Below are 57,671 nucleotides of genomic sequence, written 5' to 3' on the forward strand. Positions count from 1 at the left end.
ACGCGTGGTGCGGGAGTGATGGAGGAGCGTGCGGCCGTCGACACGACGATCAAGCAACCGAGACCGGCGAACGCAGCAAACGAAGCTGTTGCAGCGAACCCTTGCAAGACGTCGTGTGCACCGGCAGAGTCATTTGCCAACGAAGTCATGGAAAAAATGCACCGATGGAACTGAAGCTTCCGAATGACTGTCTGGTCGTGTTTGCCGACGATACCGGTCACGAAGCCCTTGTCCCGGACCAGCCTGTCTATGGCCTTGGCGGCTGCGCCGTACTCGCGCAAGATCTTGATGCTATCGTTCGGACGCCGTGGCGCGAGGTAAGGCGGCAAGCGACCGGTTCGCCCGACACCTCGCTTCATGCCAGCGACTTTGGCCGGAGCGCGACCCGCGAGCAGATTCTCACGGCTGCCGCGTTCTTCCGTCAGGGCCGCTTTGCACGGTTTGGCACTATCGTGTCGGTCGATACCGCGTTTTCCGACAATCTTGGCCCTCTACCAACCATCGCTTTGGTGCTCAGACAACGCATTGTCGACATCGCCCGGTGGACCCGCTTCCGTTCAGTCGCGGTGATCTTCGAATCGTCGGAACGCGCCGATCCCCTGGTCGAGGAGGCGTTTCAGAACTTCTCTCTCGAGGAGAATGGGAAGCCGCTGCCGGTCGAATGCTATTTCATGCGCAAGCGAGAAGGCGAACCTGGCCTCGAAGTCGCCGATTTCATCATGCACGCGATCGGCCGGCAGGCACGTCACAATCTCACCAAACGGGGCACGTTTGTCCCTGACTTCGCCGCCGTCTTTCACGGCATCGATACAAAGCTGGTCAGCTTTATGGAAGTATCAGCGGTCGTGCAGAACACAGGGCAAGCAGGTTAGGCTTCGCTGGAATGACGCCTCACGCGGATTGGCCTTACCCCAAGAAACTCATGCCACCCGAAGGCTCCGGCCAACTCTTACGATCGTGATCCCAAGACGGCCGGCCAACGGCTCGATTGCGTCGAAAAAACTGCTTCGCATGTCGGCCTTAGGAGGCTGGTTATGAAGTGCGATGAGCAAGTCCAGCGCGGCGCGGTCACCGTGGGCTGCGATGGCACCTATTCCGCCGTATGGTACATTGGATCGTTGGGCGCGCGCGAACCGTTCAGCGAGCGACAGGGGCAAAAGCCTTCTCTTGCGGCGCAGCTCATCGAGGGCGCTGCGGATCGTATTCCCATCCTTATCCTCGTCATCAAGGCGGGGGTCGTCCGGATCGCCCACCGCATGAACCATGCTTTCGAGCCTATCAATCGCGCGTACCGAGCCCAATCTGAGAGCAGCACCCGCAATTCTAATACGCTCTATCTCGCTCGCATCGTTTCGGTCCATCCAGCCCTCGACGAGATCGGCCCACACATCCAACGCGGGATGGGGCGGCGCGGGTTGGAGTGCGCCTCCAAGCAGGCTATCCATTTCGTAGATCGACGTCATGCCAATAACAGCGTTGCCCGCGAACGCGGCTGCCTGCTCAGCGGATTGGACGCGAGCCCGAACGGCGTTCGCAGCGGCTTCGCCAAGCTCGCGGATTGGATAATGTCCGAAGAGCGCGACGGTTATGCCGGCCAAGCGAAGGTCCAGCGTTCCCAAGTTCGCTACCAACTGCCGGAACGCTTGTTCATCGCCGTACCGTGCCGAGAACGCGATCATGATGCCTTGCAGGGAATGCGGAATGGTCGGATCGCGGCCACAGGCGCGGATAAAATCCAACCGCTCCTTCTCGTCCTTGAAGGCGTATGACAGCCGCCCCGCGATCTCCTCATGCAGCTCGGGGCTGCGGCCATGATCGCGAAGAATATTGAGCATCCTTTCCCGCGGATCTGCACTTCGCGATATGGCTTTCAGCGCCGCCCAGCGATCACCGTAGTCGCTCGATTGAAGAGCGCGGTCGATGATAGGCCAGGCCCGCTGATCAAGCGAACCATCAGCTATTGAGAAGGCCTCCAACCGCAGTTCGTCGGGAAGCGTCTCGTCGCAGGCAAGGTCGAGCGCGAGATTTGGTGTAATGCGCGTCGCATCCAACTGTCCCACCAGGTCTGAGAGCCCGGAAAGCTGATCGGGTGATATTGACTGGCTTCTCGCTTTCTCGACGTACATCGTGAGCGGCCTCATCGCCGAGCCGGTCAATGGCGGCCTGAAACGAACGAACGCGCGTGAAGCGGTCCAATCCTCGATCGTGCAGTGCTTGCAACACTTCCCTTGTGAGAGCGGGATCGTCGGCCCGAGCGACGATCTCGCCCGCTCCACTTTCGAGAAGCCAACGATGTCCCAGCATGCCGCGGATTTCAGGTAGTATCGGTTGCGAAAAGCCATCGGCTATCATGCGCCCGATGCGCTCCCTGATCCGCCAGGATGATGACGTGTCCCAGACGGCCGCGAGCTGCCTCGCTACCTCGTCCCTCAGCTCAACATCCACTTTCGCGCCGTTGAGAACGCACCGAGCGACCAGACGCAAGCCGGTGGAAAACGCGTCGTCACCCCGCTCCAGCATCTCACGGATAATTGGAGACGGTTGTTGGTGCAGCTCAAGGGCGAATTGTATGACCTGAGCCCAAGGACGCTGAACCGCGTCATCAATTCGGTGCGAGAGCGTCTGAGCTTCCTCGCGCACGAGATGGCATGCGGCGAGATACTCCTGAACAATAGGATAGGGGAACTGCAGGCGTAACGCGCTTTGCCGACGAAGCACTCCCTGCGTAAGCAACTTGGACAGAATGCCGTCCGGCGCTTCTCCAGGCACATCGAAGCGGGCCGCGATCTCCATCACCTCGCGTTCGGTCGCGCCAATCTCTTGAGCTTCGAGCCGATCATACGCGAGCGCTTCGGCCACTCGCCGCAGGGCCGATGCGTCGGCCGGTGTCGACTGAACCGACTTATGCTCGTGCGGACTGAACAAGGTCTTCAGGTAACTCTCGATCAGGTCCGCCCGTCCATTCGGCATCGTTCTCGGAGCGTTGGCAAGCACCAGCAATATGGCCAGAAAGAGCGGGATTTTCGCCAAGCGAGCGAGGTCCGGGTAAGCTTCCAGACGGCGGACGAACTCCCAGCCGTCCAGGCCAGGCACGCGAGTTTTCATCGCTTCGGCGAAACGAACGATATCCGAGTTGTCGAGCGGTAGGAGTTCGACCAACCGGGCTTCCGCAGGACCAGTTAGAACAGCTCGATCGCGGACGGTAAGCAGCCAAGGCACGAGCGGGTATCGAGCCGAGAAGTTTGCAATACGAGTAAGCACCGCCCGGCGCCGACTCGAGGGGATCTCATCCAGACCGTCGAAGAGGAGAACGGCAGATCCCTGCTCTGCAAGGCGGGACCAGTCAACCCGGACGTTGAGCTCGCGATTGACTTCGTCGGCGAGGAACTCCAGCACGCTAACATCGCTGGCCGCGAAAGTCGCGAGCGGCACGAATACCGGCACATAGGGAGTTCTGATAAGACGCGTTGCCACGGCGTTTAACAATGCCGATTTGCCGTAACCGGGACCGGCAACCACGATGCAGCGGTCGACCAACTCGGACGGAAAGGATCGCAGGTCGACGTTCGACCGTTCAACCGCGGACTCCCAAGTTGGCTCCTCATCCTCGAAGTCCGAGGGAGTCGCTCGTTCAAGATCACGGGCGCGCGGCCACACGAACAGCTCTTCGCAACTTCCGGAGATGCCTGTCCCCGGTATCTCAATCCGCGATATGCGCGCGATCGTCGACCGGTACGCCGGCAGCCCCCACTCAGCCGGCTCGGTAACTTCGACACCAAACTCCGTCGACAGCCTGGTTCGAAGCGGAGTAGCCAGAAATAGCGCCCTGCGGCGTGCGTCGCCGCCCGCGACGTCGCGCAATATCGACAGAAATCGGGAGGGGAGAGCGAAGGCGGTACCCAATCGACGCCGCTCAAAAGCGCGCTCGATTTCGTCGAGAGGAGCGATCTCTACCGTCGTGCGGCGGAACAGCTCCAAAACCTCCACTCTGCCTGACAAGGCACGCTCGACCCCCGCAAGGACTTTCCTGTGCCGATCGGCCATGCGCTCGGTCCATTCGGCTGAGTCCGGCGCCGTTTCGGCTCGCTCGCACAAATCGCGCAGGGCCCTCGCAGTCTCGTCAGCCTCTCCAAAGACGATCACAAGGCGATCCTCTCCGGAAAAATCCGGACGAGCCATCTGCGTCGCCAAATCGTTCCAGAGATTATTCCACGCATCGGTAGCTGGCTGAACGCGTGTCTTGGCCTGAATCAATCGCGATGGTTATCTGCATAGCGGACGACGATATCGTCCACGTCTGCCGGCGCTTCGACCCGAACCTCGATTACCCGCTCGCGTGGAGGCAGGCGTCCCAAATCGAGGAGATCAGCCAGAAACCGTGCGGCGACGGTATTCTGATAAAAAATGCCGTCCTGTGTTGTTGGGCCGCCCGGTTCTGCCATGGAATCACGTCTTCTGGTTCAACGGCCGATAGACCGCAACCCATTGTTTAGCTCAGTTCTCCAGATCGGCAAAACGGCGTAAGGACGCAAGAGTGGGCCGGAAACGGCGGGGCGTGTAGTCGGATCGCGGTACTCCGCCTGTGGCCCGCGCTAGGCGCGCAAATCTTTACCGTTGCATCACATGCCCAACGCGCGGCGGATTGCTTGAACGGCTTGCGGCCGGTTGCTGATGCGCGGCGATCTTTCTATTCTCGCGCTTATGATAACCGACCCGGCTCAAATGCTGCAAAAGCTTATCGCTCTGGGTCCCCCGCAGGCGACTGAGACCGGCAGCCGTGCTCTCGAACGAATTGGGATGCTCATCGATCTCGCGGGCGATCTTGGCCGCGATGATACGACGGTGCTTGCGCTCGAATGGTGCGATCTCTTGATACAGGGCAAGCTCACGAAGCAGCAGCAGGTCTTGCTCGATTACTTTCGCGCCAACGCTTGGGCCAGCCGCAAACGGTTGAAGCACCACGACCCGGATTCGGCATGGCAATGGGAGCAGCCTGAACTACAGAGCGAGATATTCTACCTCAGAAGAGCCGCGCACGCGCCGGGCTTCGAAAAGCTATCCGCGTTGCGTCGCTGCCAGATACTCACCAATCTGGGTAACCTGCTCAATACGCTCGGCCGTTGTGTGGAAGCCGTGGCCGTGTGGACGCGTGCGCTCTCGATTGATCCAAAATTCGGAATGGCTCGAGGAAATCGCGGTTCTGGCCTCACACGATATGCTTCCAGTCTGTATGACGATGAGCATAGAGGCTTGTTTTTTCTTCGGGCCTACGAAGATCTGTGTGACGCCCTTTCACCGAAGACCAGATATGTCGGTCCTGAAGGTGTAGGCGCCACGAAAGTCTTTGCCAATCTTAAGGAGCGGATCGAGGCCGCCATCCATCTTGATCGCGCAAAAAGCGTTAAGTGGGATCGTGAACGGATCGGGCGATCGGCAAGCGAGCGTCAGTACCGCCGTTGGGCACTGCATGAGGGGTTGTTCCTGAAGCCCCTTAATGATCTCGGCCCGCATAGCATCGCCGCGATTGATCTGCTTTCTCTTCCAAGCTTCACAAGCAATCTGGGAGAACCTCCATCGCTCATCGCCTTCTTCGACCAAATGAAGCAAGAGTTCGTCTCGGGTCGGTGGCTACTCTTCGAGGGCCTTCATTCCGACGAAGTACACTTTTCCGACCGCGATGTCGTGCTTTACAACACGCTCGACTATCCCAGCTATTCTCTTGCAGTTGAAAAGGTAAAGGCTGCTTTCCGCATCGCCTATTCGGTGCTCGACAAGATAGCGTTCTTCCTGAACGATTACGCCAAACTCGGCATTCCGGCCCGGCGCGTTTACTTCAAGACGATCTGGTACGAGAAGTGCGATCCAGCCCGAGCTGTCCGGCAGGAATTCCTGCAATCCAAGAACTTGCCGTTCCGCGCCCTCTACTGGCTCGCCAAGGACCTGTTCGATCCGATGCTGCAGGACACGATGGAGCCCGATGCAAAGGAGCTATATACAATCCGCAATCACCTCGAGCACAGCTATCTCCGGGTGCACGAAATCCTGATGCGCAAACAAGCTGGTGCACCGCCCGATCCCTGGGCGGACCGGTTGGCCTATTCCGTCGCCCGCAGCGAGCTGAATGCCAAGACCATTCAACTCTATCGTCTTGCCCGCGCCGGTCTGATCTATCTGGCGCTCGGCATGCATCAGGAAGAGGCCACGCGCGACCGAGGGGCACCGAAGGGCCTCAAGATGCCGATGATCCTGGATCGTTGGTCTGACAAGTGGAAGGTCTGAGGTCAGCCCGAGCGCTGCTTCGGCGCGACGCCCGGCATCCCTCAATTCGCCGGGCTTGTTCATGCAACCTTGACGGGCTAGCATCGGAAAAAAGCAAGGCGCGGCAAAGGGGGGAAGCGGTGCCCGTTCAGCACATTCATACCTATTTGGTTCACCCTGGGAAAAGTTCGGCGGAAATTCGACAGATCAATGGTGCGTCGGTCCCACTTACGGGCAGCATGTTCGATCTGCTCGACGGGATTTATACCCGTGCCGACCAAGAATGCGACATCGACATCATCTTCAAACCCACTGGCGGGGTACAGCAGAATCCCTGCCGAGATCTCATTTGCGCTCACCTCGATAGTCCAACGTTGCCGAGCGGACGCGCTATCGCCGAGCGGCTGCAGGTGCATACCGATCGGCGAGCCGGAATCGGCTTGCTGTTTCTGATCGTCGGCAAGGAAGGACGCGAGCATAAGATTGTGCTGTCCCGATTTCCGACCGATAGCGCTATTCTCGTCGAGGAGAATCCTCGGAGCCTCGATGTCGCGTTCCTTGAACGCGTGTTCATGAAGAACAAGACCTCGTACAAGGCTGTCCTGTATCGGGATGCATCTTTGCGCGCGGGCTTTTGGGATGGCAAAGCGATCGATAAGCAAACCAACCCTGCTGGCGAGAGCGCCGATTATTGGATTGCCGATTTCCTCGCCTCCGATTTCCGCGTGACCCCGAAGCAGGGCACCTCCCGCCTCGCGACCACCCTGCGAGACGCCATCAAAACAGCCGATATCGCCGTGAAGCAGGAGATCGTTGCGGCCGCGACGCTCGCCAGGACACTTCCTCGAATATCGATGAGCATCAACGAATTTGCTAATCGCTTTAATCTATCGGCTCCAGCACGCGAGTCCGTATCGCAACAACTCAGGAATCCGCATCTGGCGGAGGAACGCTTCCTGTTCTCGGCAACTGATTTCGCGAGCATCATGGCTTATCGATCGATGGAGCTCGATAATGGCGCAACGCTAACCGCACCGTCCGCCGAATTTGACGATGTCTTCAGGCAAGAAGTCATCGACGGTCGCGCGCACAGAGTTCGGTTCACGACACAGGGCACGGTAATCAATGACAAGCTCAAACCAAAAGCCTGACGACCTGAGGACGCAGTATAAGGAACGTTACGAAAAGGTTCTTGCGCCGCTTGCCGACGAACTGCGGGCCTATCTGTCTCGCTGCCTGGAAGGGCAGCCAAGAATTGATCGGATCTCGGCCCGTCCGAAGGACATCGACAGATTTATCGCCAAGGCGACCAAGCTGGTCGGCGGGAAGCCGAAATATCAGGAGCCATTGGCCGAAATACAGGACCAGGTCGGCGCGCGCATCATCACATACTACCAGTCGGATGTTGCGAGGCTCGATCCTCTGATCCAGCAATGGTTCAGACCCATAGAGTACCGAGACCATGTGCCGGAGTCCCACTGGGAATTTGGATACTTCGGGCGGCACTACATCCTCGCGATACCGTCCGACGTCATCAGCTCTGGATGGTCTAAGGAAATGATCCCCCGATTCTTTGAGTTGCAGGTGAAGACCTTGTTCGAGCACGCATGGTCCGAAGCCGAGCATGATCTCGGCTACAAGCCGGGCGAAGCTCCTCTTACACCGCAGCAAACGCGCAGCCTCGCCTACACGTCTGCCCAAGCGTGGGGGGCGGATAAGATGTTCGACGATCTGTTTCGGGAACGCGCTGGAACTATGGGCGGCCCCGCCAACTGACTCCTCCCGGCATTGCTACGGAACACCTATGACGAGAAAACTGCCTCTCACAGACTTCCGCGCTATCAGACATCAACTTGAACCAGATGATTTTGCCATCAGTGACAGCGAGGATATTGCCCCGACCGACTTGATTGATGAACAAACATGGGCCGGTATCACTCATCTTACCGACGACGTGGCCATTCGCACATCAGACCACAATGGCATCCGGCTAAGTCTCCTTCATAGCCTGTGGAGCGACTGGATTGTTGCCATCGGAGACCCCGATCATCCCGACGAGCTCTATGGCTGCATGCTGGATGCCGCTGATGCCTTTCAGTGCGTCAATTTTCTTCTGTTGCATGGCTACTATCGAGCCGCCATGGCAGAACTTCGCGTGGCGCTTGAACTGGTTATGATCGGTTCATATGGCAATCGAAAACCGGCCGACACCGACTACGTCACATGGAAAACCAGTGGCTCTGAACTGGGCTTCACGCGCGTCAGAAAACGACTGCACGGGATGCTGACACAGGACCAATGTAACTGGCTGCTTGCTGACGGGGAGATTCTCAGCATGACGTTTCGTCACGTGTGCAATTTTACGCATTCGCGTCCCGATTCAAGCGATGGCGCTCTCTGGGAGAGCAACGGTCCTGTGTACGTGCATGATGTATTAATGCGCGCGTTCTTTACGGTTCTGAGTGTTTATGCAGTTTGCTACTTGCTCGTCCGGATCGCTCGCCCGGCCTTTGTGCTGCCCAAAGATATCCGAATTCTTTTCGAGGAAAATTGGGTGCCCGGCCGTGAGGCTATCGCCAAGGCTTTCGAGCAGCTTTTCAAGGAACGAGCGAGTCATGGCTGATCTGCCGGGACTAGTAAATCAATTGGGCAATCTAACGGTGCTCGAATCGGCGGAGCTTTCGAAGATGCTTCGCGAGCGACTTGAGGGCTCGCCCAAGAGAAAGCATCTAAGCTTCAATGAGGGTAAGGTATGCGATGCGATTGTGCGCCGGCTCGAAGAACGCGAACAGCAAGTACGTGCAAACCTCCGTTGGCCAGAGCAGGAAAATCACCAGCACCCTGTCGAGGTGGTCTTTGATCTGGGCAGTCAGCTTTATGCGCTCGAGCATACCGGCATCGAGCCGTTCGATGGCCACATACGCATGGAAGCGCAGACCGAGAAGCTCTTCGCACCTATCACGACCGCGCTCAAAGATGCGCTCGGAGCGGGCGCTCTGTTCGAGCTCTACCTGCCGATCAATTCGCTTAATGGTCGCAAGCCGGCCCAGCTTTCGGTGATTCAGCAGGCAATCATCGACTGGGTAAAAGAGACCGCACCGACGATCCCCAAGCGTCCCTTCCCGGACTACAAAGGAAACGGTGTCGGCCCTTCAAGACCGCCAAATGTGCCATTCGATGTGGCCCTTTGCCGCTTCGAGCCGCCAATCGTTCCGGGCACGCATTTCCAGATCAGGCATACGGTAGACGATATCGAGAAGCTGCGCACGGACCGGATGCAGGCCGCGATCGACAAGAAATTTCCGAAACTTGCCGCGTGGAAAGCGAACGAGGGGGCCAAATCGATTCTCGTGCTGGAGCAGAACGACATCCAGCTTACCAATCCCTCCATTGTGGCTGACGTCTATCTACCGTTGGCCAAGGCGCGCGAAGATAGGCCGGATGAAACCTATCTGGTCGCATCATGCATGAGCCCGAATTGGTGGATGTGGCCAATCTTAATCGGCGATCGTTCGTACGACGATTATGCCAAGAGCGATGATCCGAGCTTCTGGCAATTTGAGCCATCCAAGCTTGCGTCGCTGACGGAGCGGTAGTCAGCGGGGAAGTACGAATTCGATTCCCAGAGGCTTCAAGACGATATCCAGGACCGCTTCGCTGTGTTCCCAGCCACCACAATATTCGGGTGAGAGCGCTATCGTCAGCACGCTGATTTTGCCGCTACTCAAATGAGCGCCGACTGTCTTCATCGTATTCGATATGTATGCTTCGGACATCATGCACCGAGCAGGCTCGACGTCGACTCCGTGCCAAAAGAAGTAATCCAGATCGAGGTTGAAAGTCCAAGGGACTTGAGACTCGTTCAACCAGTAATCGAGGTTAGATGGCACATGCCAGAGATCGCAGTTCATATGGGGGCATTTTGGCGTCGTGCCCTTACCATGAGTCGCGAAGTAGGCGGTGTCCATCGCGTCTCCGAACACGGCCAAGAAAATGGATAGATAATTGTCCCAGCCGAACAGAGGGAGCGGCTGCGGAATGTCCTGGTATTTGACCTTGCGCTCCAGATACTCATCGATGCCAAGGGCCCAATCGGGCGGCAGATTGTCCAGCCATGTCGTCATCCGGCTGGCAAGCGTGTCGTAGTGCTGATCCATATGAAAGAGCGAATACGGCTGTTTGGGATCGATATGTTGCAGCCAGCACCACAGCGCCGCACGATGGTTGTCCATCACGTACACATTCTGACGCTTCCACAAGAAGTTTTGGGTGAAGGCACCTGAGTGGTTCCTCCCGCGAAACGGGACCAACCATTCGCCTTCGGATGCTTCCGACATCATCGTACCTTAAGTTCGAAGGAGCCACCGAGCGGGGACAATTCAGGCGCGGCGCTCCGATCGCGCGTCCAGACCCTTCGGCCTCGCAGGCATGATGTGAGGGCCGGAAACGACGACGAGGGACACGGCGGCCGGGTTAGCTCTTGTCTTCAAATTCCTCGACTGCGGACACGTATCCCTGGACATAGATCTCCGTCTCGCATGCGCCTGTGCTTGACATGAAATCCATGCATATCTGATCCGGTGTATTGATGGCCAACTGAAACTTCCCTCGGTCGCTGTTCCGCTGGAGATCGACCACATTGCCGGAGCCCGGAACAAGCTTTCCTCCGTGTTGCGGAAGTACGCATCCTCGGACAGTTCGCGGCTGACAGAATGGACTGTGACCATCAGAAGTGCCTCCCGATGTTATTCGGAAAAGCTGAGAGCTTTGCACGCGGGCCTGTATTGTCTTTTTTGGCTTTGGCACCACAATGAGGGTCAGAACGGCGTCATCCGGAATTGGATAAGCGGATTTCGGCTCCTTGAATACGAAGGACTTCGAGTCGAGACTGACGCCGATAGGCGTCTTTCGAAAGCGGAACGGGATGATTTGTATTTCCCCCACCGCATCACCATTTAGTTTGACGGGTTGAGTGAGTGGACCGAGGTCAATCAAGAGCGACGAGTTTACGATCGCATCTTTTCCAAACTTGCCCTCCATGGTCTGCTGGTCATCTGTGCGCAGCTTGATCGTTAATGGGAAATCGGTCTGTTTTCCCTTGAATAGAAGGCCGCCTGCAAGAATGACAAACACGAACATCGCCGCCGGTCCACCAAATTCGAACACCGTGCCGAAAAGTTGACCCTTTGCCGAACCAATCGAACGCAATACGCCGAAAAGGACAACGGCACAGACGAGTGCCAGAAAGAGCAGCAGCAGGTAGTAGGCCTGATCTCCGAAGGCGTTCGCCGCCAGCGTGTCCAGGTGGCTGACCAGATAATTTCCCACGACGAGTGCTAACAGCGCCGCAACCAGTGCGACCACCGCATAAAATGCAGGGGAGGCCGGTTGCCGTGGAACGGGCGGTTTTGGATGTGCAGACATCATCGCTCCCCTCCGGGATGGGCACAGGCATTTTGCCTCTTGCTTGGCTCATCGCAAGACTTATGAGGGGTCTCAACCCAAAATTGTTCATGCCGCCGATGCCTAATGCTCGGGAAAGCCCGGTGGGAAGCCGCGACTTCGATACGTATCGAACTTTGTGCATAGCACCGCCGCCAGAAGTTCGCGAACTTTTCGAGAGATTACGGACCTTTCCACTAATCCAGGAGTAAAGCGGGCCTCCCTCTTGGCAATATGATCGGGAAACGTAGCGGCGTTAGCAAGCAAGCCTAGCCGAATGCGGCCACGTTTCGCAAAGTGGTCAAGCTCGGCAGCAGCTGAAGGGCCACGCCCTCGATGCGCACGAAATCGGTGACTCTCTTCACCGTCGTGGACGTTCCATTCTGTGATGGAATGCTGAAATCGGACGATGCGCCGGGGAAGGCGCTGTTTCCGGTCAGCGGATCCTGGCCGACTTGATCGGGAAACACCGGACTGAAGTCCGTCCGGCCCAGCCAGCGCATGATGGTGTAGAATTGCTTGTTGAGATTTGCGCACAGGAACATGCCGACAAGGCCGCGATCCACGCCATCGTCCTGCTCGCCTTCGAGGAGAGGGCCATATGGCATGCCGCGCCGGAGGACCCGCGGATAGCCGCCCGGAAACAGCGTCTTGTTCACGTCGTTCAACGGCTGGTGACGCGCGTTGGCGACGCGAATATGCGCGGCCAGCGGACACTTGATGCCGTGGGGATCATCGACGTAGTCGAAATCGTCGCGGAGTGCGGCGGCCTCGTCGGGCCGGTCCGGAGACAGCATCAGCGGCGTCCCGTCCCGCCATCGGCCCATCATCTTCGCAGCCAGGTACTCCTCCGCGTCCGCTTGCGGCAATGTCGGTGCGAGCTTTGGCGCGTTCTCGCGCAGGAAGCGGTTGAAGGCCGCGACATCCTGATACAGCATCATGAATGCCATGAACGACCCATCGCGCACGAAATCGCTGAACGGCGGTTGGTCCGGGTAGCTCGAGTAATTCGGCGACGGATAGCCAAGCACAAAGTCGCCTCGGGGAAGAGCACCGCCAGTGGGGATATCGTTGTCCCAATCCACCGAGGGATGCGAGATACCGTCCCGGTAACCGAAATGCAGCCGAAACCCGTTGACCGCGCGACCCGTGATCGGTTCGCCCTCGGCCGAGGTGAGAAGCTCCAGCATGTCGGCGCGCTCAGCCGCTGCCTTCACATGGGTGGTCACATCCCGTAGTTCGTCCTCGGAGCTGACGCTGAGATGCACGATGACGTGTATGTCGGTGCTCAGGAAACGCTTCTTCCACCAATTCGCGGGCGTGCTGGCGCCTGACGCGCGCAGCGATTCCGAGAGCGGTGGTTCGTTGAACAGATAGAAAGCTGACGCGGCGGCGGCCTCGCCGCCCATCGTATCAAAGGCGCCCAGCGCGAGAAGTCCGTTCCAGCTCAGCGAGATGTTGAGGATAGGAGCGGCGCCCAGGGCAGCGGGATCTCCCTTGGACACGGACGGCAACAGGTCCGACAGGAATTGACGTCCCCCGTCCTTCTTTTTCACCTGGAAAAGCAGGTGTCGGGTGATCGGATGCAGGCTCGACCCGAGCAGCAGGGATTGGACATTGTCGCGACTTAAAGGGGCCATGGTGTCACCAGATCCCGGCTGCCCGCGCTTGGCCGCACGCGGCTGCGTCGTCGCAGCCGCAGCGCGGCCGTTTTTATTTCAGCAGGGGGAGGATCTGCTTCACGGTGCGAGGACCGTAGGCGTGGAAGAGATATCCCTCCGTTTGCTCCCAAGGATCCTTCTCGTCATACACCGAGTTGCCCAGCGACCTGATTTGCAATTTCTTGGATGCTTCGAAGAAGGTCTTCTCGTTATTCACCTGGTCCCAGGACCCCGGGCCGTTGGCGAGCGTAAAGATCTGCTTGAAGAGATCCGGAAGGTTCAGCCGGAAAAACTCGGCATATTCCTCATGACTGCCATCGTACTCGGTGAGCACGACGAAGTATTTTCGGTCAGGCGTGATAAGCACCCGCAGGAAGTGAAGGATCTGCGAATCCCTGGCGGCCTTTTCGATCAGTGGCTGATCGCGCGTCGCGAAATTCGCTTCGATATCAGCGAGCAGCTTTTGGCTTTCGGCGTCTTGCCGGATTGGGACGAAGAGATTCAATGCGTGGGCCATCTTGGCATCTCACCTTAAAAATTACTGTCAGTGGATACGAATTCAAAAACCAATAGCGAAATTCTATGACAGGAAGCGGTTTGTCGCCAGAGCATCCTTAGAGTTTTTTTATCATAGAGGACTTTTCAAGGTTGTATTGAGCTGTCACTATGCCATGCATTTTTATTCACTTGCCGAGATGCCTTCAGGCTTCATTATGACGGGTGCTGGATGGGACCCACGCCAGAAACGATTGCGCAGCGCGATACGAGCAGAGATGGTCTGCGCAACAAGATTGAGAGTTTTGTTCTCACACACGGCCGGCCTGTTTGGGGATTTATCAATCGACAGCCCTGGCTCAGCAGGATCGTCAATCGCGTCATCGTGAACGATGCCGTCGGCAAGGCGCCGTTTCGGCCGCTGCTTTTGAGCACGATGGCGGATTATCCCTCGTGGTCTTCGCTGACTGAACGCACGTGGTTCTCCCGCTATCTGCCGCCGAAAGATATCCCGAACCTGCCCCCCATCGAGGATTTCGCGTATCTTTATGTGACCCGGGCATCAGGTCCACGACTGTCGGATAAGTCCACGCTGCTGTTTCCGACGTTTGCGCAGTGGTTCACCGACGGCTTCATGATGACGTCCGCTTCGGACACCCGCCGGACCACGACCAGCCATCAGATCGATCTGGGTCAGCTCTACGGACTTACTGACGACGTGCAGCACGCGCTGCGGACTCTCGATAACGGACCCGGCAAGCGCGGCAGGTTGCTGTCCGAGATCGTCGGCGGTGAGGAGTGGGCGCCTCGCTTGTTCGACGACCACGGCGTCCGCATCCCGAGATTCGACGCTCTGCCCGCGCCGATGAAGATGCCGGACAGCCTGCCCGCCGACCGCAAGGCGACGCTTTTCGCATTTGGCGGGGAACGGGCAAACTCCACGCTCTTCACGGCCGCGATCAATACGCTGTTCCTGCGCGAACACAATCGCTTGTGCGGCGTCATCGAGGCCGCGAACCCCGGCTGGGACGATGAGCGCGTCTTTCAGACGGCCAGAAATGTCAGCGTGGTTCAGCTGATCAAGGTTGTCGTCGAAGAATACATCAATCACATCTCTCCCTACTGGTTCAGGCTGCTGAGCGATCCCTCGCCGTGCTACACTGCTGGCTGGAATCGCGAGAACTGGATTCCGGTCGAGTTCAACCTGCTCTATCGCTGGCACAGCCTGGTGCCGGAGACGGCCGTCTGGAACGGCGCTCCAATGCCGATCAGCGGAGCTCGCTTCGGCAATCAGCCCTTGTTGCGAGATGGGCTGGGAATTGCGCTCGACGGCGCCAGCAAATCGCAGGTCTGGCGTCTCGGATTGTTCAATACCGCCGAATTCCTTCGGCCGGTCGAACTCGCCAGCTTGAAACAGGGGCGCGATAATCGCCTGGCGTCCTACAACGACTACCGCGAAAGAATGAAGTACCCGCGCGTGACCCGGTTCGAACAGATTAGCGGAGATCCCGAGGTCGTCGCCGCCCTGAAGCGACTTTACGCCAACGATGTCGAGCGGGTCGAATTTTTCGTCGGCCTCTTCGCCGAGGATCCGCCGGAGCGTTCGGCAGTCCCGCCGTTGATCGGGCGCATGGTCGCGTTGGATGCCTTTTCGCACGCACTCACCAATCCCTTGCTTTCGCCGCACGTTTTCAAGGAAGAGACATTCTCGCCCGCAGGTTGGGCTTCGATTGCCAAGACATCTTCGTTGCGCGATCTCGCTGACCGGAACCTTCCGAACGGCACGGCGGGCCTGCGCATCTCGATGGACCTCCCGACACACCTGTCAGTTGCCTGATCGAAAGGACAAATAGGAGCATTGCCATGGCGCCCGAAAGGCCCACCTTCGAAATCGGTTTTGTGCTTGCGGGAGCGATTTCGGCCGGCTGTTACGCGGCCGGTGTCATGGACCTGCGCGGCGTGCCGTATTCATTCAGTTCGACGCTTTCGGCATGCTCAACCACGCTGACGTGGGGCCTTTTCGGCTACCCCACCGGGTTTGGAGACGGTTCGGCTCGGCAATGTAGCAAGTCAAAGCTGACTCGCGTTGTCCCGGGACGATCCCGCAGAGGCCCACGAACAGCTGAAACGCGTCCTCAGTCCCGCAAGCTTGACCGGCCGCAATGCCGTCTCAGGCAGACGCAGAGTGCCGATTCGAGCATTGTCCCTGCGATTTAGTCAAATCAGACTCTAGCGTCCAACTTACCGACGCGACATGTCTTTCAGCTCCTTGCGACGTTCTGCCATGAGGTGTCGTGCTTCGGCTGTATCGAAACCGGCTTGCTCTAGCTGTTGAATCGTCCCCGATAATGCGGCGATTTGGGCCTGGATCTGGAGCAACTTGATGGGCCGCTGCTCTTGCACCTTGATGTACCCGCTGAGGAGCGACTTCCGCGCGCGCAGCATTGCTCCTAGTCTGAAGATGGGCAGCTTCGAAGTCTCTGCCAGATAATATACTTTGCGCCGAAGCTCCGGTGATCCAAACAGGTATTCAGCGATCGCGGCTGCCCCTACCAACATGTCATCGCCGTATTCGTCGGGGCTGTCGCTCTTCGGGTCCATTTGTCCTCCCAATTGCTGTTGATAGGTCCTTCGCGGCTGCGAAAGACATCCCCGGGGCAGATAGGTCGGAATATTCGCTTGAACCTAGCTGGCCGGTCTCTTGGGTGGACTGCCGAAAACAGGTAACTCCGCGATGTTTGCCCGCCTCTTGTCTCGAAAAGCTGGCTTGGGGAATGTCGCTATTGTCTTTTTTTGGTAGCCCCAAAGTCAATTTCAAAAAGCCGCGATTTCAAAAGGTTACAAAACATTCCGGTCAAATGCGCTTACATGCACACGTTCGTATTGCGAGCGCCGCCGCTGGCGCATGCGCGGTCATGCAGTCGTGTTCTGCCGATTCGTCGAAGCGCCTGCGTCAGATCTTCCGGCGCCTGGTCGAAGGGAACGTCAATCGCGAACGAAGTCTCGCGTATGTCGTCGGATATGAATGATGCCGCTCGGCATTCTCGTTACCGATCATTCCGATTCCTTCCGTGCCGATTCCCAATCCTTCCGCTCTCGAAACGGCTCTCGCTAACCTCGATCTCCGATCAACCGCAAAGAGGAGATAGTTATGAAAGTCATCACCATTGGAAAAAGACTGGTCCCAGTCGAGCAGGTCGCATTCGTCGAGCCCTTCGATCCTTCAGCCGGTGTCACTACCGAAGCTTCATGATGGCATCGAACGGGTCTGGAGCTAGGCTGACTCAATCGAACCTATAGGAAGCCTGAAAAAACGTACCCCAGCGCTCCATGCTGAATTTCGAAAACTGAGTCCCAGCGATGAGTCCCGGGCCATCACAGCCTGTGCATGTCGCTTCACCGAACTTTTTGGTCCACATTGCCCAGTAGCGCCCGCCGACGCCGACGCTGAAGTTTTTGGTGATCAAGTAGGACAACACGCCTTCAATCTGGATCCCGCCGCCTCCATTCCCGCGTTGTTCAATGAAGGTGGTCGTCGGGCGCAGCAGATGATTGTCACGCCCTTTGAAATCGGTCCAGGGCAGGTAAGCGACGTCCGCGCTCAAACGCCAACGCTCGGTGAGCATGGTTTCGGCGCTTAGGCCGACACGAGGTGCATTCCACTGAGTATCTTGGCTGCCAACGACTCTGTAGTCGCCGGGAGGCAGGCATGTAGTCATCGGATTGGCGATCTGTACACACCCCGTCGAGTCGGAACTCTGTTCGTAGTAGCTCCAGCCGATAAATCCGCCGACCTTGTAGTTGGTGCCGCGCAGGAGATCGTAACCGGCATCGGCCGTGTAATAAGTGAACCTCCCGTTTGCCTGGCCGGATATCGTGTTGACATAGGAAAGCGGCCCCAAGCTCCAATCTTCATCGTTGATGTTTCCTTTGTCGAAGCGTCCGAGGCCAATATTGCCCTTCAGGAATACTCCCCACGGGCTGTCAACACGTCCAAATGCTTCCCCGGAAAGCCCGTCGAGGCGGTGGTAGGTGAGCCTTGATACAAGAATGTTGGGATCTACAGTAGCGATCTCGACGGGCACAGCGCCTAAGTTCCATTGGAATCGTCCCCGGCTGAGCCAGAGCCGCGATCCGCCTTCAAACGACCAACCGGCGGCGTAAGCCATCGGCGGCGCGACGGCGGGTGCTTTCGCGTACAACGGTGCATCGGACCACTGCGTCCACGGGTCGGCGCCAAAATGGTAGTTCAATCCGATTTTTCCGATGTGATAGTTGCTGGACAGGCCCGTTGTGTTCGCCGGAAGAATTGCGAATGGCGGATTTTGTACCGTCGGAGGAGTCGCGACACTTGGCCCACCGAAATGCAGATAGTTGTACTCTACTTTGACCGACCATGCAGGCGTAAGCGCTTGCTCGACGCCCAGCCCGATGATGCCACCGAGGCGACCATAGTCGAAGTGGGTCTTCTGCTGTGGCCCGAGGCCTTCGAAGTTGTTGACGATGTCGCCCCGATTGTTTTGCCAGGCAACGCCTCCCTTGAGATAGGCCAGCGTGTGACCCAGCGCGCCAAACGCGTAACCGACGCGACCGGTCCCGGTGGCAAAGACGTTGGGACCAGTCTTGCAGTTTGCGCTCACGATAAAGCCGGATGCCGCGAGGCAAGTATTTGTGCCCTCGGAGACAGCCCCGCTTGCATCGAGTTCGACGCCAAACAACCAGCCGTTGTTCTGCCAGTTAAAGCCGAGCTGGCCGCCTGCGAGAAACACTGGGGTATCGACGACGCCCCCATAAATTGACGGACCGTACGGATTTCTGAAGGAGGTTCGGCCGTAGCCGCCGCCGACGTGCCCGCCAATATAGCCTCCCGACCAGTTCCACACAGGAGCAGGCAGTTTCACTACTGGCACAAGGTCTGCCGCATTGGCTGCACCTATTGCGACGAGCGCAATTGTTGTGGCTCCCGAAAGAAGAACTCCAGACCGCATCGAACACTTCCCTGCATTTTCTCGGTCCATAACCGAGCGTCCTTGTTGTCGCCAGCAAACCGTCGGGGCGAACCAGACGCTAGCAGCGACGCGCGGCAAGTCCGTCCCGAAGACCATCGCACTGCGATTGGTGATGATGCCGTGAACCGAGCAAGTTGCGTGCCGAAGTGAATTCGCAGATTATGGAGGCACTTCGTAGTGGGGTGTAGCGTCAAATTGCTGACATTGGTCTCAAGACCGACAGCCGGCGCACGTGCGCCCACAATGCGCTTGTCTCCCTCGACTACCGGGACCAAGCGCTCAAGATCGAACTGTTCGAATTGAACAAGGCCCGCGCCCGGCCAGGGCACGGCTGTTAATCCCTCACGGCTGCCGAGCTTGCACAGATGGCGGTGTTCGCCTTACCGAAGTTCAAGCTCTCTGATTGCAAGGGCCGCAATTTCCGCCGGGTCACGGACAACGGTTTGTGCAATCTTGATGATCGTCCTCGCGATCATCTCCGTTAGCGGATCGTCACCATCCTTCACGCAAAGGATATGGAGCGCTCGCTTGTAAGCCGCCGTGATGCGGCTGACCATTTCAGGCTCCATCGCGGCGTCTCGAACTAATCGTTGAATAATGCCCATCTCTCAACCGGAAATTCGGCATCGTCTCCCTCCCACCTGAGACGAACCATGAACGTTTCCCCCGAACGGAGTTCACCGAGAGAAGCAATGCTACAGCGTGAAATTTAGTAGTTCATCGCCCGATGGGCACTCCAGACGCCATCTACCAACCCTGATAGGTGCGTCTTGTGTGTCTTCGGAGATACGATACGATACGATACGATACGATACGAGGCGGGTATAAGGGCCGGCTGCGTGGGGTAAGAGAACAAAGAAAATGACTGATAGAAGCGTGCTTTGGTTCGGGCTCGGGGGCTGTGTTGGCCTTACTCTATGGCTGTTTTTGACCGGCGGGCTAGCCGGTAAGGGCGGTGGCGTCCGTGCGGATGACAAGCCTTCAATCGACAAGGTTAGATCAACCTGGCGAGCGCAGGATGGTGAGACGGCGGAGGAAATCTTTGCCAAGGTCTCGACGGTAGCCCACTTCGTTCCCAGGGGATGGGAGGTTGGCCGAAAGACCGACGCTGGCGTACCCGTTGTCTTTTCATGGACCAAACACCGGTCTGATAAAGCGAAGGACGAATATGCGGTCACTTGGGAGGTGGCACCCGATGGCACAATGAAACTTGTGGCTCCGTATTTCTCGCAAGATTCTCCACGACTGGATCAAGGCGTGGAGGGCCGATAGGCCAGACGGGTTGAACCGCAAGCGCGGACCCAAGCCTGGCCCCCGCAAGCTGAAGCCGCTAGCGACGTACGACGACAAGCGCTCCGCCCTCGCGCTCGCCAAAGCGCGCATCGCCGAGCTCGAAGGGCTGGTGGGGCGCCAGCAGATGGACCTCGATTTTTTCGACAAGCCTTGCGCGCCTTGGAGCGGCCGCCAGCGCAAGGCAAATCCGCATCCGCATCGTCGAAGTCATCCAAACGATGACTTCTCAGGTAACAGACGCAAACGCCGACGTGCATTGACTATGCCGCCTCGCGGGCCTGCCGCGCGCGACGTATTTCCGATCCCTTGGCAAGGGATTGTCAACTCCTCGACAGCGAACGCTCCTAGCATGAGACTTGGATTTCGACAGCCGACCGAAGCTTTCGAAGCGGCTTGCTGGCTTGCTCGGAGCGCAGTCGCGTGGGTTGCATGACTGATGTCGACCGCGTGCGGTCTAAAGGAGCTGACCGCGATGTTGTCCGACAAGATGCCGACCGGCGAGCGCGGCAGGTAATGGTGGCTTGTTTCTGGTTTTGACCTCAACGATCGGCTTGCTCAAGCTGGACCTCCGGCCCGTCGTCCGAGCTTCGCTTCGGAGGCTGTGAAAACAACTATCCCCATTTGAGGAGAGTGGCGTGGAAGCCAACTATTGCGACCCATTCAATACGGGCGCCTGGATGCACCAGTACGCTGCCTTGCAAGAGCGGCAGCGGGCAAGTCGAGAAGCTGACAACGTGCCGGCGGATCAAGCGGGCTTTGAGCAGCAGCTGAGCGATCTGCACCTCAGATCCTCTGATGAGAGTTCCGCAGAAGGGAGCTCGCCTGATGCTGGTTCGCCGGTTGCTCGCCCCGCAGAGGCGCATGGAAGAATCCAGCGCACTGATGTCGGCGGTTCGATGCGGATGCCGTCACCATTCAACACGCGGGATAACTGGCTCAACAACACGCGCTACAGCGTCGACCTGCCTCGTGCTCGTAGCTCGAGTGGCGACGCGCCGCCGTCTGACTTGCAGGACGGGCTGTTCAGCAGCACGCGCTATACGGCGCCATCGGAACTGCAGCCTGTAGCGCGCACGAAGAAGAAAAAAAGCCGGGGACTGTGGTCGCGCTTTAAGTCAGTGGTTGGTGGTAAAGCGTTTGCGGGAAGTCGCGGCAAAAAGTCGCCCAGCGGCTCGGCGTCGGACGTGGACATTTCAACAGAGTTTCAAGTGTATTATGCCAAGCGCGGCCGCGAGATCGAGCCCTACGAGGATGACGAACAACTCATTTCCATTTTCAGGAGCGCAGCCGAGCGGGACCGCATGAACCCTCGCACTGTCGCGAATATTGCAAGCCATCTGCGCAACTTGAGCGCTTATCTTCGCCAGAACGAGATGGCGCCAATGGCCGACCGGGTTAACAACGATTCGTTGGATGCGGATGCGGCGAGATATGCTAGCACTAATCCGAGCATCATTGGCGCGTTGAGAAAGCTGCGGGCGGCCTGTGCCGGACAAACGATTGATTTCGCCAAGCGCGGCCGCGAGATCGAGCCCTACGAGGATGACGAACAACTCATTTCCATTTTCAGGAGCGCAGCCGAGCAGGACCGCGGAAACCCCTCCACTGTTCGGAATACGGTAGGCCACCTGCGCAACTTCGGCGCCTATCTTCGCCAGAACGAGATGACGCCAATGGCCGACCGGGTTAACGAAGAGTCGTTGGATGAAGATGCGGCGAGTTATGCTTGCACTAATCCGAACATCGTTGGCGCGTTAAGAAGGCTCCGGGCAGCCTATGCCGGACAACCAATCGATTTCACCAGACGCGGCCGCGAGCTCCAGCCCCACGAGGAAGACGAGCAACTCATTTCCATTTTCAGGAGCGCAGCCGATCGCGACGGCATGACCCCTGGCACTGTCACGAATATTGCAAGCCATCTGCGCAACTTGAGCGCCTATCTTCGTCAGAACGACAGGGCGCCAATGATCGGCCGGATTAACGATGGTTCGTTGGATGCGGATGTGGCGAGTTATGGCAATCGGGATATCGCTGGCGCGTTGAGAAAGCTCCGGGCAGCCTACGCCGGACAACCAATCGATTTCAAACGCGGCCGCGGTGTCGTCGTGGGTCTTCACTCCGAAGACGCGGAGCTGCTGGGGAGGTTCGAGGCAGCGGTAAGGCGGGCTCAGGTTCCCACAGAGACCATCAAACGAAATCTGGGCCATCTTAAGAATCTTGCTAATTGGCTCTTTGAAAAGGACAAGGCCCCATTGGCCTCTCGGTTCCGCGGTGAGTCAATAAGCAACGATATCCTGGAGTATAGGGACAAAGGGGGCGACCCTTGGGACCGCTTCAGGTCGGCGCTAACTCATCTCCGAAGGCTCGGACCCGGTGAAGAAATCGAACAACTCGGGCCCGGCCCCCGCGTCATGGGACCTCGCACGCTGGATCCTTATCCCGACGACGCGCGCCTCATCGAAGACGCGACCAGGCAAGCCTTACACGACCTTGGAAAATCGACCTCAAGGCAGAGGATGCCTACCAATAACCGGGCTAGCCGTCTTCGCGGGCTCAGTGACTGGCTCCGAAGGGAGCAAAGGGAGCCCATAGCTGGCCGGGTCAACGGCAGCGAGCGCCAGCAAAGTGAGCTGCAGAAAGATGCTCGGGACTACGCGGGAGCCACTAACGACTGGCACTTAAGGCGAGATTTGAACGAGCTTCGGAAGTACGAACAACTCGTTGAGGCGAACCAGGCACTGGGGTTGCCCCCCCCCTGAGCAGGCGGATTGGCTGTGGGGACCTGCCGAGTCGCAAGCGGGAAGTTTTGATCAGGAGCAGCTCTGGCGGGAGGCGGAGCAAGCTGGAGGGCAGGCACCCGCCGGGTGGGACCATCCATGGTCGGGGCCGTCGTCGCAGTCCGATCAGCCTGCCGGGTCGCAGACGGTCAGCTACGATCAGGAGCAGCTTTGGCACGAGGCGGAGCAAGCTGGAGGGCAGGCACCCGCCGGGTGGGACCATCCATGGTCGGGGCCGTCGTCGCAGTCCGATCAGCGCGCCGGGTCGCAGACGGTCAGCTACGATCAGGAGCAGCTTTGGCACGAGGCGGACCAAGCTGGAGGGCAGGCACCCGCCGGGTGGGACCATCCATGGTCGGGGCCGTCGTCGCAGTCCGATCAGCCTGCCGGGTCGCAAACGGTCAGTTACGATCTAGCCGAAGCCGTATGGGCGATGCTTACCGGATTGGCAGGCCAGTCCTCAGCGCAGCCGTCGTCAGACTTCTTCCGCGGTGTTGGCTATCCCGTCAATTTGCCGTCCACCCCGCGGGAGCTGCGAGATGATGCTCATTATGCGCCGGCATTTCCGAGCACGACCTCCGATGCGTCGAAAGCGCCGGCCCCCGACCGCAGCGGGCGGGTGCTCGACACTAGGGAATGGCTGGGTGACCAGCATATTCTGCGGGATTACGAACTGCTGATGCAGGACTTGCAGCGGAACAATCCGGACCTCGCCGCCCGGACGCGGTTGGTCGATCCCCTCATCGCCCACTATCAATTGCGCCTGGGGCCTGCGAACGTGATGCTCGCCACCTTCCAGCGCATTGTAAATGTGAATGGTAACGATACAGCCGACTTTCTGTTCGTGCCAGTGAACGACGCCAGTGCTTCGGATCCTGTTCTCCGGGGCACCCACTGGTCGCTGCTGTTCGTTGATCGTCGCGATCGGGAGAGTCCAGTTGCCTATCACTACGACTCTAACCGGGGACAAAACGACGAGCGTGCAGCAATGTTCGCACAACGGCTGAGTGCTCGTCTGGAGCCGGTCCGCATGACCCAGCAGCGGAACGACTATGATTGCGGTGTCTTTGTGCTGGACGGTACGCGGGCGCTGGTTAGGCGATTGGCGCAAAGACGACGACCAGCCGTGCTGCATCTTGACAACCTCGTCGCCGACCGGCTGGCACTGCGAAACAGACTAAGGGGTTGACGTCAGCCTCTGCTGATAGAGCCGGTGGAGTGCGGCGCGGCACGAAGTTATCGGGGATCCCACGCTCGCCGACGCGATACTGGATCGTCTCGTCCATAACGGTCATCGCCTCCAGCTTGCCGGCGAGATCATGCGAAAACATAACGCCAAACCATCACCCTTGACGAGCAGCCAGGACGCTGACCCATCACCGCCTCGGCCGGAGGGGCTGCTCACGATCAGTAAAATGTGCACAGAAGCGGAAGGAGAAACACAACCCGCGCAACAAATCAGGGGGGCTTCCGCATATTTGGTGCAGGTCGTGGGATTCACGGAAGGCGCGAATAAGGTCAAAAGGTCGATATCGCAGATCAAAAGAAGCCGATGAGGCGCTCAGCTTTGTAGGGTTCTGGTCACATCATTTCAGCGCAGCGAACGCCCGATCAAAGCGATAGTCTGGGATTCTGATCCGCTCTTTTGTAGGGTCGAAGCGGGATTCCACCTGGTCTGTGAACGGGGTGATGTTCGCCAGGTCGCAGACGCGATCGACCGGCGTGCCACCGCCGAGTGCGGTATGCGGGCGGCGCCAATTCCAATGATGTTGCCATTCGGCAATCCGATCCTCGATGTCGGCGGCCTTCGGATCGACCGTTGACCAGAACTCCTCGAGGTCTGCCCTTTGAGTCCGTTCGACTTTGCCATTCAGATGCGGTGAGCGCGGCTTTATGGGACGGAACTTTATCGCCCGGTCCATCAGCGTTTGCTGCACAGGCTCGGCAAAGAACTCGCGGCCGCGATCGGTCTGGATGCGCTGAATCGGAAACGGCGTCTCCTCAATGAGGCGCTCCAGGAAGTCCAGCGCGTTGGCCGCTGTGCGTCGGCGATAAACGCCCAGCACCTTGTAGCGAGAGCAATCGTCAATCGCCGTATACTGGTAAACGCCCGGCGCGATCTTGCAGACGTCCATCTGCACCCGGTCGCCGGGAACTGGCCGCGCGTAGCGCTTTGTGCCCTTCATCTTGCGGCGCGGCCGCTTCAGTACCGGCTCACCGTGGCGACACAACACGCGATGCAGCGTGTCGAGCGAGTGCGTGCCGCATACCGTGGCCGCACTGGCGCGATGGCCGGCATCCGAATCGGTTAGTAACATTTTCCTACGCGTGGCGTGCCGCGGCACCGCTGTCCTGCTGATTCGATTTTCTTCTTGCTTCGGAAAATAGGAAGAAAGTAGAGAGACGCGAAGAACGAACTCGGCAAAGGCAGCTCGACGGCCTACGCCGATCCACGAGCCAGGGCGATCAGATTTAGCGGCAAGGCAATGTCCTGCCCCTGTCCTCCAAAGGCGCTGGGCTAGTTCTCGCAGGCGGCGCCGCATTGTCCTTCGCTTCGATCTGAAGATCCACGGGGACGGCTACGAAGCAGTGCCTGTTCTACACGTATCGAATGCCATCTCGGCCCTTCGTTCTTGCGGCCCGAGAAAATCGAAGGAGACATCAGGGAATGTTCGGACTTTTCAAACAGGGTGAATTGGAGAAGGCTGCCGCCATTGACCGGTCGCAGGCCGTCAGCGAATTCCAGATGGACGGGACGGTCATTGCGGCCAACGAAAAATTCCTGAAAATGATGGGATACGCCCAGTCGGAGATCCAGGGCCACCATCACCGCATGTTCGTTGACGCAGATGAGCGAGACTCGAACCGCTATCGCGAGTTCTGGGCCCGGCTTAACCGCGGTGAATGCCTGGCCGCTGAATACGAGCGCGTCGCAAAAGGCGGCGCAAAGGTCTGGATACGGGCCTGCTATAATCCAATCTTCGATGCTACGGGACGGCCCTCGAAGGTCATCGCATTCGCAACCGACATCACCGCGCGGAAGATGCGCAGCATGGAGGATGCCAGCCAGGTCGCCGCCATCAACCGCTCGCAGGCCGTGGTCTCTTTCAAGCTCGACGGGACGATCGTACGCGCGAACGAACACTTCCTCCGCGCCATGGGACACACGCTCGCCGAAATCGAAGGCGGGCACCACAGCATGTTCGTCGATCCGGCCGAGCGCGATTGCGCCAGCTACCAGGAATTCTGGACACGGCTCAACCGCGGCGAATGCCAGGCCGGGCAATTTCCGGCGAATTGCCAAGGGCGGCCGGGAAGTATGGATGCTGGCAACCTACAATCCCGTTCTCGACGAAAAGGGGACGCCTTTTGCGGTGGTGACATTCGCCACCGATGTGACCAACCAGAAGCTAGAGGCGATTGATACGTCCGGACAGATCGAGGCGATCGGCAGGTCGCAGGCCGTCATCGAGTTCGGCATGGATGGCATGATCATCACCGCCAACGCGAACTTTCTCAAAGCGGTGGGTTATTCGCTACCCGCATTTATCGAGGCGGGTTCAATCCACTGTGAAGCGAGCCCATAGCTTCGGAATTAATCGGGTCTGCGGGAGCTTGTGCTTCGTATATCGTTGGGCAGTTAGTACACCTCAAGGTTCGGTGCTGGAACCCCGGTCTTCCCGGTACAACCCTGAGAACTTCCGCCTTGCCTCCGCACCTCGGGCAGCGGGGCCACATCGTCTCGCGGGGTGAAAGCTTGTTAGTGAGCTGCGCGTCGAGCATGCGACGCTCCCTTCTGCTGTGAGGGCGGGAGCACAACACTCTCCGTCACCGATAAAGGCCACGGGCGGCGCGGTGATGACGGCAGCCTACGCCCAACGTACGCACCGCGTTTAGCAAAAAAGATACATAAAAACCCGGCGAAAGGTGCCAACTGCGGCAGCGTCAATGCCTTGTCTGGTCCATTTCGAACGTGAACTTAGCCTTGCAGCACCGGGCCGTTGTCATCTCGGACTTCGATGGCCATTCGGTGCCGTGGGGAGCTGTCGCCGTTACCCCTGACTGCGTTCTTTGCCATGTCTACCAATGAGCGAGCAGCTTCTTCCTGTACGGATTCAATGTCGGGGAGTTCTATCCCTTCAAGGCGCAGCCGAATTGGTTATGGTTGTTTGGGGTTCGTAGCTGCGACGCTCGGGAGCGCGCGGGTCGGACGCTTATCATTGGGTTTCTTGACTGGGGCGGCAATCAATCCCTCTCGAATAGCCTGTTTCCGGGCCAGCTTGCGAGCGCGGCGAATCGCCTCGGACTTTTGGCGGGCCGCTTTTTCCGAGGGCTTCTCATAGAAGCTCGCCCGCTTCATTTCTCTGAACACGCCTTCGCGTTGCATTTTCTTTTTCAGAACTCGAAGTGCCTGCTCGACATTATTGTCGCGAACCAAGACTTGCATTCGTCAGAACTCCTAGTTCGCTGCACCATGTCTGAAAAGACGCAGCCTGCGACGCAGAGCGCCGCGACAACTTAAGTGGCCGACTGTCATATGGTTCCCCGCCGACTACGTCAATCCAGAAGAGAGAAACTAAATCGGACTACGCGCGTCGTAAGCAGATGGAAATCCATCTTGTTCGAGTCACGACCGATGACGCAGAGCGCCGGATTTGGCTGGCTGCCACGCCGCGTGAGGAGGCCGTGGATCGTGTCCTCGACGCAACTCCCGAGGGCTGGACAGCAACTCTGATTGAAGAAGGGCTGAGCGGAGAAGAGTCTGCGAACCTCGCCATGCCCCCCGGGAGAAGTCAGAGAGATGCCTTCGAAAACGCGCCTGTCCTAGGACGGTATCATCCGATCACGCTTGGCCGCTCCCGAGGGCCGCCCTCCCTAACATGCCGATCGAATGTCTGTTGAGGGTCATGTGTGGACGACGCCCGCGTTGCAAGAAGAATCTGACGTTCGGCTTGCGGTCGGGTGCAAGTCATGTGTCCGGCCTGTTTGCGCGGCAGTATGACCGCTGGCCCTGATGTAGTCCGCGGATCGGGTCCCAATCATTTTCACGGGCTTTATGCCCATGACCCAGAAGCGGGTTGTCCCAATCGACGGCTCGACCGTTTCGCATCACGTCATCATCACCCTCGCAATTCGATTGTCTTGCTCCGCCGTCGCCTCACGCTCCCATTGCCAAGCCTCTTCAGGCGGTTGCAGCGAGCTCCGGCGCTCGATAGCGTCCTCCTTTGGCCATGATCGCCCAAGCGATGCGCGCCATCTTGTTGGCAACGGCAACGGCGACGAGCTTGGCCGGCTTCCTGGCCAGTAGCCTCATGACCCAGGGATGCTTTTGCGGATGCCGCCGGGCGTGTTGAACAACGGCTGTTGCACCGATGACGAGCAACCGTCGAAGATAGCGATCTCCCTGCTTGGAGATGCCGCCGAGCCGCTCCTTGCCACCCGTCGAGTGCTGCCGCGGCACAAGTCCGATCCATGCGGCAAAATCCCGACCGGATTTGAAGCCACTCGGGTCTGAGACAGTGGAAGCGATGGCCGTAGCCCCGATCACGCCTATCCCAGGCACGGTCTCGAGGCGGCAGCTCATGTCGTTGGCACGATGATGGGTGTGAATTGCGCGATCCAGAGCCCCGATCTGCGATTCCAGAGCAGCGAGTTGATCGACAATGGCCTGCAGCGCCTGTTTCATCGCGGATGGAAGGGCTTCGCGATTGCTCTCGTCTGTGATGATCGCGGCAAGCTGCGCGAGACCTTCGCGTCCCATCTCGGCCACCAGGCCGAACTCGGCAAGGTGGGCTCGGAGCGCATTGATCAGCTGCGTGCGCTGGCGGATTAAAAGATCACGCGTTCGATGCAACATCAGCAAGGCTTGCTGATCGGCCGACTTGATCGGCACGAACCGCATCGATGGGCGTGTCACGGCCTCGCAGATGGCGGCTGCGTCGGCAGCATCGTTTTTCGACCGTTTGACATAGCCCTTCACGTAGCTCGGCGGCATCAGACGCACGGTGTGACCGAGCTTGGAGACTTCACGCGCCCAATGATGGGCGGTTCCGCAGGCCTCCATACCGACCAGGCAAGCAGGAATCTTCCTAAGGAAATCGATGACCTGCTTGCGCCGCAACTGACGGGTGATGACGACCTTGCCCGCGCTATCCACGCCGTGCACTTGGAACACGTTCTTGGCGAGATCAATGCCAATGTTGCTTACCTGCATGCGGACGCCCCCCTCCGGTGATTTGTTGTTCAACGATCACCCTTTTGGCACATTCGATGCCGGGAGCGGGCGTCGTCCACCACATCATTTTCGACGGATACAGCGGGGGCGTCGGCAGGTTGATGTCCGCTTCTGCCCGCAAGCGCCGAACCGGGGCCGGGCCAGAAGCGTTGCGTTTGGATGCGCAAGAGCGCCATGACCGGCGCTTTGCCTTGCGGTTGATATGCGAGCTCGTGCAGGTGCTTCCGTGGGGATGCGATGGTGCTGAACTCCTCGTGGAAGACAGCCTGCCTCTCTGGAAATATGACGGGATCACGGCGATGGTCTCGGATGATGACGATCTTTGAGATAAGAAGATGGGCCGACGACCGCGCCCTGTGATGGAGGCTGTTGCGGCGGGGAGGGAAGCGTGCGCCTTCCAAAAGCCAATCGAACGAGCGCGAGTTGCTTGCGGCACGTTGCCGAGGATGGTGCAAACCGGCGGGAATGAAACACATGGCGCGGCTTAAATGGAGGAGCACGCTTCTCATCTCGGGCGCGTCCACCATGCGCAGCGGGCTCTATGAGCTGCGCTCACCGAGTCTCACGCCTCGGCCCGTCGGGTCACGATCGCCTCGCGCAAGACATAAGGTGCGCCTCGCCGGGGACACCCGCAGGAGGGGCTCGCCTTCCACCTACTCCGAGGCTTCGGAGGACAGGTCGGCGATCGCTATCGCTGCCCATCCTGTCGGGTGCCCGTCGGGGTTGGAACGTCAAGTACCAAATCTGATCTGATTATCGCATTGTGGCTGTGCCTTCCGAACCTACCTTTGACGTCAAAGCTATCCGGCGATCGCGCTTCTCTTCGAGGTCGGGATCCCCGCCTCATGATGATGTTCGTGAAGAAGTGGCGGGACCATCTCAGGGACGCAGTCACGGAGCGATCGGCTCGCGCTGCAGACCGGTTATCACCCTCGCCATTCCTCGTCCTACCGGACTCCTTGACAGCCTTTCGGCCGTGTTCTGCTGATCAGTTCATTCATTCGGGTGTCAGGCTGCCGCTGTGGCCTCCGATCTCTCCCACCGGAAGTCGCTGCCGTCGCACCACATACGGTGCAGGATGACGGATATCTTGCGAGCCACCGCGACCAGCGCATTTTTCATGGAGCTGCGCTTGGCGATGCGGATTCCCCATGCCTTTAGCGAGCACCAACGTCTGGTGTTGACCATCAATGAGTGCGCGGCTTCAAAGAGATGCTCTCGAGCGAAGGCATCGCCGCATCGGGTGATGCGCCCGTTGTAATCGACCTCTCCGGATGCGTATTTGCCTGGGGTCAGTCCAAGATGGACGCCAACATGCCGTGATTTACGGAAGCGGCCTGGGTTGTCGATGGTCGTCTTGAATGCCAAAGCTGTCAGGGGGCCAACGCCAGGAACCGTCATGAACCGGCGGCAAATAGCATCGTTCCGAACCAGGCGCCCAATCAGGCGCGTCAACACGCGTGCCTGCTCGCCGAGCATGCGTCGGGCCTCGAGCAATGGAACGACGAGAGCCTGTAAATCTCCGTCAGCCACGATCAGCTCGCGTACACGTTCTTCAAAGCGGCTTTGGCCGATAAGGCCCACTTTGAACCCGAAGGTTCGAAGTGCCGCCCGAATATGATTGTTGAGGTCGCGTTGCTTGTCGAGCAGGCACCGACGACTGCCCATCAATGCTCGTAGCTTTTGGCTGTCTTCTGATTTGATGTGAACCGCCTTAAACCATCCTGTTCGCATCATTTGCGCGAGCGCGCGAGCATCGTTGCGGTCCGTCTTGATAGTTTGAGCTTGCATCACGCTCTTTGCGTGCCGGGTCTCAACACAAATGACCGGCAATCCGCCTTCCGAAAGACCCTTGTGCAGCCAGGAAGAACATTGACCGGCTTCCAGCCCAACGCGCTGCAAAGCGAAGCGGGTATTTCTCAGCCAGGAAATTAGCGCCTCGGGCTCGGTATCCGTCACTCCTTCCCGGACGATATTTCCATCTTGATCAACGATGCAGATCGCGGTGCGCTTGAGAGAGACGTCGAGTCCAGCGAAGTAATTCATCAGGATCGGCGAATCGATCGGACGTATTATGCGCCCTAGAGGTCGGTGCCCGGTTACTTCATCTCACCGCTGCACTCGTTCCGCGTGCCGTCCTCGCGAGCGAGGACGTCGCTATGCTCACGCGGCCCGGGTGCCATTTCAGGTGGGCGATGCGCCGTCGCAGCGCCCCACAGGGGCCTAGCGGCCCCCAGGCCGTCAAGGCCAAGCCCCTCATGAGGATGAGGGCGGAAAACGGCGGGCCGTGTCGTCGCTGCGCTCCGGCCCGCGCCAGCCCCGCTCGTTTTCCGGCCTGTGACGGCCAACCCCTGCTCATTGGCGCTGGCCTAGTTCCGGTTGCATGCGCAACCGTGTCCGTTGGCGATCACTGCGCGGTATCCGGTGTGACTTCGGTTTCCGACGTGGCGGGCCGCTCAGGTCTTGCCACGCGTCGGCGTGGACGGAAGCGGAATCGGCCGAGCTAACGAGCGGGATGCACGCGATGGGTTACCCGCCCAGACTTCGTATTGATCGGCAAGCTTCAAGAGGCGTTGCTTCGTAAACGGATCAGCCGTTTCAGCGATGTCGCGAACCTGCGAAGCCCGCGCCCGATAGAAATCCTCGTCCATGAAACACCAAACTCATGTTGCGACTGAATTATCCAGATATAGCGCTCGATTCGGCCAGGAGTCTGCTTCTTTTGCGCGATAGTTAAGCGCATTCTGGAATCGTTCAGCCAGCTTGCGCCAGCGCCGGCTCGCTCGGTTTTGCCGGGTAGGGCGCGCAGTACCCCTGCTCGCCGCGAATTGCCCCGCCGAGCTGGCGCGCGCATCGAGCAAACGTCATTGCAGCGTAGGCGGACCAGCCCCCATCGTTCTTGCCAGCAGGCGGTCTTTAAGCTGGCGGATTTTGTCCAACATCTCATGAGCCTCGTCGGCATCGCGGGCGTGATGATTGACGACGCCGCCCGTCAGAAATGCTATGGTCAACGTTGCGTCTGAAACATCTTCGTCAATAAGGGCCGTTGCCAGCTTTTCAGCGAGCTGCGTTGCGCGGGCCAGATATGATCGCCCGTCACTTGTGACGGCACGGGCCGTACCGGTTCTGCCATTCGAAGCTATCCTTACGTCAGGGAGTATTCGTAGCATCTACCTGAGCGTTTCCTTGGTTCGAATCATATCAGGCAGCCTCGGCGAGTTTGTAGGACCAAGTATGGATGACCGGATGGCCGCTGACGTCGTCGATGCCGGCTATGATGCGCTGCTTCAGCTCGTGTTTTGATGTCACCCGGATGTGGCGCAATACTGAACCGCCCCGGGTTTGCCGGAGGCAATTTGGTTTAAGTTATGCCGCCATGGCGGGTTGTTCCAGCATGGCGTAGTAGCGTTGCTCGGCTTCGGCCGGCGGGATGTTGCCGATGGGCTCGAGGAGCCTTCGGTTGTTGAACCAGTCCACCCATTCCAGCGTCGCGAACTCGACGGACTCGAAGCTGCGCCATGGCCCGCGCCGATGGATCACCTCGGCCTTGTAGAGGCCGTTGATGGTTTCGGCGAGAGCGTTGTCATAGGAGTCCCCGACGCTGCCGACAGAAGGTTCGATACCAGCTTCAGCCAGACGCTCGGTGTATTTGATCGAGACGTATTGGCTGCCCCTGTCGCTGTGGTGCACGAGCCCGCCGCGATGGACCGGCCGGCGATCGTGCAGGGCCTGTTCCAGCGCATCGAGCACGAAGCCCGCATGCGCCGTGCGCGAGACCCGCCACCCCACGATCCTGCGGGCGTAGGCATCGATGACGAAGGCGACGTAGACGAAGCCGGTCCAGGTCGCGACATAGGTGAAGTCGGAGAGCCAAAGAACGTTCGGCCTTGGCGCCCTGAACTGGCGGTTGACGTGATCCAGCGGGCATGGCGCGGCCTTGTCGCTGATCGTGGTCTTGACGGGTTTGCCGCGGATGACTCCTTGCAAACCCATGTCCCGCATCAGTCGCGCCACCGTGCAGCGGGCAACATCGAAGCCTTCCCGCTCGAGCTGCCGCCAGACCTTGCGCACGCCATAGACCCGGAAGTTCTCATCGAACACCCGCCGAACCTCGATCTTCAGGGTAGCGTCCTGCCTGGCGCGCGCCGACAGCCTGGCAGGATCGCGCCGCCTGGCCACATGGGCGTGGTAGGTCGAAGGGGCGATCGGCAAGACCTTGCAGATCGGCTCGACCCCATGCGCCCCACGATGATCGTCGATGAAGGCGATCATGGCTTGGACCGGCGGTCGAGCTCCGCCATCGCAAAATACGCGCTCGCCTTGCGCAGGATCTCATTCGCCTGCCGAAGCTCACGGTTCTCCCGCTCCAGCGCCTTCAGCTTCTCGGCCATGTCGGTCGGAACGCCGGCCCGGTGTCCGCTATCGACTTCGTCCCTCTTGACCCAGTCGTGCAGCGTCTGCGGTGTGCAGCCGATCTTGGCCGCAATCGAGGTCACGGCCGCCCACCGCGACGGGTGCTCGCTCGCATGATCCAGAACCATCCGAACCGCACGAGCCCGGACCTCGGGTGAAAACTTGTTCGTCGTCTTGCTTGTCATGGCTCCATCCTCTCAGGAGTTGGAGCCTCCGGCAAACCCGTGGCGGTTCATACCGAGCGAGCAAACTTGGAGAAGAAGCCCTCGACCGAGGAGTCCGCCAACACTCAATCAGTTCTAGCGCAGGATTATTGGAATCGATCGTCTAGGTAGTGCCAGCGTGCGAGAGATTCGGCCCGAAAAGCGTTGCACTGGTCAACTACTAGAACTTGTAGTCGCCACAACGGGCCTACCGTTGGCGATACGCTAAAGCGTTAGAGGAGCCAGGCGAACGGATCGACGTGGTTCATCTTCGCTGTCTGCAGCAGTGTTGCGACGCTCGCCCAGGTCCCTGCACCACCATCGCTACCAGCGAGGAGACTATTTTATCTCGTAGTTGTTCGCGGGGCGCGAGAGGAATGAATGCGCTTGGCTCGCTGTTTGCTCGACTCGCCTTAAACTTATTGAGGTGTGCTGTGCTAAACATACGTTTGAATGTTCCGCTTGTCGGCCAAGAGCATGGTTATGATGGCCAACCGATCATGCGACGAGATTACCAGGGAATTATGCGGCGGTCTGGGGATTGCGCGTGTTGGTATGCTTCCGCTTGTATGGTGTCCTATTACTTTCGCGCGGGGCCCCGCCTGGGTTTGCCCATGCTTTGGCGGCCCGACTTAGGCCTCCCCCGAAACTGTTTTGACGATTTGGCTTTGATCGAAGGATTGGAGTGGCTCGAAAAGCCATATGGCGGATTTACCCCAAATTTCATCGCCGAGACGTTGCGGAGGCGAGGGCCAATCTGGGCTGCGGTAACGCTAGCACCGGAGGATAAGCATGTAGTGGTACTGACCGGCGTGCGTGGATATACGCTACACTTCAATGATCCCCAACCCCCAGAGCGTGCAGAGATTGGCTTCTTTGATCTTGAGCTCGACGCGCTTTGCGTCAAGAACCGCGATTGGCCGTGAACGCTCTGCCGCAAGGCCCTTCGCACAGGACTGGGACGCCAGTTGAGCGGAAGTAGCAGCCATGCAGGCGTAGGGTTGCTGAGAACTTTGGGGTGATAGAGTGGCGGGCTTTTGGGGTGCGATTGGCGTCTTTGCACTGGGTGGTATCGGCTGGATAGTAACGTCGTGAACAGGCGTCCGACCCAGACTACTTTGCGATCGATCCGATTGGGATCATAACCTTGCCTAAGGATATGGTGAACTGACCATCGCCGGTTTGCGGCGCGCAACTGATCCCCCGCTATCGCCTGATGAACTGGCTTCTATCCAAGAAGCAGAAGCTTTACGTATCGGCATGCGCGTCAAGACAACGAGGAACCAAGGCTTGGCGGAAGTTATCGAAGAAACGAACGTGGCGTCGTTTCGCATCGTCGTCGGCATCGTCTGCAATGACGGCAAGGTTCTGCTCGTTAGGCGGAACAAAAATACTGAGGGATTGAACTGGATGTTCCCTTCGGGAAAAAAGCTGCCCACGGACGTCGAAGTCGATGTCATCGAGAAGGAAGTGCAGGAAGAGGCTGGCATTGCCTGCACGGTGGCGGGGAAAATCGGCGAACGCGTGCATCCGCTCACAAAGTTTCATTGCGTATACTACCACCTCGAGCCGGCCGGTGATCTGCCAATCATCAATGGCGATCCTGTTGAGAATTCGGCAGTCGAGTGGACGCCCATAGGCCGAGCCATTCGTGCTGTAGGGGCTCATCTTTCTCCCGAGGTCGAGAAATTTCTCAAGACCCAGGTCGCGAAGGCCTAACCGTCGGATAGCCCTTCGAAATCCGCGAAATAGCACCCTTTGATTGTTCTGATGCATTATTGCATCACAAGCGGGCGTAGGTGAGCTGCCCCTCTTGCGGAAAAAGCGAACGGCGAGTAGTGAAACTGTGGTTGATTGCGTTGTCCGGGGTGGGCACGATTAAGCTATTGGAGAATCGGTATTTTTTATGTTGGTGGTCGAAACGGCATGCGAACCAAGGGTGACTGGAAGAAGATCGCTTTGGCTGTCGTGGTTCGTGATCGCGGACCTCGCCGGGACGTGCTCGTTATTGAGCGCTCTGGCGACGATGGGCGTTGCCCAAAATGGGTGTTTCCCGGAGGCAAAGTCGAGAAGCAGGAGAGCGTTCCCGATGCAGCACGACGCGAATTGCGAGAAGAAACCGGGGTAGTTGCAGCTGACGCGTTTCTTATCGGTAAGAGGCGGCATCCGGTTTCAGGTGCCCACGTGCACTATGTCGGATTTCGGGCGATCGAGAGCGAGGCCGTGAATCTGACGGACTCGAAAGTCAAAGCAGCCAACTGGATTCCGGCAGACAAAGTGCACGATGTTCTCGGCCCAACGCTCTATGGAGCCGTCGCCAACTACATATCGTCTCCGCAATTGATGTTGAAATTTTAAGCCGCTGTCGCTCGCGCTCCCCAGAGGTGTCCGCGAGCGAGTGCCACACATTCCCAATTCTTCCGTTCTGATTCCCAATCCTTCCTATCCGAAATACTGTGCGACTTCGCTAAACCGGAATCTCCTATCAACCACAACAAAGGAGATGTCCATGAAAGTCGTCACCATCGGTAAAAGACTGGTCCCCGTCGAGCAGGTCGCGTTCGTCGAGCCCTTCGATCCTTCCGCCAATCCCGAGTTCAAGCCGGAAAAAGACTTCAAGGCGCGCCTCGTTCTGCTAAATCGCGACGTCGTTCTCACCGAACAGACACCGCAGGAGTTCGCAACCGAGCACGAACTGCACCTGTTCGCCGAGGACAGCGTCGCCGTCAATCGGGAGATCGTGTTCAAGGTCGAGACGTTCGAGCCGACCGAGAGCTTCAATCCCGCAAAGCCCTACAAGACCAGGCTCAAATGGCGCGACTTCGGCGGCGGCGAACAGAGCAAGCTGCTTCTGACTCCGCCCGAGACCGTCATCGCCGAACTTCTTGGCGCCAAGGAAGAATTGGCCAAGACGCCAAAGCGTCCGGCACGGCGGGCAGGAAGAGGCCGCTCGGGCTCCCGCAGAATGGAAGCTTTCCGCACCTAGTGAAGCGCAGAAAAATACAAGTGTTGAGAGCGCCAGGGGTTTTTCGCATGAGATCTACGTGGCCTCGAATTCGACAATGGCGAAGACCATCCTATGTTGTTGCCTTTTGGTGCGTGTCGCAAAAAGGCCTGCAGATAGAACCTAACGTGCACGGATAACCGTCCGCCGCAAGGGTCAGTCCCTCGCGCGCACGCGCGCACCTCTCGGTGTGCGGCGTCCGTCCCTCCGCGTCCCTTCGGTCGCCAGGCACGGCCGGTGGCCGCAAACAAGGAGAGACGACAGCAAGGAACGCTTCGATATTCACCGGCATCTCACCGACCGCATCGTCGCGGCGATCGAGGCCGGTGCGGGACCATGGCTGATGCCCTCGCCGCGCGCGGGAGCAGCCTAAGGAATGTACAGCACGGCAAGGAGTGCGCGCGCGGCGATGGCGCAGAGAACCACTGTCTTACCGATCACCGCGCGTTTCTCGATTTGCTCGGCCGCATATCCGAAACCCCCAGCGAGATTGCGCAAGCTGTCTTGTTCGAGCCCTCCCGGCGAATGCTCGGCCTGTTGCAGGTAACCCTGCTCGAGCCGCCGGAACTCTTCCGCCCGCAATCTGCGCGCACGCACCGACATACGCATTGTCCGTTCCAACTAGCTCCAACCAGCTCACCAAGATGTCCGAAGGCTATCCGCGAACTGCGGGCCGGATGTGACCGCCGGCCTACCAGATCAGATAGTTGAGACGGCGAGATCACGTCAGCAGACTCCGCCGAATCTGCCGTTCGCGAGGGCCGGTGATGAGTAAGGAAGGAAAAGGCGAAAAGGGAGCAATGAAGGGCGGAGGACGGCACGAGTTCTTTGTGGTGAATCTGAACAATGAAAAGCTGAAGGGGCACGTTTTGTGGAGAAGCAGCGGCAACGAGATCAAGCTCGATGTCAATGGTCTTGAGCCCGGCAGGGGTTCGCCGCGAAAGCAGTTTTTCCCGTCGAGCGGTAACCGGGATTATTGGCGCTGGTCCGAACGGTTCAGGGAGTACCAGCTGAACTGTTACGATGGCGACACCTATGCCGTCGTAACCATCAGCCGCTACGGAATCGGGGTGCTTGTTACCGCCACGAGCCCCGATACATGGAAATGGTAGCCTAGCGCGGCGCGGCGCTGCCCTTCGCGGCGTCGACCATGGCCGCAGTCCCACGCCTCATCCAACTGGCCCAACTTGTCCGTCACCGTCGCCAGCCTGAGAGTTGCGGGCGGACATCCCTGTCGTTGCCAAGCAGACACCCCATCCGCTCCGCGTGCTCAGACCGTCCACGCGGTGGCGATAGCTCAATGCTTCCGTCCGCTCTCGCGTGCCTTGCCATCTCTCCTAAGGGTCGGCAGGAGAACCTTCTCGATATAGGTACGGAAGCTCACGCCATCGATTGGCCCCTCGATGAACCATGGCGCATCGTTCCGGTCATGGCGCACGCCGGTTTGCGTCGTTGCACTCTCGGCCGATCGCCGAGAGACTATTGGCAGGCGGGCAGCCCCTTCGGCACTGCAAGGCCCGGGCTCACACAGACTCACATCTTGGAGCCAGTCGGATTGTTCAGCGACGAGCGTGATGCTTGAGATATAGGCTCTCATCACACCACTGCGCCGTGTAGATCTCGTTCCTGATGGCAAACGCTCTCGTGGGCTCAACGTCGGTCGGCAGGAGGTCCCATTGGCGCAGTAGCCAGAGCATGGCATCTGGGAGGTATTGGTCGCCGTGAGCAAAGTCCTGGGGAACATACACTCCGATGTCCGGAAGGCCGTACAGTGCCTGCGAACCGCCTTGCCCGGAGGACGATGCACCGGCTGTGGACGATGCCGCTACCGCAAATGATGGAACAGTTCCGGGGCGCACCTCCACCGGTCCCTGGTGTTCAAACCCAGGTTCCGGAATCAGCATAACGTCACCGCCGAGTAAATTATTTAAGGTCGCGACCTCGCTTCTTCCTGTCGCTGCCCACTGCGCCGAATACGATCGATCAAAGATCCTCAGATGTGTCGGCCGACACGGCCCCGGCAGGAGTCCGTGTGTGTCGAGTGCGCGGATGAGCTCGTGGGGAGCCGGTTGGCTGCCATGCTGCCAGCCCAAACCAACCAACCTTCCAAAATCGTCCTCCGACGGGCGAGCGACGAAACTCGATGACGCTTCCGAAGTACCGGCAAATGAAGATCGTCCGGTGGCTTGATCCCACGGCGGCGAAGCATCGCCGGTGCCGCCCACAAACGGGGGAGGTACCTGCGACGCGCCGTGCTGCGGAGCGCTTTCGGCCGCCGCATCGTCCAGAAGCGACATGATCAGTTCTTGATCGCCCTCACCGAGGTCGAAGTCATCTAGGACGCCGAAGTCATCTCGCCATCCCGCAGCCTCCGGCGATGCGCCGTGCTGCGGAGCGCCTTCGGCCGCCGCATCGTCCAGAAACGGCTTGAACAGTTCTTGATCGCCCTTACTGAGGACGAAGTCATCCGGGAAGCCGAAGTCATCTGGCCATCCCGCAGCCTCCGACGATGCGCCAGGCGCCGCCGAGCCGCCGTACGCCGAGGATGGCTCCCCACGTCCGGCAGGCGATAATGGCCGAAGCACAGCGGAGGCCGGGGTAACTTGAGCATCGTGACGCGGCTCATAGCTCGTGGACACATCCGGCGCGACAACCATGTACTGAGTGCCCGGCCCGGCGCTCGATTGCGCCTGCGCGCGGCACAATTTTCGAAGGTGCCGCAATGCAGCCGACAGATGTTTCTCATAAACGCTATAGTGTTCAGCATCCTGGGTCAGTGTATCGTCGTACAGGCGGCTAGCTATCGACCTCTTTTTTTGCGCCTGGAGCCAATTACTGAATCCGCGTAGAGCAGAAGCGTAGACGCGGACAGTGGCTGGTTGCACAGGCAAGTGTGCCATCCTAAAGCCGGAAATAAGCCTCTCATCCTCAGCACACATCGCTTTGACGGGGCCAGCGCGGCTGGGGATAACATGCCCGACCGGCCTCCCGGCAACGACGTTTTGAAAGCGTTTCAACGCCCGCGAAAGAAGTTGCCGTGAATAAGGCTCGAGGGTGCGCATATAGACCTGAAAATCGGCATTTAGCTGGTGGTTCAACCGATCGGCCATTGGCTGCCTTCCAGTCTGGCGAAGCCAGGCGCCGAACTTATGCGCTGCGTTTTCCAGCGTCTCCCAGTACTGTTTTGTGACCTCGCTTTCGGCTTCCATTGCGGCTCTTGAAATGAGTTGCGCATCATTTTCGAAGAGCTGTTTCTGCCGGTAAGAGGCCCTGGGTCCGGGGGTAAGACGCACGATCGCCCTCCCGGCAGCGACAGCTCGAAGGTGTTCCAACGCTATATAAAGAACTCCTCGGTCAGAATCGCTGAGCGCGGTCGTATAGGCCTGCAAATCGCCATCCAGCTGGCTCAACCGACCGGCCAGTGGCGGCCTTCCAGTCTTGCGAAGCCATCCGCTAAACTTTCGCGCGACGCGACTCTTCCATAGCAGGTAACGTCTGTTGGAGCCGGGTTCCTCGGCTTGCTTTGCGAAGAGAGCAATTAGTGCCGCATCATCTTCGTAGGGGCCCGGTTCCGGCTGGGCGGAAGAGTCACCGGATGAGCCGTGCTTTTGCTTTTTGTGCGGGGGACTGTCCGTCATCGTCGATCCCTCCTTCAGAACTTACTCAGCGCGTAATCAGTCAACCACCTTCCTATACCCGCCTTGGTGTGCAAATGATGATGAAGAAGACGAGACGGAGTGTGCTCACCCCGATCGCCGCCGCCCAGCTTTGGTAGGTCCGCAATTCTACGATCTGTGTGAATGTGGAGCCTGTTGATGAATGGAGCCACCCCACCCCAGCCCAGCTGGCTGAAGCGGCGGCCAGGGATCGAAGTCGTCGCCCGCGATCGTGCGGGACTGTCGCCCTATCCTGATCAATTCACCTCCTCCCGCTTTTGGCGCTGAGGTGGAGAACTTGTTACGATCTAACTTCGGACGCGGGAGGTTGGCATGGACCCAGACAAATTCGATCCATTCGTTCCAAAAAATTTTTGATCCATTCGATCCAGGTTGGCATCAGGCGGACGCCGAGACGGCGCAACATCAGGTAGGGCCGGCCACCCAAGGGGAGGTAGACCAGGTCGCGCACGAGGACTTCGAGCAGCACTTGACCGAAGAGCGCCAAGGCGGTGCTGCTCCCGTCGCAGGGGGCCCGCCGCGTTCAAACCCTTACTATCCTCATCTGTCCGATAACGACCAGAACCTCATCAGTTCGGCTCTCGAGGCCGAGGTTGTGTGCGGGAATCTAACGCGCGCACGGCTTCGCCGGTCGGGCTCTACGCCACCCGCTTGCGCGGGCGTCACCGAGCCCCGCGAGAGCGGGTCTCGGCCAGAGGTAACGATCCTTCGCGCAACATAGCCAGACAGCCTGCGGCTGGCTTCATTTCATTAGATGCTTCAGGGCCTGCGGCCCCCCGACCGTCAAGCCCAGGCCCCATGAAGCCATGGAGCGGAAAACGGCGGGCCGTGTAGTCGCTGCGCTCCGGCCCGCACCAGCCCCGCTCGTTTTCCGGGCTGTGACGGCCGACCCCTGCTCATTGGCGCTGGCCTAGTTCCGGTTGCATGCGCAACCGGCAAAAAAAGGCAGCACAATGAAAACCGATGTCTATCAGAAGATCACCGATGAGATCGTGTCCGCGCTCGAGAAAGGCGTGCGCCCATGGCATCAGCCATGGAAAGCCGAGCATGCCGCTGGTCGCATCTCACGGCCCCTGCGCGGCAACGGCATTCCCTATCAGGGCATCAATGTTCTGATGCTGTGGTCCGCCGCCATCGATCACGGCTACAGCGCGCCCATCTGGATGACGTTCAAGCAGGCCTTAGAGCTCGGCGCGCACGTCCGCAAAGGCGAGAGCGGTACGCTTGTCGTCTACGCCAACAAGATCATTCGCAAGGAAACCGACGCCGAGACCGGCGACGAAGCCGAACGCGCCATTCCCTTCATGAAGGGGTACGCTGTGTTTAACGGTGCGCCGTAACGGCGCATGTAGGAAGTAACTTCAAAACAGAAAGGAGTTCAAGGTAGCTGATAATGACTTGTACCCACCAAACCAACCTTGGCCAGCAATGGCTGCAACTTCGAAAGGAGCGAGGGACAACAGCATGTTTGGAAAAGGCTCGAAGCATCAAAACCGTTTGCGATGCAGAGAGTCAGGGTAAGACGTGCAAGGTGAAGGCTACACTGCCTGAATCTCAGTTTGCAGCGGCTTACGACCGAAGCAATGTCGCAGAACGGTTGACGCGGCATATCGGATGGGAAGAGGACGGGGCGTTGAAGTCCTCTTTGATCGAACGGCTCGCAAGAGCGGTTCGTGGATCAGTCCATCCGGCGCATCCTCTATATGGAGGGGTAAGTGAACGAACGAGGCACCTAAACACGTCGCATCTTTCTACACGCGTAATTACGGGATGCCCTACAGCAGGCGACGGAGCAATCCGACGGCCTGTATGGGCACAGAACCGCCATAGTACCCAAACGCTCGGAGTAACGTCCGAGACAGCCGCCGGGCAACCGGCGGACGGTTGCCGGAATAAGCGCGGGGCAACTCGCGTGAAAATCCGGTCAGCCGGAGGAAGGGCGGTAGCAACTGTGATTCAATCCACCGTGACGGAGGCGTGCTAATGCTGCCAAGTACCGTCGCACGGGCTGTTGAATCACTCCCGACCGTTGTCAGGTCGGATCGGCGGGTCAATGGACTCTTCCGCCTGATGAAAAGCTCGCCCCTCTGGGTGCAAGCTTATCAGAAGATCGCGCCCAACAAAGGTGCGATGACGCCGGGTGTGGATGGCAAAACCTTCGATGGCTTCTCGCCGGGAAAGGTAGCGTCCATCATCAGTCGGCTTGCGGACGGGACATATCGGCCCCAGCCGGTACGTCGGGTTTACATCCCGAAAGCCAACGGCAAGAAAAGGCCGCTTGGCGTACCAACCACGGAAGATAAGCTCGTTCAGGAAGTGGTAAGGTCGCTGTTGGAACAAATCTATGAGCCGTTGTTCTCGAAACACTCTCATGGATTCAGACCGGCGCGATCCTGCCATACGGCCCTGGACGGTATCCGGTCTGTCTGGACCGGCGTGAAGTGGCTGGTCGATGTCGATGTTGTCGGGTTCTTGGATGTTGCGTCATACTACACCTTCAGTGTTTTTGAGAGGGTCGAAGAGGTCCGGAGCAACTGCAGGGACTTGAATTCGTATGCCTTTTGCCCGTCCGCGATAGACGTGAACGGCCTTAAGCTCGCCGCGCTTTACACGTTGCAAGATGGTTTGCCGCGAGACGCCGAGTAGATTCATGGCCTTGAACATCTTCACGTAACCTTCCGGCGCGCTCTCCACAAAGCGCGACCGCAGCTCGTCATTGATACGGATGCGCCACGGCGCGCCAGGTGTGATCTGCTCTCCGGCAATGAAGCCATCGTTGAGGCTGCGATGCAAAGTAGAGGGTGCGATCCCGAGAGCGCGTGCTGCTTTCTCGATCGTCATGCACTCGCCGTCCTGCACTTGCTGTTTCGGCTCGAAGCACGGGATCTCCCAGTGCGTCCGCAGGCTCGACACACGATTTGCCGTAAACGACAGTCCTGTGGCCGTTGTACGGCCTTGGCGATTGAGGATGCCGGCGATCTTGGTGTCGGGATAATGTGCAGCCAGTCGTCGCAGCAGATCGATCGTATCGTCGGCGGTGCGGATCGGCGATGGATGCGAGTGCGGCAATGGGACATTAACTTCACTGAAGAGACCGCCGCGCCAACGCAGCGTCAGGTGAGCATTGTATTTATCGCGCTCGACTCTCAAGGTGACATCGTCGAGCAGCGTGCGGAGCAACTCCTTGCGATCGCGATCGCTCGTCGTGGGAGCGAACCAGATACGCTTGAGGTCTTTACCGAGTGCAAGGATCGCGTCGCGTTCTTCGTGCGTAAGCGAGCGCGGTCGGGCATGTTCGCGGTCCGAGAGTTCGGATTCGGCAGTCTTCAGTTCCAGCAGAGCGCTTTCCCATTCGGCTTCGAGTCCACGCGCGACGAGTCTATTCTCCGGGTCCACGGCGCGATAGCGTCGCTCGGCGCGCTGCGCCTTGTAGCGCGCGCTCGACGTCGCGACGGAACTGCGCGAGAGTCGTCTCGTGATCGGCGTCGAATTGCTCGATCGCCTGGAGCGAGGCGTCCATGCCTGCGGGCGCGAGAGCCGCAAGGAACGCTTCGGCGACAGCCGCATCAATCTGCACACCGCCGATGTTGAGGCAGTACTCGCCCCGGCCGTTGACGATGTTCTTGCCGGCGCAGTGGTATCCGGGCGCCGAGAACCGGCCGCTGTAGTGTACGGCCAGGCGCCGACCGCAGTGTCCGCATACGGCGAGGCCTTGCAGGAGTGCTGCGCCTTCTCTCACGGCACCCCCGCTCTGGTGCGGTCGAGGACGGATGTTCTGCGCCAGGCGTTTCTGGTTCGCCTCGAAGGTATTCCAATCGATGTATCCGGCATGATGGTCACGAATGAACACCGGCCACTGCTCGCGGTCGCGTTGTCTGATGCGCTTTCGGATTCGACCGCTCGCATCGAGATAGCATATCTGCTGGGTGCGGCCATACACATAAACGCCGGCATAGAACGGGTTGGTGAGGACCTGGTGGATCTTTGTGTAAGTGGGGGCGACCCAGCGGAGATCGACAAGGCTGTTGGAGTGCAGCGGAAAGCGCAGGCCTTGCGAGCGGAACCACAGCCACACGCGTCGTGCCGAGCCGAATTCGGCAAAGCGGCCGAAGACAGCATGGATCGCGGCTTGCACCGACTGGTCAGGATGCAACAGCACCTCCCCGTCGGCGTCGCCCCGTACCAAGCCCACCGGCAGCCCGCGGTGCAGTTCTCCGCGTGCGGCCTTGTTGCGGATGCCACCGAGCAGGCGCGCACGCAGCACATGCGGCTCTGCCTCTGACATCGTACCTTTGAGCCCGAGCACCAGGCGGTCATTGAACAAGCCCGGATGATAAATCCCATCTCCATCACCGATGAGCGTGTGGGTCAGGCCACATAGATCGAGCAGACGGTACCAATCAGCATTATTGCGCGCTAGTCGCGAGACTTCCAAGCCGAGCACGATGCCAACCTGGCCGAGGCCGACCTCCGCGGTCATACGCGCGAAGCCGGTGCGCTCGGAAAGGCCGGAACCGGAAATACCGAGGTCCTCATCGATGACCTTCACCTGATCGCGTCGCCAACCAAGCCGCGCGGCGCGTTCGGCTAACTCGTACTGACGGGCAGTGGACTCGCGATTATGCTCGACCTGCGTCGTACTGGACTGACGCACGTAGACGATTGCGCATCGGCGTAGGTGCTCAGCGGTGATCTTGCTCAGTTCGTTCATCGTTGTGATCTCCGGCAGTGGCGATTGCTCGGGCGATTAGTCGGGCGAGTCGCAGCACGAGATGTGCGCGCTGCTCTTTATCGAGGGCCTCCCATACGGGTACGGCCCCGCGCTGAGGTGGTGGGTCGAGAAAGCTTAGCTGCTGCATGGCTGTCCTCCGATTCCGGTGGCAGGACAGTATGCGCGGCATCCAATTGCCGCAGCAAAGCGTCGACGATCGTCCGGGCGTGCAGCAGCTCGGCGTGGGAAGCCAGGAATGCCGCTCGAGCGCATTGCGGGCTTGCACGCGGTAAATGTTGTGCGATAGGCAGATCTGTCCACGCGGCCGGTACAAGGGCACGGGTACCATCGGGCAGTACAAGCGTCAGATGAAGTTCGCCGCGTCGATGACACCAGCCAAGCACATTAAGCGCAGATCCCTCGAAGGGATGGCGCGACCGAACGATGGTTACCTGATCGGGATAGTCGTCGAGATGATGAGCGCGGTGGTGGGTAATCTGTCGAGTAGTCTTTCGACACGGTCCATCATCGGCTACTCCTGAAATGCGTACGTCGGCGCATCAGGGACCTGCGATTCATTGATCTGCTCTGGCGAATCCTCAAAGCCGGCCACGTTGACCGTGGCTTGTTCCTCGCAGCCAGTGAAGGTGTTCCGCAAGGCGGCGTTCTGTCGCCGCTCCTATCCAACATCATGCTCCATGAGTTCGATTGTTGGCTGGAGGCGAAATACCTGAACAAGAAAGTGAGGAAGGATCGTTGGGCGTGGAACTTCGGCATTCAACAGGGTCGTCCGATCACGGTTCGAGAGAACCGTGATCGGAAACCTGCTGTAGCCTTTTGTCGCTATGCCGATGACTTCGTCGTCATCGTCAAAGGGACGAAGGCCCATGCCGAGGCCGTCCGCGAGGAGTGCCGTGCCTTTTTGGAAGGCAAGCTGAAATTGACGTTGAATATGGAGAAAACCCATATCACCCACGTCAATGATGGCTTCGTCTTTCTGGGGCATCGGATCATTCGCAAGCGGGGATCAAGCGGGCGGATGGCGGTCGTCACGACCATACCCAAAGAGAAGGCCAAGGCATTCGCGCACAGACTGTCGAAGGTCCTCTCTGGTGACCACGATCTTGCCAAGGTCGATATGGTGGACCGCCTGAACCGCCAACTGCGGGGCTGGGCGGCTTTCTACAAGTACACGGACTTCACTGCGACCACGTTCCGGCACGTCGATCATGTCGTGTTCTGGAAAATGGCGCACTGGCTGGCGAGAAAGTATCGGAGCCGCATCAAACCATTGATTCGGAGCTGGTATCGAGCACCAGTCGCTGGGCGAGCCAAGACCTGGTTTGTCCACGGAGTCAGTGAACGAGGCCATCGTGTCGGGAAAGCACTGCACCGATTGGTATCCAGTCCAAAGGGGCAATTCCGATGGAGGAAACCCGGAAACGAATCCCTACATCTTCAGGGAGGAGTCCCGGAAGACCATCACCTCGCGATATCGGGATGTCGCAATGGCCATGGGCCAGACTTGAACGGAGAGCCGTATGCGCTGAAAGGTGCCCGTACGGTTCGGGGAGGAGAAGCGCGTATGCGCTTCTTACTCCATTCAAGATCACCGGCTGGGGTTGGTACTATCTCTCGACCGTGCTCGACGACTTCTCGCGCTACATCGTGGCCTGGAGGCTTGGTCCGACGATGTGCGCCTCCGACGTCATGGGCACGCTCGATCAGGCACTCGCAGCGTCCGGCCTCGACCACATCACCGTCACACAGCGACCTCGGCTTCTGAGCGACAATGGGTCGAGTTACGTGGCAGACGATCTGGCCATGTGGCTCGAACAGAAAGGCATGCAGCATGTCCGTGGCGCTCCGTATCATCCCCAGACCCAGGGGAAGGGGATGTCCCGATCGCTGTTGAACTAGGTCGGGCCGACGTTGCCGGAATGAATGTTACGCGGCCCTCGTGACGTGGGCAACGGGGTTGATCGTCATGCGATTGTGGCGAGCTTGAAGAGCCGCACGCAGAACCGACAATTGCTTATGCGCCTTCAATCGTCGGAAGCCCTTGTTGGCCTCGATCATGCCGGCCGCGACCCATCGCAAGGCCATACCGGCATCCCGCCAGCGTTTGACGTTGCGCGTGACACGGCGAATGGTGCCCATCATGTTCTCGGCGATGTTGGTACAGGCGAGCGATCGACGAAGCTCCTTCGGCAACTTCAACCGGACGACAGTCAGGATTTCATCGAGGCCTTCGAGGATGCTCGCCGCTACGCCGGGCCATTGCTGGTCGAGTCGACGCGCGAGATTGCGGATCAGTTTTTCAGCCTTGTCGGCGTCATCGAGCTCCCAGGCCTGGCGCAGCACCCGACGGGTGGCCGCATGATGCTCTTTCGGCAGGCGTTCCATGATGTTGCGCGCCTTGTGTGTGTTTCGGCGTGGGGTCTCGACCATGATCGGCGTAGGGTCCCGTCATCTCAAATCAATGAAATCAACGGCCTGAAAGGGTCTCGACGCCGCCGATGGGGGGGGCAATGTTCGATCAGTATTCACAATCCCCACGTCCATTGCGTCGTTCCGGGTGGCGGCCTCTCGCCCGATGGCGCGCGCTGGATCGGCAGCCGACCAAACTTCTTCCTGGCCATCAAACCGCTCGCCCGGCTGTCCAGACGCCTGTTCCTCGAACGTCTGACCTCCGCCTTCGACGCTGGCACCCTGAACTTCTTCAGCGATCTCGCATCCCTGGCGGAGCCTGCTGCCTTCGCAGCTCACCTCGTCGCTATGCGACGCATCAACTGGGTCGTCTACGCCAAACGGCCGTTCGGCGGCCCCGCGCAGGTGCTGGCCTATCTCGGCCGCTCGCATCCATCGTGGCGACCTGTAAGATCAACGACGTCAACCCGGTCGCCTACATCGCCAAAACGCTCACGGCGATCATCGCCGGCCATCCCCAAAAGCGAAATCGACGACCTCATGCCATGGCGGTTCCGCAAAACATTTACGAGCGATTGCGACGCCAACATTCTAAGCCTGATGCGAGAGGGCTTCGCGGCGAGGTTGACCATTAAGAACGGACGAGCGCGTAGTCAATGACATCTTGATGGCGGGCCGGAAGAACTGGAACAACATAAGGGGTAAAAATCGCGTTGTCTTGCGAACGCCTCGGCCACGCCGTTTTCTGCTTCCGAACCATATCTTGCGTGCGTCTTTACCGCTCACGCCAAGCGTGCATCAACTGATCCGAAAGCGGCTTGACAAGGTAAGACATGACTGTGCGCTGACCGGTTTGAATGAAGGCTTCGACGGGCATCCCGGCGATCAGCTTCACGCTCTTTAGCCGTGCGACCTGCCCGCTTGGTACGGCGATGCGGGCCAGATAGAAGCTTGCTCCGCTCTTCTCATTTACCGTGACATCGGCGGACATGTGGACCACTTCGCCGTTGAGCTGCGGAGTGGTGCGCTGGTTGAGAGCCGTGAAACGTAACAGCACAGGCTGGCCCAGTGATACACGATCAATTTCCTCCGGAGCGATGTGCACCTCTACGACAAGGCAGTCTCGGGCGGGAACTATTAGCATGATTGGCTCGCCGGCACTGATGACACCGCTGACAGTGTGGACTGCTAGCTGATGCACCGTGCCGTCCTGTGGCGCGCGGATGTCCACACGGTTGAGCTGATCCTCAGCGGCCACTCGTTTCTCGACCAGTTCCGCGGTCTTTGCACGAATCTCGGCGAGTTCCCGTCCCACTTCAGTGCGGAGATCCTGATCGACCTGCATGATCCGCAGCGTGGTCTCGGTAATCCGGCCTCTGGCTTCGGCGATCGCGGCGACCAGCGCGCCCCGTTCACCGTGCAGGCGCGTTGCGTCTCGCTCGAGGGCCGTGACCCGCGTGATCTGGACGAGGTGCTTGCTCCACAACTCGCGGACGCCGGTGAGCTCCCGGCTGATGAACGTTGTCTCGCGATCTTTCGCCTGAATCTGCTCATCCAGCCCACGGATCTGCTCCAGAAGTTGGCCCGTGCGCTCGTTGAGTTGCGCTTTCTTGCCGGCGCTGGCGGCGCGCCGAAGCTCAAATAGCTCGCGCTCGCCGGCGATCACCCGCGCTACGTCCGGATCTAACGCGCGCGCGGCAAGCTCGGCGGGAAGGTCGAGGTGATTTTCGTCGTCGCGCTCTGCCTCGAGTCTAGCTTGGCGCGCCGCCAGTTCGGTCAGGTTCTTAATGAGGATCAGGAGATTGGCGCGCGTTACCGTCTCATCAAGCCGCACCACCACGTCACCGGCCTTCACCTCGGCGCCCTCACGCACGTTGAGTCGGGTGACAACGCCGCCAGTCGGGTGCTGTACCTTCTTGATATAGCTGTCGACCACTAGCATGCCGGACGCAATAACCGCACCGGAAAGTTCGGTCGTGGCTGCCCAGGCGCCGAAGCCGCCGGCGAGCACAATGACACCCGCGAGGGCGGCGCACATGTGCCGGCGGATCGAGAGCGAAACCGCGCCCACCGGGTCGCGCTTCATTGGCTCGCCTCCTCGATTACCACCTTACGCGGTGGTACTGGTGCCGAACGCAGGGTCATCTTGGCCAGCAGCCGATCCTTCGGCCCAAGCGCCTGCACGCGCCCCTCAGACATCACCATTAGCTGGTCCACCGCGACGAGCGCGGTGGTGCAATGTGCGACGACAATGACAATGCCGCGCCGCGCTCGCACTGCCATCATGGCTCGTGTCAGGGCTTCGTCGCCCTCAGCGTCGAGATTGGAGTTGGGTTCGTCGAGTACTAGCAGGAACGGATCGCGGTAGAGCGCCCGCGCGAGCGCGATGCGCTGGCGTTGCCCTGCAGAGATTGACGATCCGTCCTCGCCAATTTGCGTGTCGTAGCCGTTCGGCAGTCGCAGCACCATCTCGTGCACACCGGCCGCGGTTGCGGCGGCGATCGTCGCCTCCGAGTCGGCGTAGGGATCAAACCGGGCGATGTTTTGCGCTACCGTGCCCGCGAACAGCTCGATGTCCTGCGGTAGATAGCCGATATGTCGGCCGAGCGCCTCCGAATTCCACTGTTCGAGGGCGGCGCCATCGAGCCGCACCTTGCCGCCCAAAGGCGCCCACACGCCAACCATCGCCCGCACCAGCGATGACTTGCCCGAGGCGCTCGGGCCGACGATGCCGAGGCCCTGTCCTGGCTTCAGTGCGAAGGAAGCTTCACGCACCACCACGCGCTGTTCGCCGGGCGGCAGTACTGAGACGGCCTCGACGGTGAAGACTCTGCACGGCGGCGGCAGTGGTGTTTTCTCCTCCTCGGCCGGGAGCTGGACCCAGTACTGCTGCAGACGTGTCCAGCTCTGCCGGGCGCGAAGCAGGCTTTTCCAGTGGGCGATGGTGAGTTCAATGGGGGCGAGTGCGCGCGACGTGAGGATGGCCCCGGCGATGATTATTCCGGCGGTTGCCTCTTGGCGAATAACCAGATAAGCGCCGACGCCAAGCACAGCAGATTGCAGGACCATGCGCAGGACCTTGGAAGTGGAGCCGAAGCCGGCAGCGATGTCAGCAGTACGCCGCTGGGAGGCCATGTAGCTGTCGTTGACCTCGGCCCACCGCGTGGCGAGGTGCCCGCGCATGCCCATGGCCTGCAGCACCTCAGCGTTTCGGCGGCTAGCCTCGGCCAGTACGTTACGCTGCGCCACACGCTGGGTCGTCTCCTTCGTCTGCGCGCGCGTCAGACGGTCGGTGAAAAGAGTCAACGAAATCAGCACCAGCGAGCCGACCAGCGCCGTGATCCCGAGCATTGGATGGAATAGGAAGCAGATTGTGAGATAGAATGGGATCCAGGGTAGGTCGAACAGAGCCGTCGGGCCAAGCCCGGAGAGGTAGCTGCGCACGTGATCAAGATCGTGCACCGGCTGCAGTCCGTCGCCGCTCGCCCTAGCGCACAGCGGCAAGCGCGCGATGACGTCGTAGGCTCGCGCCGAGAACATACGATCAAGCCACTCGCCCATCCGGATGAGAATGCGTCCGCGCAGAATCTCGAGGAAGGCCTGCAACAAATAGAGGCCAACTGCGAGCACCGTGAGGCCGATGAGCGTCGGCACACTGCGGCTGGGCACGACGCGATCATACACTTCAAGCATAAAGAAGGAGCCTGTCAAATACAGAACATTCAGCATCGCGGTGATCAGGCCGAGTCCGACCAGTACGCCGCGGCCGGCGCGGAGCAGCTCGTGCGCGCGCGGCGGCCGATTCTCTTCTCTCGCCCGGCGGTCTCCAGAGCTTGTCGCCATTTCTTGACCAGCATAACAACCGACGCCACTACGCGCACGGGGAAGATCACTGGAACAGCGGCCAACCTCCTCGGGATACCCAACAACCCGGCCGCACCTCGCGGCGATTGCCTCGACGAGGCGCCCCACCAGACGGCGAGAGTATCCGGCACTGGACTACTCCGCAGCAAGACAGTGTGACCACGGGTGGCTCTTGCTACACATGGCAGTGTCGCCTGCCGACTCGCAACCACGGAGCGTGCGCCACATTCAGTCGGTTCAACGCTGCCAGGACTCCTGGTCCGCAGGGGCAAGAAATGGCTACCAGCAGCATGTATACTCGGGCCGAGCACGAAGCAGCCCTTCCTCTCAGAGGGGCGCCGGTGTGTGTGCCAAGAAACACATAGGAAGGCGAGCTTGCGTTCAGCCCGTGATCCCTTTGTGCTCGGGCATGACCGAGAAGCAGAGCTATGGGCAAACTGACAACGCTCGATGCACCAATGCCCGTTACAGCCGAATGTGGTTTGCGCTGATGAGGATCGGTCCGCGTACTACTGTTCTCTTCACCGTGCTCGGCTCTTGAGAGAATCCGGTCGGCTCGCGGCGGGCCTCAGGCCGACGGACCACTTGTTGAATCGCGATAGCATTTCATCAGGGCTGCCTTGTAAGTCTTCCGTGCACTTATCGATGCCATGGGTATCTCCCAGAAGTAGCGCGTCCATTCGAGCGCAAACCTAATAGCTGCAATCTACCTAATAGCAATCTAAAAGGCTGATGACTCCCAAATCTAGTAGGGCACTGCGGACGCCTGATGGGTCGGACCCACTCTCAATCATTCGTTTCGTCGCGACAACGTGTGTCCACAAGCCGACGCTGCTCACGGCGAAACAATGCGATTCTCAGTGATTTGCAGTTTGGCGCGGCGCTTGCATTGCTCTCGGTGTCATCACCGATCCCCTAGGGCGATCGGGGCGCTTGACGACATCGAGAAATCCGGAGGGTGAGACATGTCACGAGCCGAGGTAGAGCGATTCGTCAATGATCTGTCAAATGACGCTAATCTGCTAGAAAACGTAAGGCCGAGCGCGACAGGTCTTGGGTCGCTTGTAGCGAGCGGAAATAGCCGCGGCTACACCTTCACCCTTGACGAAGCTAAAGACCACCTCCGATCGATCGGCGTACAGACGGCGACGACTAAGCCTTTCGACACGCTGGCAAGCGACACCGCGACTTCAACTGTGCAGTCAGCTGAGGTTGTTACCTCTGTTGTGGAGGCAGCAGAGGTCACCACCACCACGGTGCAAGACGTGGAAGCGGCCACTACCGTCACTGCGGTAGCTGAGGCAGTTGTGGTCTTAGTTTGAACGCGTTTCTTGCGCCGGTGAGCGCGCCGGCCCGCTGCTCAATAACGGGCCGCAGAGGTCATGAAGGTGATCCATGGAGGTTGCGCCGCTCCGCCTGCAAGAAGACATCTCAGCACAAACCAACGTGATGCGCCCGTTTGCCGCGGAACGCTATCGCCAGATCTTTGACCGACGCATTCCCGAGCAGTTGCGCACGTTGTCACATATCAAGCGCTTCATGGAGCGGCTGGTAGGGGACCTTGGGTTCCGCAGGGAGCTTTCGGAAAATATTAACGCCCCTCGATTCGTAAGCGACCGTTACGGTATCGAAGTCGATCCGATGGAAATGTTGCCGCTCTGGCGCGGTACCCACCTGAAATACCGCTTTAAGCCGGAGTGTGCATCGTGGCCGCTGGCCGTGATGTGGGACGAGTATATAAGGGAGATGTTGCATCATCGCGACCTCTTGCGCGACGAAGGCGAAATGTCGAGGGTCAACCCGCGCTTTCATGCTTGGCGCGAGCGCCAAATCCGCCGCTGCAACGAGGAGTTAGGAGGATCAGCGATGTCGGTTACGCACCCCGTAATAGCTTTCGAGCTAAGCGAAGGCTGCAGCATCGGTTGTTGGTTCTGCGGCCTCTCGGCCGGTCGTTTCAAGGGATATTACGAATACAGCGAGGAGCATGCAGAGCTTTGGCGCGGCGTGGTTGGTGTCGCAAGCGAGATGTTTGGTTCGGCAGCCCGGACTGGCTTCTGCTACTGGGCCACGGATCCTATGGACAATCCGCAGTACGACCGCTTTCTGTTCGATTACTATCAGATCACAGGCGCGCTGCCACAAACAACAACAGCCGCCCCTCTCAAAGATCAGGCGCTCACCAGGCGCGTGCTCGAACTGTTTAGGCGATATCGTACTGTGACGAATCGCTTCTCGGTTCTGAGCACAACTCACCTCAACCAGATTCACGCGGCTTTTTCGCCTGAGGAGCTAATGGGCGTCGAACTCATTCTGCAGGGTAAAGAGGCGCTGACTGCAAAAGCGTTCGCCGGGCGCGCGCGAGAACGAAAGGAAAAGCTTAGAGATGCCAACAAAGACGATGCAATTGGGGTGCCGGAACGCAATCATACGACGATCGCCTGCGTTTCCGGCTTCCTTGTGAATATGCTGCGGGGGCGCGTGCAGTTAGTGACGCCGGTGCCAGGCAGCAGTCGCTGGCCTCTCGGTTACCGTGTTGTGGCTGAACATTTCTTCCGGACGGCCAACGAGTTCCATGACGGGCTGCAAAGAATAATCGATCAACATATGTTCGCATGTCTCCCTCCCGATCTGCCGATCCGATTCCGCAGAGACCTGCATTACGAGGCAGGGATCCCACACTTTCATCTTCGTTCACGCAACATGCAACACCGGGTAATCGACAACCTCGCTCCACTCTCCGTTGGCGATCTAATCGCGGGTGGCAACTGCACAGCGTCCGAGCTGGTTAGGCGGATCACAGCCGACGGAAGAGGCGTGCTTGCAATTGCTGACCTGCTGGACAAGCTGTACAGCGCTGGATTAATTGAGGAGGACCTCGACGATTGTTTCGTTTCGCAGGCCAGCAAGGACCTGCCGGGTCGCATCGAAGCGGCCAACCGCGCGGCTCCCAACATGCGAGTGGATCATGCCGAGCCGCGTTAAGGAACAAGAGACCAGCCAGAGCGACCTGCGGATCTTGGCGTCCCGCAAGGGGCCTGGGGACAGCCGGTCGGGAGCCTCGTGACGTGATGGCAGAAGTCGCCATCGCTGTGCGTCACACCTTTGCTAAAGAGGTTGAAGATGCCGCGGCTATCGCTAGCTTGTGGCCTGCGACTGTCTGACTAAGGCACGGCCTGCACAAAGCGTAAGGGGCAGGCATGCTTGACACCAGTCTCAATCTGCGGTGCCGATCTAAAGCCATCATCATAGACGTCCAGAGAGTTCCTCAGTGAAGGTGGAATGTGATGAGTTCTGATGTGCCAATCGTTCTAGTCAACATGCCGATGTCGGCGGTTGAACGACCATCGCTGGCGCTTGGTCTACTGAAGTCGGTGCTGACGCAGGCCGGACTGCGATCCAGCGTAGTATACGCTAACATTTGGTTCCTGGAGTACATAGGACTTCCTGACTATCATCTCCTCGAGAGTAGCCCGCCCGAGGACGCTCTTGTTGATTGGCTGTTCGCGGGCATCGCCTTTCCCGACTTCCAACCCGACGCCGACGCTTTTCTCGACAGGTATTTTAATCGTAACCCGATGCACGCCGAGAAAGGCCTTGCCGAGCGTCGTACGAAGTTCAAAAAACTGCGATCGCTTATGGGGGAGTTTATCGATTGGACGGCTGACAAAGTGCTGATGCATCGTCCGGCCATCGTCGGGTGCACCTCTACCTTTAACCAGCATGTCCCTTCGCTCGCATTGCTGCGTCGATTGAGCGAGCGCTCGCCGGGGGGGGTCACTCTCATGGGGGGGGGCAAATTGCGAGTCGGTGATGGGGCGGACCACTCACGCTCGTTTCCCATGGGTCAATTACATCGTATCGGGCGAGGCCGACGCCCTGATGGGCGCGCTGTGTTGGGACATCCTTCACCGTGGCAAAGACATTCCGTCGGCCGACCTCCCATTTGGCGTTTTCGGTCCGGCGCACCGCGAGGCCGGCTATCCCTCGACCTCGAGGCGCGACTTGGTGCCCAGGGCGGCAATTAAAAACATGCGAGACCTGCCGCTGCCCGATTTTTCGGACTATTTCACTGAACTTGAGCGATCGCTCTATGCCGATCGTATCCATCCCGGACTGCCGTTGGAGTTCTCTCGTGGCTGCTGGTGGGGCGAGCGCAGCCCCTGCACGTTCTGCGGGCTGAACGGCGGATCCATCACCTACCGTCAGAAACCAGCCGAGCAAGCCGTAGAGGAAATGATTGAAATGTCGGCGCGTTACGGCTTGTCGCGTATCGAAGCAGTCGATAATATTTTGGCCATTGACTACTTCGAAAAGGCGCTGCCCTCCCTCACTGCATTACCCAAGAAGTTCGCGATCTTTTTCGAGGTCAAAGCGAATCTGAAACGCCATGAAGTAGAGAAATTGGCCGGTGCCGGCGTCCGCTGGATCCAGCCAGGTATCGAAAGCCTGGACACCCGCGTGTTGAAGTTAATGGGCAAGGGAACGACGGCAGCGCATAATGTTCAGCTCTTAAAATGGTGCCGTCAGTACGGCGTGCGGGTCAGTTGGAGTGTGCTGTGGGGCTTCCCAGGCGAGAGCGACGCATGGTATTCAGAAATCGCCGCTTGTTTGCCGCTGTTACATCACCTGCAGCCAGGACGTACAGTGCGACTGCGATACCAACGCTATAGCCCCTATCATTACGCATCCGGAAAATACGGCCTCAAACTGCTCCCGGCGGCCTCATATCGCTACGTCTATCCCTTGTCGGAAGGCGATCTCAAGGATCAGGTTTATTACTTCGAAGACAATGAAGACAATGATGTCGGCGGTCATTACATAGCGGGCGACGTGAACCGCCGCCCAGGGCTGCAGGCCGTTGCGCGCGGTGTTGATGCCTGGCTAAGATCTTGGTATGAGCCGAAGCGACCCATCCTGTCGATGCGGGATAGCGGCGAAGAGCTAACCGTCGAGGACACGCGGGCCATAGCAGTGGAGTGCAAACATCGCGTGAAGGGCCTCAAGCGCGAAATTCTTCTGGCCGCGGACGAAGGCGTGCCGGAAACGCTCCTGCGCAAACGTCTGGCGGCGACGAATGTAAGACAGGCTGAGATTGACGCGGGAATAGCAGAAATGACGGCTCGCAAACTGATCATACGACTCGATGGGCGGCTGGTTGGGCTTCCCCTCTGGCACCCATACCAGCCAATGCCCGGAATGACCGCGTTCCCAGGAGGCTATTTCGACCGACGTGCAATGCCGGTGGGTATCCCCCGTGCATGACGTCTCCTGGTTGGAACGGCAGGCCACCCTCGTTTGCAGGGTTCAGCCGCAAATTGTCGAAAGACCCGGTCCATTCGTTGGAGATCGCTCCCGTTCGGCGAGAAATCGTATATGGCGCGACCGATAGTATGAGAGCAGCGCGTCAACTGATTGTCGCTGAGGTCCGCATTGCGCCGCCTGAAATGTTCCTGAATGCTGGGCCGTTGCCTCACGTAATTTGCTCCTCAGTGGAATGGGACCGCGGGGGCGATAATGAGGCAACTGCATGGCGACTCGAAGAGAACTGACGGCCGCTGTGGGGCAGCGCTACAGAGAGGCGAGCCGCGCGGACAAGGCACGAATTCTCGACGAGTTTGTGGTTGTGACGGGCTTCCACCGAAAGCATGCGATGCGCCTGCTCCGAGGCGATATCGGCAATCCTCGGTTCGCCGCACGCGTCGCCGGATTTACGAGGAAGCCGAACGAAATGCGCTGGTAGTTCTCTGGGAGGCATCGTACCGGATTTGCGGCAAGAGACTGAAAGCGCTGCTGCCGCTCTTGATCGAGTCGATGGAGCAGAGCGGGCACATGCGCCGTCCGCCGACTGGAAGGATCCGGCGCCGGGCTTTGTCGAAGCCGATCTGGTCGCCACAGCGGACCCTCGGCCCGCGGCAGTTTTATCCAGACGCTGGTGCTCACGGATATTGCGACCGGTTCGACAGAGTGTGCGCCGTTGCTGGTGCGCGAGCAAACCTCCTCAGCACCGTGCTGACAGAACTTCGCCGACAGCTGCCGTTTTCGCTCCAGGGCATCGATACCGATAATGATTCCGTGTTCATAAACGAGACGCTGAAAAGTACGCATACGACGAAGACCGCCTGATTGACGCATGCGCGCGGGCACGGCGAGCTCTATGGTGGCGTTGCGTGAAGGTCAGGCAGCCTGCTGATCGGCGGGC

45 protein-coding genes, 11 pseudogenes and 1 other annotated feature (1 of these 57 running past the window's edge) are annotated in these 57,671 nt (G+C 59.1%); of the genes and pseudogenes, 28 read left to right on the plus strand and 28 right to left on the minus strand.

The window, feature by feature from the left end:
• The first annotated feature begins 164 nt into the window (after positions 1-164).
• Positions 165-872, plus strand: a complete 708-nt coding sequence (locus tag NLM33_RS40600; RefSeq protein ID WP_254104024.1) for a hypothetical protein — start codon at positions 165-167, stop codon at positions 870-872.
• 48 nt (positions 873-920) lie between these two features.
• On the opposite strand, the gene NLM33_RS40605 is transcribed toward NLM33_RS40600, so the two are convergent.
• From NLM33_RS40605 to NLM33_RS40615, 3 genes are read right to left on the minus strand one after another with little or no spacing between them, the layout of a single operon-like run.
• Positions 921-2,051, minus strand: a complete 1,131-nt coding sequence (locus NLM33_RS40605) for a hypothetical protein (protein ID WP_254104025.1) — start codon at positions 2,049-2,051, stop codon at positions 921-923.
• Positions 1,954-4,254 (minus strand): NACHT domain-containing NTPase, encoded by a 2,301-nt coding sequence (locus tag NLM33_RS40610; RefSeq protein WP_254104026.1) that lies wholly within the window; start codon positions 4,252-4,254, stop codon positions 1,954-1,956. Before NLM33_RS40610 ends, NLM33_RS40605 begins: the two co-directional genes overlap by 98 nt.
• Positions 4,251-4,442 (minus strand): hypothetical protein, encoded by a 192-nt coding sequence (locus NLM33_RS40615; RefSeq protein WP_254104027.1) that lies wholly within the window; start codon positions 4,440-4,442, stop codon positions 4,251-4,253. Before NLM33_RS40615 ends, NLM33_RS40610 begins: the two co-directional genes overlap by 4 nt.
• A gap of 229 nt (positions 4,443-4,671) precedes the next feature.
• Here NLM33_RS40615 and NLM33_RS40620 point away from each other — a divergent pair, with 229 nt between their 5' ends.
• From NLM33_RS40620 to NLM33_RS40640, 5 genes are all read left to right on the plus strand, one after another.
• On the plus strand, positions 4,672-6,279 hold the full coding sequence (locus NLM33_RS40620) for an LA2681 family HEPN domain-containing protein (protein ID WP_254104028.1): 1,608 nt from the start codon (positions 4,672-4,674) through the stop codon (positions 6,277-6,279).
• A gap of 218 nt (positions 6,280-6,497) precedes the next feature.
• Entirely contained in the window at positions 6,498-7,409 is a 912-nt protein-coding gene (locus NLM33_RS40625; RefSeq protein WP_254104029.1) for a hypothetical protein, read from the plus strand.
• Entirely contained in the window at positions 7,384-8,034 is a 651-nt protein-coding gene (locus tag NLM33_RS40630) for a GTP pyrophosphokinase family protein (RefSeq protein WP_254104030.1), read from the plus strand. Before NLM33_RS40625 ends, NLM33_RS40630 begins: the two co-directional genes overlap by 26 nt.
• A 28-nt stretch (positions 8,035-8,062) precedes the next feature.
• Positions 8,063-8,881: a hypothetical protein gene (locus NLM33_RS40635; RefSeq protein ID WP_254104031.1), complete on the plus strand. Its 819-nt coding sequence runs from the start codon at positions 8,063-8,065 to the stop codon at positions 8,879-8,881.
• Positions 8,874-9,854 carry a hypothetical protein gene (locus tag NLM33_RS40640; RefSeq protein ID WP_254104032.1) on the plus strand — a complete coding sequence of 327 codons (981 nt, stop codon included), beginning with the start codon at positions 8,874-8,876 and terminating at the stop codon, positions 9,852-9,854. The genes NLM33_RS40635 and NLM33_RS40640 overlap by 8 nt, the downstream gene beginning before the upstream one ends.
• On the opposite strand, the gene NLM33_RS40645 is transcribed toward NLM33_RS40640, so the two are convergent.
• The 4 genes from NLM33_RS40645 to NLM33_RS40660 all read right to left on the minus strand — a co-directional run bounded on the left by NLM33_RS40645 (position 9,855) and on the right by NLM33_RS40660 (position 13,878).
• The gene (locus tag NLM33_RS40645) at positions 9,855-10,595 is read right to left on the minus strand and encodes a UPF0489 family protein (protein ID WP_254104033.1); all 741 of its coding nucleotides are present in this window, start codon (positions 10,593-10,595) and stop codon (positions 9,855-9,857) included.
• 136 nt (positions 10,596-10,731) lie between these two features.
• A complete protein-coding gene (locus NLM33_RS40650; protein ID WP_254104034.1) occupies positions 10,732-11,685 on the minus strand; it encodes a hypothetical protein in 954 nt (317 codons plus the stop codon).
• A 284-nt stretch (positions 11,686-11,969) separates the two neighbouring features.
• Complete coding sequence (locus tag NLM33_RS40655) at positions 11,970-13,340, minus strand: hypothetical protein (RefSeq protein WP_254104035.1); 1,371 nt, start codon at positions 13,338-13,340, stop codon at positions 11,970-11,972.
• 73 nt (positions 13,341-13,413) lie between these two features.
• A complete protein-coding gene (locus tag NLM33_RS40660; protein WP_027528676.1) occupies positions 13,414-13,878 on the minus strand; it encodes a hypothetical protein in 465 nt (154 codons plus the stop codon).
• 210 nt (positions 13,879-14,088) lie between these two features.
• On the opposite strand from NLM33_RS40660, the gene NLM33_RS40665 reads away from it, so the two are divergent.
• Positions 14,089-15,693 (plus strand): peroxidase family protein, encoded by a 1,605-nt coding sequence (locus NLM33_RS40665; RefSeq protein WP_254104036.1) that lies wholly within the window; start codon positions 14,089-14,091, stop codon positions 15,691-15,693.
• Positions 15,694-16,097: 404 nt separating this feature from the next.
• Here the strand turns inward: NLM33_RS40665 and NLM33_RS40670 are convergent, their stop codons facing one another.
• From NLM33_RS40670 to NLM33_RS40685, 4 genes are all read right to left on the minus strand, one after another.
• Positions 16,098-16,457 (minus strand): hypothetical protein, encoded by a 360-nt coding sequence (locus tag NLM33_RS40670; protein WP_254104037.1) that lies wholly within the window; start codon positions 16,455-16,457, stop codon positions 16,098-16,100.
• Positions 16,458-17,140: 683 nt separating this feature from the next.
• Entirely contained in the window at positions 17,141-18,844 is a 1,704-nt protein-coding gene (locus tag NLM33_RS40675; protein ID WP_254104038.1) for an outer membrane beta-barrel protein, read from the minus strand.
• A 401-nt stretch (positions 18,845-19,245) separates the two neighbouring features.
• A complete protein-coding gene (locus tag NLM33_RS40680) occupies positions 19,246-19,422 on the minus strand; it encodes a hypothetical protein (protein ID WP_254104040.1) in 177 nt (58 codons plus the stop codon).
• A gap of 773 nt (positions 19,423-20,195) precedes the next feature.
• Positions 20,196-20,357 carry a hypothetical protein gene (locus tag NLM33_RS40685; protein ID WP_254104041.1) on the minus strand — a complete coding sequence of 54 codons (162 nt, stop codon included), beginning with the start codon at positions 20,355-20,357 and terminating at the stop codon, positions 20,196-20,198.
• A 436-nt stretch (positions 20,358-20,793) separates the two neighbouring features.
• Between NLM33_RS40685 and NLM33_RS40690 the strand changes: the two genes are divergently transcribed.
• The 3 genes and pseudogenes from NLM33_RS40690 to NLM33_RS40700 form a co-directional block, all read left to right on the plus strand.
• The gene (locus NLM33_RS40690; protein WP_254104042.1) at positions 20,794-22,917 is read left to right on the plus strand and encodes a hypothetical protein; all 2,124 of its coding nucleotides are present in this window, start codon (positions 20,794-20,796) and stop codon (positions 22,915-22,917) included.
• A 451-nt stretch (positions 22,918-23,368) separates the two neighbouring features.
• Positions 23,369-24,124, plus strand: a complete 756-nt coding sequence (locus NLM33_RS40695) for a Ulp1 family isopeptidase (RefSeq protein WP_371930052.1) — start codon at positions 23,369-23,371, stop codon at positions 24,122-24,124.
• A 40-nt stretch (positions 24,125-24,164) separates the two neighbouring features.
• Positions 24,165-24,275, plus strand: a pseudogene (locus NLM33_RS40700) (ATP-binding protein); the annotation flags it as partial.
• A 246-nt stretch (positions 24,276-24,521) separates the two neighbouring features.
• Here NLM33_RS40700 and NLM33_RS40705 read toward each other — a convergent pair.
• Positions 24,522-25,196, minus strand: a pseudogene (locus NLM33_RS40705) (DDE-type integrase/transposase/recombinase); the annotation flags it as partial.
• Between the two features lie 407 nt (positions 25,197-25,603).
• Here NLM33_RS40705 and NLM33_RS40710 point away from each other — a divergent pair.
• A pseudogene (locus NLM33_RS40710) lies at positions 25,604-26,474 on the plus strand (PAS domain-containing protein); the annotation flags it as partial.
• A 440-nt stretch (positions 26,475-26,914) separates the two neighbouring features.
• On the opposite strand, the gene NLM33_RS49965 reads toward NLM33_RS40710, so the two are convergent.
• The 3 genes from NLM33_RS49965 to NLM33_RS40720 all read right to left on the minus strand — a co-directional run bounded on the left by NLM33_RS49965 (position 26,915) and on the right by NLM33_RS40720 (position 29,149).
• Positions 26,915-27,022 (minus strand): hypothetical protein, encoded by a 108-nt coding sequence (locus tag NLM33_RS49965; protein WP_371260621.1) that lies wholly within the window; start codon positions 27,020-27,022, stop codon positions 26,915-26,917.
• 72 nt (positions 27,023-27,094) lie between these two features.
• The gene (gene rpsU / locus NLM33_RS40715) at positions 27,095-27,382 is read right to left on the minus strand and encodes a 30S ribosomal protein S21 (protein WP_035665512.1); all 288 of its coding nucleotides are present in this window, start codon (positions 27,380-27,382) and stop codon (positions 27,095-27,097) included.
• Between the two features lie 735 nt (positions 27,383-28,117).
• Complete coding sequence (locus NLM33_RS40720) at positions 28,118-29,149, minus strand: IS110 family transposase (RefSeq protein WP_254096564.1); 1,032 nt, start codon at positions 29,147-29,149, stop codon at positions 28,118-28,120.
• Positions 29,150-29,193: 44 nt separating this feature from the next.
• On the opposite strand from NLM33_RS40720, the gene NLM33_RS40725 reads away from it, so the two are divergent.
• The gene (locus NLM33_RS40725) at positions 29,194-29,496 is read left to right on the plus strand and encodes a hypothetical protein (RefSeq protein ID WP_254104044.1); all 303 of its coding nucleotides are present in this window, start codon (positions 29,194-29,196) and stop codon (positions 29,494-29,496) included.
• Between the two features lie 682 nt (positions 29,497-30,178).
• On the opposite strand, the gene NLM33_RS40730 is transcribed toward NLM33_RS40725, so the two are convergent.
• From NLM33_RS40730 to NLM33_RS40745, 4 genes are all read right to left on the minus strand, one after another.
• Positions 30,179-31,216 carry an IS110 family transposase gene (locus tag NLM33_RS40730; RefSeq protein ID WP_254103610.1) on the minus strand — a complete coding sequence of 346 codons (1,038 nt, stop codon included), beginning with the start codon at positions 31,214-31,216 and terminating at the stop codon, positions 30,179-30,181.
• Positions 31,217-31,626: 410 nt separating this feature from the next.
• Positions 31,627-31,821 (minus strand): hypothetical protein, encoded by a 195-nt coding sequence (locus NLM33_RS40735; RefSeq protein WP_084801991.1) that lies wholly within the window; start codon positions 31,819-31,821, stop codon positions 31,627-31,629.
• A gap of 213 nt (positions 31,822-32,034) precedes the next feature.
• The gene (locus tag NLM33_RS40740) at positions 32,035-32,181 is read right to left on the minus strand and encodes a hypothetical protein (protein ID WP_210164197.1); all 147 of its coding nucleotides are present in this window, start codon (positions 32,179-32,181) and stop codon (positions 32,035-32,037) included.
• 355 nt (positions 32,182-32,536) lie between these two features.
• A protein-coding gene (locus NLM33_RS40745; protein ID WP_254094988.1) for an IS3 family transposase occupies positions 32,537-33,768 on the minus strand; the annotation gives its coding sequence in 2 pieces (ribosomal slippage) (positions 32,537-33,477 and positions 33,477-33,768; 1,233 coding nt in all).
• Positions 33,368-33,484: a sequence feature (AL1L pseudoknot), on the minus strand. It overlaps the preceding gene by 117 nt.
• Before the next feature lie 542 nt (positions 33,769-34,310).
• Here NLM33_RS40745 and NLM33_RS49970 point away from each other — a divergent pair.
• From NLM33_RS49970 to NLM33_RS40760, 4 genes are all read left to right on the plus strand, one after another.
• Positions 34,311-34,712: a papain-like cysteine protease family protein gene (locus tag NLM33_RS49970; RefSeq protein WP_371930170.1), complete on the plus strand. Its 402-nt coding sequence runs from the start codon at positions 34,311-34,313 to the stop codon at positions 34,710-34,712.
• A 364-nt stretch (positions 34,713-35,076) separates the two neighbouring features.
• Positions 35,077-35,505: an NUDIX domain-containing protein gene (locus NLM33_RS40750; protein WP_198031974.1), complete on the plus strand. Its 429-nt coding sequence runs from the start codon at positions 35,077-35,079 to the stop codon at positions 35,503-35,505.
• Positions 35,506-35,712: 207 nt separating this feature from the next.
• Positions 35,713-36,144 carry an NUDIX hydrolase gene (locus tag NLM33_RS40755; RefSeq protein WP_254104046.1) on the plus strand — a complete coding sequence of 144 codons (432 nt, stop codon included), beginning with the start codon at positions 35,713-35,715 and terminating at the stop codon, positions 36,142-36,144.
• Between the two features lie 151 nt (positions 36,145-36,295).
• The gene (locus NLM33_RS40760; RefSeq protein WP_254104048.1) at positions 36,296-36,772 is read left to right on the plus strand and encodes a hypothetical protein; all 477 of its coding nucleotides are present in this window, start codon (positions 36,296-36,298) and stop codon (positions 36,770-36,772) included.
• Between the two features lie 387 nt (positions 36,773-37,159).
• On the opposite strand, the gene NLM33_RS40765 is transcribed toward NLM33_RS40760, so the two are convergent.
• Positions 37,160-37,393 (minus strand): hypothetical protein, encoded by a 234-nt coding sequence (locus NLM33_RS40765; protein ID WP_254104049.1) that lies wholly within the window; start codon positions 37,391-37,393, stop codon positions 37,160-37,162.
• Positions 37,394-37,557: 164 nt separating this feature from the next.
• Here NLM33_RS40765 and NLM33_RS40770 point away from each other — a divergent pair, with 164 nt between their 5' ends.
• A complete protein-coding gene (locus NLM33_RS40770) occupies positions 37,558-37,902 on the plus strand; it encodes a hypothetical protein (RefSeq protein ID WP_254104050.1) in 345 nt (114 codons plus the stop codon).
• A gap of 447 nt (positions 37,903-38,349) precedes the next feature.
• Here the strand turns inward: NLM33_RS40770 and NLM33_RS40780 are convergent, their stop codons facing one another.
• Positions 38,350-40,428, minus strand: coding sequence for a hypothetical protein (locus NLM33_RS40780; protein ID WP_254104052.1), 2,079 nt, complete (start codon positions 40,426-40,428; stop codon positions 38,350-38,352).
• Between the two features lie 992 nt (positions 40,429-41,420).
• Here NLM33_RS40780 and NLM33_RS40785 point away from each other — a divergent pair.
• Both NLM33_RS40785 and NLM33_RS49510 read left to right on the plus strand, forming a co-directional pair.
• A pseudogene (locus tag NLM33_RS40785) lies at positions 41,421-41,795 on the plus strand (ArdC-like ssDNA-binding domain-containing protein); the annotation flags it as partial.
• A gap of 802 nt (positions 41,796-42,597) precedes the next feature.
• Positions 42,598-42,927: pseudogene (locus NLM33_RS49510) on the plus strand (reverse transcriptase domain-containing protein); the annotation flags it as partial.
• A gap of 24 nt (positions 42,928-42,951) precedes the next feature.
• On the opposite strand, the gene NLM33_RS40790 reads toward NLM33_RS49510, so the two are convergent.
• Entirely contained in the window at positions 42,952-43,863 is a 912-nt protein-coding gene (locus NLM33_RS40790; protein ID WP_254104054.1) for a hypothetical protein, read from the minus strand.
• Positions 43,847-45,178 carry a recombinase family protein gene (locus NLM33_RS40795; RefSeq protein ID WP_254104055.1) on the minus strand — a complete coding sequence of 444 codons (1,332 nt, stop codon included), beginning with the start codon at positions 45,176-45,178 and terminating at the stop codon, positions 43,847-43,849. Before NLM33_RS40795 ends, NLM33_RS40790 begins: the two co-directional genes overlap by 17 nt.
• A 368-nt stretch (positions 45,179-45,546) precedes the next feature.
• On the opposite strand from NLM33_RS40795, the gene NLM33_RS40800 reads away from it, so the two are divergent.
• From NLM33_RS40800 to NLM33_RS40810, 3 genes and pseudogenes are all read left to right on the plus strand, one after another.
• Positions 45,547-45,720: a hypothetical protein gene (locus NLM33_RS40800; RefSeq protein ID WP_254104057.1), complete on the plus strand. Its 174-nt coding sequence runs from the start codon at positions 45,547-45,549 to the stop codon at positions 45,718-45,720.
• Positions 45,690-46,707: pseudogene (locus tag NLM33_RS49975) on the plus strand (reverse transcriptase domain-containing protein); the annotation flags it as partial. The gene NLM33_RS40800 and the pseudogene NLM33_RS49975, both read left to right, overlap by 31 nt.
• Before the next feature lie 67 nt (positions 46,708-46,774).
• Positions 46,775-47,071: pseudogene (locus NLM33_RS40810) on the plus strand (DDE-type integrase/transposase/recombinase); the annotation flags it as partial.
• Positions 47,072-47,125: 54 nt separating this feature from the next.
• Here the strand turns inward: NLM33_RS40810 and NLM33_RS40815 are convergent.
• A pseudogene (locus NLM33_RS40815) lies at positions 47,126-47,614 on the minus strand (transposase); the annotation flags it as partial.
• A gap of 84 nt (positions 47,615-47,698) precedes the next feature.
• Between NLM33_RS40815 and NLM33_RS40820 the strand changes: the two are divergent.
• Positions 47,699-48,034: pseudogene (locus NLM33_RS40820) on the plus strand (transposase); the annotation flags it as partial.
• 11 nt (positions 48,035-48,045) lie between these two features.
• A complete protein-coding gene (locus NLM33_RS40825) occupies positions 48,046-48,243 on the plus strand; it encodes a transposase domain-containing protein (RefSeq protein ID WP_254106124.1) in 198 nt (65 codons plus the stop codon).
• 140 nt (positions 48,244-48,383) lie between these two features.
• Here NLM33_RS40825 and NLM33_RS40830 read toward each other — a convergent pair whose 3' ends face one another.
• Together NLM33_RS40830 and NLM33_RS40835 are read right to left on the minus strand one after the other, a co-directional pair.
• The gene (locus NLM33_RS40830) at positions 48,384-49,694 is read right to left on the minus strand and encodes an HlyD family type I secretion periplasmic adaptor subunit (RefSeq protein ID WP_254104059.1); all 1,311 of its coding nucleotides are present in this window, start codon (positions 49,692-49,694) and stop codon (positions 48,384-48,386) included.
• Positions 49,691-51,451, minus strand: a complete 1,761-nt coding sequence (locus tag NLM33_RS40835; protein WP_256570588.1) for a type I secretion system permease/ATPase — start codon at positions 51,449-51,451, stop codon at positions 49,691-49,693. The genes NLM33_RS40830 and NLM33_RS40835 overlap by 4 nt, the downstream gene beginning before the upstream one ends.
• 986 nt (positions 51,452-52,437) lie before the next feature.
• On the opposite strand from NLM33_RS40835, the gene NLM33_RS40840 reads away from it, so the two are divergent.
• Positions 52,438-52,794, plus strand: coding sequence for a Nif11-like leader peptide family natural product precursor (locus tag NLM33_RS40840; protein ID WP_254104061.1), 357 nt, complete (start codon positions 52,438-52,440; stop codon positions 52,792-52,794).
• Between the two features lie 127 nt (positions 52,795-52,921).
• Positions 52,922-54,454: a radical SAM family RiPP maturation amino acid epimerase gene (locus NLM33_RS40845; protein ID WP_254106126.1), complete on the plus strand. Its 1,533-nt coding sequence runs from the start codon at positions 52,922-52,924 to the stop codon at positions 54,452-54,454.
• A gap of 377 nt (positions 54,455-54,831) precedes the next feature.
• Here the strand turns inward: NLM33_RS40845 and NLM33_RS40850 are convergent, their stop codons facing one another.
• Positions 54,832-55,194 carry a hypothetical protein gene (locus NLM33_RS40850; RefSeq protein WP_254104063.1) on the minus strand — a complete coding sequence of 121 codons (363 nt, stop codon included), beginning with the start codon at positions 55,192-55,194 and terminating at the stop codon, positions 54,832-54,834.
• A gap of 88 nt (positions 55,195-55,282) precedes the next feature.
• Between NLM33_RS40850 and NLM33_RS40855 the strand changes: the two genes are divergently transcribed.
• Both NLM33_RS40855 and NLM33_RS40860 read left to right on the plus strand, forming a co-directional pair.
• Positions 55,283-56,734 (plus strand): RiPP maturation radical SAM C-methyltransferase, encoded by a 1,452-nt coding sequence (locus tag NLM33_RS40855; RefSeq protein ID WP_254104065.1) that lies wholly within the window; start codon positions 55,283-55,285, stop codon positions 56,732-56,734.
• A 265-nt stretch (positions 56,735-56,999) separates the two neighbouring features.
• Positions 57,000-57,571: pseudogene (locus tag NLM33_RS40860) on the plus strand (ISNCY family transposase); the annotation flags it as partial.
• 75 nt (positions 57,572-57,646) lie between these two features.
• Here NLM33_RS40860 and NLM33_RS40865 read toward each other — a convergent pair.
• Positions 57,647-57,671: pseudogene (locus NLM33_RS40865) on the minus strand (IS66 family transposase); its annotated part runs 673 nt beyond the window's last position; the annotation flags it as partial.

The sequence above is a fragment of the Bradyrhizobium sp. CCGUVB1N3 genome (genome assembly GCF_024199925.1).
In the GTDB taxonomy this organism is placed as follows: domain Bacteria; phylum Pseudomonadota; class Alphaproteobacteria; order Rhizobiales; family Xanthobacteraceae; genus Bradyrhizobium.

Excerpts from the sequence above, each read along its gene's own strand:
- NLM33_RS40600 (WP_254104024.1), top strand. The coding sequence starts at position 165 with ATGGAACTGAAGCTTCCGAATGACTGTCTGGTCGTGTTTGCCGACGAT.
- NLM33_RS40615 (WP_254104027.1), bottom strand. The coding sequence starts at position 4,442 with ATGGCAGAACCGGGCGGCCCAACAACACAGGACGGCATTTTTTATCAG.
- NLM33_RS40620 (WP_254104028.1), top strand. The coding sequence starts at position 4,672 with ATGCGCGGCGATCTTTCTATTCTCGCGCTTATGATAACCGACCCGGCT.
- NLM33_RS40625 (WP_254104029.1), top strand. The coding sequence starts at position 6,498 with ATGTTCGATCTGCTCGACGGGATTTATACCCGTGCCGACCAAGAATGC.
- NLM33_RS40630 (WP_254104030.1), top strand. The coding sequence starts at position 7,384 with ATGACAAGCTCAAACCAAAAGCCTGACGACCTGAGGACGCAGTATAAG.
- NLM33_RS40635 (WP_254104031.1), top strand. The coding sequence starts at position 8,063 with ATGACGAGAAAACTGCCTCTCACAGACTTCCGCGCTATCAGACATCAA.
- NLM33_RS40640 (WP_254104032.1), top strand. The coding sequence starts at position 8,874 with ATGGCTGATCTGCCGGGACTAGTAAATCAATTGGGCAATCTAACGGTG.
- NLM33_RS40645 (WP_254104033.1), bottom strand. The coding sequence starts at position 10,595 with ATGTCGGAAGCATCCGAAGGCGAATGGTTGGTCCCGTTTCGCGGGAGG.
- NLM33_RS40650 (WP_254104034.1), bottom strand. The coding sequence starts at position 11,685 with ATGATGTCTGCACATCCAAAACCGCCCGTTCCACGGCAACCGGCCTCC.
- NLM33_RS40655 (WP_254104035.1), bottom strand. The coding sequence starts at position 13,340 with ATGGCCCCTTTAAGTCGCGACAATGTCCAATCCCTGCTGCTCGGGTCG.
- NLM33_RS40660 (WP_027528676.1), bottom strand. The coding sequence starts at position 13,878 with ATGGCCCACGCATTGAATCTCTTCGTCCCAATCCGGCAAGACGCCGAA.
- NLM33_RS40665 (WP_254104036.1), top strand. The coding sequence starts at position 14,089 with ATGGGACCCACGCCAGAAACGATTGCGCAGCGCGATACGAGCAGAGAT.
- NLM33_RS40670 (WP_254104037.1), bottom strand. The coding sequence starts at position 16,457 with ATGGACCCGAAGAGCGACAGCCCCGACGAATACGGCGATGACATGTTG.
- NLM33_RS40675 (WP_254104038.1), bottom strand. The coding sequence starts at position 18,844 with ATGCGGTCTGGAGTTCTTCTTTCGGGAGCCACAACAATTGCGCTCGTC.
- NLM33_RS40680 (WP_254104040.1), bottom strand. The coding sequence starts at position 19,422 with ATGGTCAGCCGCATCACGGCGGCTTACAAGCGAGCGCTCCATATCCTT.
- NLM33_RS40685 (WP_254104041.1), bottom strand. The coding sequence starts at position 20,357 with ATGCGGATGCGGATTTGCCTTGCGCTGGCGGCCGCTCCAAGGCGCGCA.
- NLM33_RS40695 (WP_371930052.1), top strand. The coding sequence starts at position 23,369 with ATGCTTACCGGATTGGCAGGCCAGTCCTCAGCGCAGCCGTCGTCAGAC.
- rpsU (WP_035665512.1), bottom strand. The coding sequence starts at position 27,382 with ATGCAAGTCTTGGTTCGCGACAATAATGTCGAGCAGGCACTTCGAGTT.
- NLM33_RS40720 (WP_254096564.1), bottom strand. The coding sequence starts at position 29,149 with ATGCAGGTAAGCAACATTGGCATTGATCTCGCCAAGAACGTGTTCCAA.
- NLM33_RS40730 (WP_254103610.1), bottom strand. The coding sequence starts at position 31,216 with ATGAATTACTTCGCTGGACTCGACGTCTCTCTCAAGCGCACCGCGATC.
- NLM33_RS40735 (WP_084801991.1), bottom strand. The coding sequence starts at position 31,821 with ATGGACGAGGATTTCTATCGGGCGCGGGCTTCGCAGGTTCGCGACATC.
- NLM33_RS49970 (WP_371930170.1), top strand. The coding sequence starts at position 34,311 with ATGCGGCGGTCTGGGGATTGCGCGTGTTGGTATGCTTCCGCTTGTATG.
- NLM33_RS40755 (WP_254104046.1), top strand. The coding sequence starts at position 35,713 with ATGCGAACCAAGGGTGACTGGAAGAAGATCGCTTTGGCTGTCGTGGTT.
- NLM33_RS40760 (WP_254104048.1), top strand. The coding sequence starts at position 36,296 with ATGAAAGTCGTCACCATCGGTAAAAGACTGGTCCCCGTCGAGCAGGTC.
- NLM33_RS40765 (WP_254104049.1), bottom strand. The coding sequence starts at position 37,393 with ATGTCGGTGCGTGCGCGCAGATTGCGGGCGGAAGAGTTCCGGCGGCTC.
- NLM33_RS40770 (WP_254104050.1), top strand. The coding sequence starts at position 37,558 with ATGAGTAAGGAAGGAAAAGGCGAAAAGGGAGCAATGAAGGGCGGAGGA.
- NLM33_RS40780 (WP_254104052.1), bottom strand. The coding sequence starts at position 40,428 with ATGACGGACAGTCCCCCGCACAAAAAGCAAAAGCACGGCTCATCCGGT.
- NLM33_RS40795 (WP_254104055.1), bottom strand. The coding sequence starts at position 45,178 with ATGAACGAACTGAGCAAGATCACCGCTGAGCACCTACGCCGATGCGCA.
- NLM33_RS40800 (WP_254104057.1), top strand. The coding sequence starts at position 45,547 with ATGAAGTTCGCCGCGTCGATGACACCAGCCAAGCACATTAAGCGCAGA.
- NLM33_RS40830 (WP_254104059.1), bottom strand. The coding sequence starts at position 49,694 with ATGAAGCGCGACCCGGTGGGCGCGGTTTCGCTCTCGATCCGCCGGCAC.
- NLM33_RS40835 (WP_256570588.1), bottom strand. The coding sequence starts at position 51,451 with ATGGCGACAAGCTCTGGAGACCGCCGGGCGAGAGAAGAGAATCGGCCG.
- NLM33_RS40840 (WP_254104061.1), top strand. The coding sequence starts at position 52,438 with ATGTCACGAGCCGAGGTAGAGCGATTCGTCAATGATCTGTCAAATGAC.
- NLM33_RS40845 (WP_254106126.1), top strand. The coding sequence starts at position 52,922 with ATGCGCCCGTTTGCCGCGGAACGCTATCGCCAGATCTTTGACCGACGC.
- NLM33_RS40850 (WP_254104063.1), bottom strand. The coding sequence starts at position 55,194 with ATGCTGGTTAAAGGTAGAGGTGCACCCGACGATGGCCGGACGATGCAT.
- NLM33_RS40855 (WP_254104065.1), top strand. The coding sequence starts at position 55,283 with ATGGGGCGGACCACTCACGCTCGTTTCCCATGGGTCAATTACATCGTA.